The 57,671-nt window shown below is 54.5% G+C and carries 45 protein-coding genes and 1 tRNA gene (2 of these 46 cut by a window edge); 30 read left to right on the forward strand and 16 right to left on the reverse strand.

Translation table 11 applies throughout. The annotated features are described in order from the left end of the window. From Mag101_RS04020 to Mag101_RS04050, 7 genes are all read right to left on the reverse strand, one after another. Positions 1-870, reverse strand: the 5' portion of a protein-coding gene (locus tag Mag101_RS04020) for a class I SAM-dependent methyltransferase (protein WP_077401146.1). Its footprint begins 60 nt before the window's first position; the window shows 870 of its 930 coding nt (coding positions 1-870); its start codon is at positions 868-870; its stop codon lies beyond the left edge, outside the window. Positions 871-946: 76 nt separating this feature from the next. Beyond that, on the reverse strand, positions 947-3,541 hold the full coding sequence (locus Mag101_RS04025; RefSeq protein WP_077401149.1) for a TonB-dependent receptor plug domain-containing protein: 2,595 nt from the start codon (positions 3,539-3,541) through the stop codon (positions 947-949). Positions 3,542-3,868: 327 nt separating this feature from the next. Continuing rightward, complete coding sequence (locus Mag101_RS04030) at positions 3,869-6,700, reverse strand: TonB-dependent receptor plug domain-containing protein (protein WP_077401152.1); 2,832 nt, start codon at positions 6,698-6,700, stop codon at positions 3,869-3,871. Between the two features lie 278 nt (positions 6,701-6,978). Then, on the reverse strand, positions 6,979-9,756 hold the full coding sequence (locus Mag101_RS04035; RefSeq protein ID WP_198040084.1) for a TonB-dependent receptor plug domain-containing protein: 2,778 nt from the start codon (positions 9,754-9,756) through the stop codon (positions 6,979-6,981). Between the two features lie 346 nt (positions 9,757-10,102). Continuing rightward, positions 10,103-12,997 (reverse strand): TonB-dependent receptor, encoded by a 2,895-nt coding sequence (locus Mag101_RS04040; protein ID WP_232325127.1) that lies wholly within the window; start codon positions 12,995-12,997, stop codon positions 10,103-10,105. A 134-nt stretch (positions 12,998-13,131) separates the two neighbouring features. Next, on the reverse strand, positions 13,132-14,187 hold the full coding sequence (locus Mag101_RS04045; RefSeq protein ID WP_077401158.1) for a FecR family protein: 1,056 nt from the start codon (positions 14,185-14,187) through the stop codon (positions 13,132-13,134). Positions 14,188-14,618: 431 nt separating this feature from the next. Beyond that, the gene (locus tag Mag101_RS04050; protein WP_077401161.1) at positions 14,619-15,149 is read right to left on the reverse strand and encodes an RNA polymerase sigma factor; all 531 of its coding nucleotides are present in this window, start codon (positions 15,147-15,149) and stop codon (positions 14,619-14,621) included. 353 nt (positions 15,150-15,502) lie between these two features. Between Mag101_RS04050 and dnaX the strand changes: the two genes are divergently transcribed. The 10 genes from dnaX to Mag101_RS04100 all read left to right on the forward strand — a co-directional run bounded on the left by dnaX (position 15,503) and on the right by Mag101_RS04100 (position 24,336). After that, positions 15,503-17,698 carry a DNA polymerase III subunit gamma/tau gene (gene dnaX / locus Mag101_RS04055; RefSeq protein WP_077401164.1) on the forward strand — a complete coding sequence of 732 codons (2,196 nt, stop codon included), beginning with the start codon at positions 15,503-15,505 and terminating at the stop codon, positions 17,696-17,698. Between the two features lie 73 nt (positions 17,699-17,771). Then, a complete protein-coding gene (locus Mag101_RS04060) occupies positions 17,772-18,119 on the forward strand; it encodes a YbaB/EbfC family nucleoid-associated protein (protein ID WP_077408039.1) in 348 nt (115 codons plus the stop codon). 91 nt (positions 18,120-18,210) lie between these two features. Further along, positions 18,211-18,834: a recombination mediator RecR gene (gene recR / locus Mag101_RS04065; protein ID WP_077401166.1), complete on the forward strand. Its 624-nt coding sequence runs from the start codon at positions 18,211-18,213 to the stop codon at positions 18,832-18,834. Then, positions 18,835-19,995 carry a ribonuclease D gene (rnd, locus tag Mag101_RS04070; RefSeq protein WP_077401169.1) on the forward strand — a complete coding sequence of 387 codons (1,161 nt, stop codon included), beginning with the start codon at positions 18,835-18,837 and terminating at the stop codon, positions 19,993-19,995. Next, positions 19,992-20,285: a YcgL domain-containing protein gene (locus tag Mag101_RS04075; RefSeq protein ID WP_077401172.1), complete on the forward strand. Its 294-nt coding sequence runs from the start codon at positions 19,992-19,994 to the stop codon at positions 20,283-20,285. The genes rnd and Mag101_RS04075 overlap by 4 nt, the downstream gene beginning before the upstream one ends. Before the next feature lie 30 nt (positions 20,286-20,315). Next, positions 20,316-20,768, forward strand: coding sequence for a YcgN family cysteine cluster protein (locus Mag101_RS04080; protein WP_077401175.1), 453 nt, complete (start codon positions 20,316-20,318; stop codon positions 20,766-20,768). 129 nt (positions 20,769-20,897) lie between these two features. Then, entirely contained in the window at positions 20,898-21,260 is a 363-nt protein-coding gene (locus Mag101_RS04085) for a hypothetical protein (RefSeq protein WP_232325128.1), read from the forward strand. 208 nt (positions 21,261-21,468) lie between these two features. Then, complete coding sequence (locus Mag101_RS04090; RefSeq protein ID WP_077401181.1) at positions 21,469-22,149, forward strand: YEATS-associated helix-containing protein; 681 nt, start codon at positions 21,469-21,471, stop codon at positions 22,147-22,149. Positions 22,150-22,300: 151 nt separating this feature from the next. After that, a complete protein-coding gene (locus tag Mag101_RS04095; RefSeq protein WP_010133640.1) occupies positions 22,301-23,146 on the forward strand; it encodes an AAA family ATPase in 846 nt (281 codons plus the stop codon). A gap of 8 nt (positions 23,147-23,154) precedes the next feature. Then, entirely contained in the window at positions 23,155-24,336 is a 1,182-nt protein-coding gene (locus tag Mag101_RS04100) for a vWA domain-containing protein (protein WP_077401184.1), read from the forward strand. A gap of 162 nt (positions 24,337-24,498) precedes the next feature. Here the strand turns inward: Mag101_RS04100 and Mag101_RS04105 are convergent, their stop codons facing one another. Next, complete coding sequence (locus tag Mag101_RS04105) at positions 24,499-25,980, reverse strand: peptide MFS transporter (protein ID WP_077401187.1); 1,482 nt, start codon at positions 25,978-25,980, stop codon at positions 24,499-24,501. A 226-nt stretch (positions 25,981-26,206) separates the two neighbouring features. Between Mag101_RS04105 and hrpA the strand changes: the two genes are divergently transcribed. The 7 genes from hrpA (at position 26,207) to Mag101_RS04140 (ending at position 35,772) form a co-directional block, all read left to right on the forward strand. After that, on the forward strand, positions 26,207-30,121 hold the full coding sequence (gene hrpA / locus Mag101_RS04110; protein ID WP_077401190.1) for an ATP-dependent RNA helicase HrpA: 3,915 nt from the start codon (positions 26,207-26,209) through the stop codon (positions 30,119-30,121). Between the two features lie 306 nt (positions 30,122-30,427). Then, on the forward strand, positions 30,428-30,757 hold the full coding sequence (locus Mag101_RS04115) for a hypothetical protein (RefSeq protein ID WP_077401193.1): 330 nt from the start codon (positions 30,428-30,430) through the stop codon (positions 30,755-30,757). Between the two features lie 29 nt (positions 30,758-30,786). After that, positions 30,787-31,668: a DUF692 domain-containing protein gene (locus Mag101_RS04120; RefSeq protein ID WP_157520151.1), complete on the forward strand. Its 882-nt coding sequence runs from the start codon at positions 30,787-30,789 to the stop codon at positions 31,666-31,668. Then, a complete protein-coding gene (locus tag Mag101_RS04125; protein WP_077401196.1) occupies positions 31,658-32,488 on the forward strand; it encodes a DNA-binding domain-containing protein in 831 nt (276 codons plus the stop codon). Before Mag101_RS04120 ends, Mag101_RS04125 begins: the two co-directional genes overlap by 11 nt. Before the next feature lie 141 nt (positions 32,489-32,629). Continuing rightward, positions 32,630-33,592 carry a VacJ family lipoprotein gene (locus Mag101_RS04130; protein WP_232325129.1) on the forward strand — a complete coding sequence of 321 codons (963 nt, stop codon included), beginning with the start codon at positions 32,630-32,632 and terminating at the stop codon, positions 33,590-33,592. Then, positions 33,576-34,850 carry a SpoIIE family protein phosphatase gene (locus Mag101_RS04135; RefSeq protein ID WP_232325130.1) on the forward strand — a complete coding sequence of 425 codons (1,275 nt, stop codon included), beginning with the start codon at positions 33,576-33,578 and terminating at the stop codon, positions 34,848-34,850. Before Mag101_RS04130 ends, Mag101_RS04135 begins: the two co-directional genes overlap by 17 nt. Positions 34,851-35,232: 382 nt before the next feature. Then, positions 35,233-35,772 (forward strand): STAS domain-containing protein, encoded by a 540-nt coding sequence (locus tag Mag101_RS04140; RefSeq protein WP_077401202.1) that lies wholly within the window; start codon positions 35,233-35,235, stop codon positions 35,770-35,772. A 61-nt stretch (positions 35,773-35,833) separates the two neighbouring features. Here the strand turns inward: Mag101_RS04140 and Mag101_RS04145 are convergent, their stop codons facing one another. The 5 genes from Mag101_RS04145 to Mag101_RS04165 all read right to left on the reverse strand — a co-directional run bounded on the left by Mag101_RS04145 (position 35,834) and on the right by Mag101_RS04165 (position 40,383). Beyond that, positions 35,834-36,301 carry a TerB family tellurite resistance protein gene (locus Mag101_RS04145; RefSeq protein WP_077401205.1) on the reverse strand — a complete coding sequence of 156 codons (468 nt, stop codon included), beginning with the start codon at positions 36,299-36,301 and terminating at the stop codon, positions 35,834-35,836. A gap of 74 nt (positions 36,302-36,375) precedes the next feature. Then, positions 36,376-37,320 (reverse strand): transaldolase, encoded by a 945-nt coding sequence (gene tal / locus Mag101_RS04150; protein ID WP_077401208.1) that lies wholly within the window; start codon positions 37,318-37,320, stop codon positions 36,376-36,378. Positions 37,321-37,373: 53 nt separating this feature from the next. Beyond that, on the reverse strand, positions 37,374-38,309 hold the full coding sequence (gene dusA / locus Mag101_RS04155; RefSeq protein WP_157520525.1) for a tRNA dihydrouridine(20/20a) synthase DusA: 936 nt from the start codon (positions 38,307-38,309) through the stop codon (positions 37,374-37,376). Positions 38,310-38,498: 189 nt separating this feature from the next. Beyond that, positions 38,499-39,707: a glycerol-3-phosphate dehydrogenase/oxidase gene (locus Mag101_RS04160; protein ID WP_077401214.1), complete on the reverse strand. Its 1,209-nt coding sequence runs from the start codon at positions 39,705-39,707 to the stop codon at positions 38,499-38,501. Continuing rightward, on the reverse strand, positions 39,691-40,383 hold the full coding sequence (locus Mag101_RS04165) for a glycerophosphodiester phosphodiesterase (RefSeq protein ID WP_077401217.1): 693 nt from the start codon (positions 40,381-40,383) through the stop codon (positions 39,691-39,693). Before Mag101_RS04165 ends, Mag101_RS04160 begins: the two co-directional genes overlap by 17 nt. 598 nt (positions 40,384-40,981) lie before the next feature. On the opposite strand from Mag101_RS04165, the gene Mag101_RS04170 reads away from it, so the two are divergent. Next, on the forward strand, positions 40,982-41,686 hold the full coding sequence (locus tag Mag101_RS04170) for a molecular chaperone (protein ID WP_077401219.1): 705 nt from the start codon (positions 40,982-40,984) through the stop codon (positions 41,684-41,686). Positions 41,687-41,746: 60 nt separating this feature from the next. Here the strand turns inward: Mag101_RS04170 and Mag101_RS04175 are convergent, their stop codons facing one another. From Mag101_RS04175 to Mag101_RS04185, 3 genes are read right to left on the reverse strand one after another with little or no spacing between them, the layout of a single operon-like run. Continuing rightward, positions 41,747-42,667: a hypothetical protein gene (locus Mag101_RS04175; RefSeq protein WP_077401222.1), complete on the reverse strand. Its 921-nt coding sequence runs from the start codon at positions 42,665-42,667 to the stop codon at positions 41,747-41,749. A 1-nt stretch (position 42,668) separates the two neighbouring features. Further along, positions 42,669-45,182 (reverse strand): TcfC E-set like domain-containing protein, encoded by a 2,514-nt coding sequence (locus tag Mag101_RS04180; RefSeq protein WP_077401226.1) that lies wholly within the window; start codon positions 45,180-45,182, stop codon positions 42,669-42,671. A gap of 57 nt (positions 45,183-45,239) precedes the next feature. Continuing rightward, complete coding sequence (locus Mag101_RS04185; RefSeq protein WP_077401229.1) at positions 45,240-45,782, reverse strand: hypothetical protein; 543 nt, start codon at positions 45,780-45,782, stop codon at positions 45,240-45,242. A 322-nt stretch (positions 45,783-46,104) separates the two neighbouring features. Between Mag101_RS04185 and gltX the strand changes: the two genes are divergently transcribed. The 12 genes from gltX to Mag101_RS04245 form a co-directional block, all read left to right on the forward strand. After that, complete coding sequence (gltX, locus tag Mag101_RS04190; protein WP_077401231.1) at positions 46,105-47,580, forward strand: glutamate--tRNA ligase; 1,476 nt, start codon at positions 46,105-46,107, stop codon at positions 47,578-47,580. Positions 47,581-47,802: 222 nt separating this feature from the next. Beyond that, positions 47,803-48,714: a UTP--glucose-1-phosphate uridylyltransferase GalU gene (gene galU / locus Mag101_RS04195; protein ID WP_077401233.1), complete on the forward strand. Its 912-nt coding sequence runs from the start codon at positions 47,803-47,805 to the stop codon at positions 48,712-48,714. 185 nt (positions 48,715-48,899) lie between these two features. Continuing rightward, a tRNA-Ala gene (locus Mag101_RS04200) sits at positions 48,900-48,975 on the forward strand. Positions 48,976-49,232: 257 nt separating this feature from the next. Beyond that, complete coding sequence (locus Mag101_RS04205) at positions 49,233-50,024, forward strand: ABC transporter permease (RefSeq protein WP_077401236.1); 792 nt, start codon at positions 49,233-49,235, stop codon at positions 50,022-50,024. Next, complete coding sequence (locus tag Mag101_RS04210) at positions 50,021-50,692, forward strand: ABC transporter ATP-binding protein (protein WP_077401239.1); 672 nt, start codon at positions 50,021-50,023, stop codon at positions 50,690-50,692. Before Mag101_RS04205 ends, Mag101_RS04210 begins: the two co-directional genes overlap by 4 nt. Positions 50,693-50,722: 30 nt before the next feature. Then, complete coding sequence (locus tag Mag101_RS04215; protein ID WP_157520154.1) at positions 50,723-51,928, forward strand: sugar transporter; 1,206 nt, start codon at positions 50,723-50,725, stop codon at positions 51,926-51,928. 34 nt (positions 51,929-51,962) lie between these two features. Beyond that, entirely contained in the window at positions 51,963-53,594 is a 1,632-nt protein-coding gene (locus Mag101_RS04220; RefSeq protein ID WP_077401245.1) for a polysaccharide biosynthesis/export family protein, read from the forward strand. A 159-nt stretch (positions 53,595-53,753) separates the two neighbouring features. After that, positions 53,754-54,668, forward strand: a complete 915-nt coding sequence (rfbA, locus tag Mag101_RS04225) for a glucose-1-phosphate thymidylyltransferase RfbA (protein WP_077401248.1) — start codon at positions 53,754-53,756, stop codon at positions 54,666-54,668. 47 nt (positions 54,669-54,715) lie between these two features. Then, positions 54,716-55,264 (forward strand): dTDP-4-dehydrorhamnose 3,5-epimerase, encoded by a 549-nt coding sequence (gene rfbC, locus Mag101_RS04230; RefSeq protein WP_077401251.1) that lies wholly within the window; start codon positions 54,716-54,718, stop codon positions 55,262-55,264. Between the two features lie 15 nt (positions 55,265-55,279). Further along, on the forward strand, positions 55,280-56,143 hold the full coding sequence (rfbD, locus tag Mag101_RS04235) for a dTDP-4-dehydrorhamnose reductase (protein WP_077401254.1): 864 nt from the start codon (positions 55,280-55,282) through the stop codon (positions 56,141-56,143). 107 nt (positions 56,144-56,250) lie between these two features. After that, positions 56,251-57,360 carry a dTDP-glucose 4,6-dehydratase gene (gene rfbB / locus Mag101_RS04240; protein ID WP_077401257.1) on the forward strand — a complete coding sequence of 370 codons (1,110 nt, stop codon included), beginning with the start codon at positions 56,251-56,253 and terminating at the stop codon, positions 57,358-57,360. Positions 57,361-57,399: 39 nt separating this feature from the next. Continuing rightward, positions 57,400-57,671: the 5' end (the start) of a mannose-1-phosphate guanylyltransferase/mannose-6-phosphate isomerase gene (locus tag Mag101_RS04245; RefSeq protein WP_335645075.1), read on the forward strand. Its footprint extends 1,102 nt past the window's final position; the window shows 272 of its 1,374 coding nt (coding positions 1-272); it begins with the start codon at positions 57,400-57,402; the stop codon falls past the right edge of the window.

Consider the following 57,671-nt stretch of genomic DNA (forward strand, 5'->3'; position numbering starts at 1 on the left):
TACGGAATGTGTAAATCCGATCTCAGTTGCTAAATTCAAGATAGTGGCTGTTTTATTGTCATCAAGTGATGCGTTGAGCATGTCTTTCTGACGCTTAAATGCAGATAAATACACACTTTTTCTCTGCGCCAGAAGGTCCTCTACTTCTTGTGTAGTTTTAGACCCTAAGAGTTTAAGAGTGTTACTAAGATCACTTACGATTAATTGGCACAGTTGTTGACCGGGGAACATCTTCCGCAGTCTATTGACCGCATCGTTCAGAGATTTTGCTACGGTTACATTGCTTTTTTCTGCATTACTCCGTGTGCGGATGAAATGAATTGCCAATTCAAAAATATTTAACTCCTGTAGAGCAATAGCGTATATGTCGATTTCATCTTTTGTGGATTTTATTAGCGAGGAATTACTAGAGTGACAAACAAAGTGGGCTGTAGAGCCGGTCTTTAACACTCGAAATACTTCAGGAAGAGATTTCTCCCAGTTGCTATATTCAATGCCGTATTGGGAGGAGATTAGGTGAAACTCATTTTCTGAGAATGGAAGCTCCTCGCAAGGAGTGTTGCTCAAAAATGTCACATCTTCCCGTGCTTTCTCTATTCCCTGTGTCGAATTCAGAGTGGGATTTATTTTTGCTGAATCTATGCCAAATATATTCGCGCTTCTATTCAATTTCTTAAGTGTTTCGTGGGCAATACACGGGATGGCGCCATTCCCTGTCGCAAGATCAAGTATGTATTCGTCTTGGTTTACTGCCGAAAATTTCTGTTCCCAAAACGATTTTAGGTTCCCTGTGTAGTTGTTTTGCAGCGATGCTCCAAATGTGGTTATAAACCCTTGTCGCCAAAATTCGGTCCAGTGTGCTTCGCTCATTAGTTAGCTCCCAAAAAAAAGGGCCAACAAAAGTTGGCCCTTAATATCTTAAGTAAACTTAAGAATACATGGCTTCTTAGAAGCTCATGCTGTACTCGGCGTATACCATACGACCGGTGGCATCATACAGGTCGTAGTGGTCACGAGCGTACTTGCCATCTTTGTCCATTACTGGATCTTCGTTGGTCAGGTTGCGCGCACCAACTTTGATTGCGCCGTAAGCCTCAGTATCCAGACGGTAGGACAGATTCATGGTGGTCCAGGAATCCAGATCCGCTCCGCTCTTCTCCAGGGTACCGGCATCGGTAACGCTGGTGAACTCATCATGCGCCGCAATGTAGTCAACGGTCAGGTCAACAGCGTGCATGCCCATGCTCCAGCCCAGAGAGAACTGGCCGCGGAGGCTCGGGTAGAGGTTGAAGGTGGAGATGTCCTGTACCGGGCCCTGATAGTAGGCATCGGTCTCGTAGGACAGCTGGTGGCTGACGAAACCACCCATGGAGATCAGACCGAAGTTGGTGTCGAAGCTACCGTCTACCTTCACGTCCACACCAGTTACGTCCAGCACACCTGCGTTGGTGGTTTGAGAGAAGAACTCACGCTGTGCACCAGTACCGGTAGTGTAGATACCGCTAGCCGGGTCCAGATTTACACCGGAAGCCAGGGCGTAGAAGATGCTCTGGGCAGAAGGCTGGATGATTACGTCTTCAACTTCTACGTTCCACAGGGTGGCGTCCAGGCTCCAGCTGTCAGCGAACTGCCAGTTACCGCCGAAGGACATAGAGGTGGAGGTTTCCGCTTCCAGATCTTCGCTAGTGGAGTAGTAGGTGTCCCACTGACGGGAAAGACCAGTCGCCGGATCAGTTGCGTCTTCCGCAGAGAAGGCAGACGGACCGTACAGCTCGTCCAGCGCCGGAGCGCGGAAGCCTACACCAGCGCGGGCACGCAGAGTCAGGTCGTCAGACAGACGATAGCTTGCAGACAGAGACGGCGCTACGTTCGAGCCGAAGTCGCTGTAGTTATCGTAACGAACGGCAGCGTTCACTTCCATCTGGTCCATCACCGGGATGATGGCTTCAGCGAAGAGCGCTGCTACGTCACGATCGCCAGCAGCGGAGTTACCGGAGCTACCACCAACCAGGCCAGCTTCAGAAGCGTTATCGTACTGGTTGGCGTACGCCACGGAGTAGGCTTCAGCACCGGTCAGGACGATAGTTTCACCAGCGCCGAACCAGTCGCCGCCGTCAAACTGCAGGTGACCGTAGACTTTGGTCTGGGAGGTGAAGTTGTTCTGAGAAGTCAGGGCACGCATCGCGGCCGCACCTTCAGGGGAGAACGGATCAATGCCTTCGTTCAGAACGTAGTCCAGGCCCGGGTAGGACAGGTAGTAGGAACCGAATTCCTTCACCTCGTAGCGACCTTTCTGCGCATAAGTCTCGTAGCTCATGCCATTCGGCAGGTCGCCACGGAAACCAATGGTGAAGTCATACTGGCTGTCAGATACGTTGTTATCACGTGGGCCAATGTTGGTCCAGCGGTAGTAACCGGTGATCTCGTAGTCTTCGGTGATGGAGCCGTCAGCCAACAGGGCATCTACGTCGAACGGAACGTCCGCGTAATCAGCTGGCATGTCGGACCAAGCAGCCGCAGGCGGAGCGTAACGACCAAAAGAGTCAACCTTGGAGAAGAGCGCGTTCGCGAAGAACTCGACATTCTCAGAGATTTCGTAGTTGGCACTCAGGAAGGTGTTGATGCGGCTCAGCTCGGCCTTGTTGGCAGAGATGTTGGCATATGGGTAGGTACACAGGGTGCCGTCTGGCTCGCCGAAGGCTGCTGCGCCCATTTCGGTGAAGGTGGAATCGCCAGCACAGCTGGTTGCTGCCTGCAGACGGTAGTAATCGGTGTTTGGATCGTAGATCTCGATGGTTTTACCGTAGTAGGAGTAGCCATCGGTATCCAGATAGGCGTCCAGGCGGCCGTCACCATTGTCGCGGATCCAAGCAGAGGTGTAATCGCGGTCACCATCGAAGATCGGGTCGCGATGGTTGTACTCGGCGGCGAAGGTGATGTTGCCACGGTCGCTGCTAACGCCGGTTACAAAGCTGAAAGACTCTTCGATACCGTCGTCGTTAGCGCGCTCACCACGGCGGGTGGTAAATTCGATACCTTCGAAGTTCTCACGCATCATCAGGTTAACAACGCCGGCAACAGCGTCAGAACCGTAAACTGCGGAAGCACCATCAGCCAGGATGTCGATGCGCTCTACAGCGGCCATCGGGATCATGTTCAGGTTGATGGAAGCTGCGCCCAGGTTCGGGGAACCCGGCATACGGCGACCATTGATCATTACCAGGCTGCGCTGGGAGCCCAGGCCGCGCAGGTCAACGGTGGCGTTGGACTGGGCGGAGCTACCGGAGCGCTCGTTGAAGGAGCCCAGGGAGTTCAGCGGAGTGTTGCGCAGGGTGTCGGCGATCATCAGGTTGCCAAGGGCATCGATGTCGGCACGGTCCATGCTTACTACTTGCGCAGCTTCATCAAAGTTGGTGCGCTTAATGCGAGAACCGGTAACTACAACCTCTTCCACCATCGCACCTTCTTCTTGTGCGAATGCCGGCAGGGCTGGAACCATGATCGTAGCGGCTACGGCTACGGACAGGAGGTTCTTTTTCATTGTAAATCCTCTCTTGATCGTTGGATTTATGTTTTGAGTTGCCTAGTTAGGCGTGTGTGGAAACGACTACCCCCAAGCGGTCATTTCCTTCCCAACGTGTATTTAACGGACAGGGGATAAGTTCCCTCAAAAAAAAATATAAAAATTTCAAAAGTGTCGTATTGGCAGGTTAGACAGGTGTCTATTGGTCGGTAAAAAGTATGAAATTTGAGCAGGCTTCTAAGTACATATAAAAGGCTCCGCCATGATGGGGGGCTCTAAGTAGCGGAGGAGAGACAAAAAAAGCGGCTCATAGAGCCGCCTTAAAGAGGTAAAAACGCCTAGAACTTAGAAGTTAAAGCGAACACCAATGTAGCCACTGCGGCCAATCGGGTTATAGACCGCGGCGTTGGTATCAGTACCGGTTACGTTACCTGGCACACCGGACAGGATGATCGGCGCTTCTTCGTCGAGGAGGTTGGTTACCCCGATGTTTGCGCTGATGCTGTCGGTGAACTGGTAAGACGCGAATAGGTCGTGGCTTACATACTCTCCGACTGAATAGTCAAAGTCTGCACTGCTCAGATCCGGAGAAGCATCGCTCAGGTAGGAGGTTTCCAGCTGCACAATTAGGCGGTCCATGGCGTAGTTCACGGTTGCCAGCCACTGGTGCTCGAAATAGCCCACTTCACCTACCAGTTCATCGTCGTCACCGAACTTGGTCAGGGTGTAGTCCATCACGTGGCCGTAGTTCAGGCTAACGCCCAGCTGACCCGGGCCAACGTCCATGCCCCATTGCGCCTGGAGGTCAATCCCTTCCGTCTTCAGGGTGCCTTCGTTGATGAAGCCGGAGTTTACTTCGGTAATTTCGCCTTTCTGGAACGCAGCGCCGCTGCTGTCGCGGACGATGAAGTCACAGAAGTTGTTCGGGAAACTGGCGGAGTTGTAGCAGAAATCGACAGAGGTTTGACGGCCAACTGTATCGATCAGATCTTCGATTTCAATACTGTACCAGTCCAGGGACAGGGTCAGGTCACCGAAGTTACCCAGGGCCTGCTCGTAAACCGCGCCAAAGGTGTAGCTGTCAGAGGTTTCGGTAAACAGGTTCTCGTTACCTTTGCCGGTGAAACCACCAGTGCCCTGAATTTCGGGCTGGGTCAGCTCGAATACACCTTCAGACGCAATACGCTCGGCAACCGCGGGAATGCTGCGGCAGTTATTCGCGACAACACCTGAAGTGGATGCGGTGACGCCGTTACAGGGGTCACTAACAGTGGCGAAGTTCTCACCACCCGGAGAGAACAGCTCACTGATGTTGGGTGCACGTACGGCACGGGCGTACTGCCCGCGAACACGCAGGGAGTCGTCAATCACCCAGGAAACACGTCCGGTATAGGCGTCGGTGCTACCGATAGTGTCGTAGTCGGAGTAGCGGTATGCCGCACCAACACTCAGAGACTGGATCAGCGGTAGGTCGGTAAGAACCGGTGCCTCAAGCTCTACGTACACTTCGTTTACGCTGTAGCTGCCTTCGGTCGGCTCTTCTTTGTTACCTGCATTCTGGCCGGTACGGGTCAGGGCGTCAGGGAAGTCAGCGGCGTACTCATCGCGGTATTCCCAACCGGTTGCCATGCTAAGCGGGCCGGCCGGCAGCTCTACCAAAGTGCCATTAAAGTTGATGCCAGCAACGGTTTGCTTGGTGCGCTGGTCGCGGAGGGACGGTGCACGCACATAATCGGCAGCATCCGCAGAAATGGATCCCTTACCAAAAATGTTAATGGGTACACAGCCTTCAGTTACCGCGGCAGGGTCAGCACAGATGAGGTTGCCATTGCCGTCGTCAACGACATTCAGCGCGTTGCGGAAGCTGGAAATATTCAGCTGGCCGGTACCGCGCTGACTGTCTTGCATCTGGCCCTGGCCGACAAAGGCGTCCCAGTTCCAGTCTTGAATTTCACCACGCAGTCCCATTAACGCGCGGAATGTTTGACGCTCGGCGAACGCACCGCGTTGATCCAACTCAGTAGTCCGACGCACAAACTGGATGTATTCGTCACCAGCGGCAACCGCAAGGTTTCGCAGATCCTCGGGTACGAACGGGTTATCGATGGAGATACCGTCGATGAACAGATCTTCATAGGAGAAGGGGAAGGGCTCAATCTCGGTCTGGGTTTCGGTGCGCGCGAATGTGGTTTCAACAAACGCTTCCAGCGTGTCAGTCAACTCGTAGTTCAGATTGCCGCTGATCAAAAAGCGTTCAGTTGGAACTGTATAGCGACGGAACTGCTGACGGTTAAAACCGTAGGTATCCGCATCCCAGGGAAGGACTTCGCCTGCGCCGGAGTCGTTGTCGAAGACATACTGATCACCAGTGGACGGAATACCAAAGCGACCGTACTCGGAGAAAGAAGAATAGAACGGGGTAATGCTGTCGGTGATTTCGCCGCCGAAGTAGATGGCAGAGAGGTCATCGACCTGGGTATTGTTGCGGTCACGTGACAGTACACCGCCTTCGTCGGTATAGGTGATGGACACCACCGCATTACCCTTGTCGTCGTCGAAGTTGCCGCCTGCGGTCAGGTTGAAGCGGTCTGTGGTGTCGTCACCGTATTCCAGGGTCTGGCCATGCGAGGTGCTGATATTTACACCTTCAAAGTCATCTTTCAGGATGACATTGATTACGCCTGCCAGCGCGTCAGAACCGTAGATGGCCGAAGCGCCACCGGTAATCACTTCTACGCGTTCGATCAGTTCGGTCGGGATGGTGTTCCAGTCGACGGCAGAAGAGCCCGCTACACCAGAAACGTATCGACGGCCGTTTACCAGTACCAGGGTGCGGTCTTCACCCAGGTTGCGTAGTTCAACGGTATTGATACCGCCGCCGGAGGTGAAGAAGTTAGAGTTACTGGAGGACAGGCCGGAAACACCGGTTGCCGGTAGGGAGCGCAGAATATCCGCACTGTTCAGCTCACCAGAAAACTCAATATTGGTCGAATCCAGAGTAGTGATCGCCGTCGGGCTATCAAGGTTCGCACGCACGATACGAGAGCCGGTTACAACAACCTCTTCAACCAGCTGTGCCTCTTCTTGTGCGAATACAGACATGGAAGGAACCATGATCGCAGCGGCAGTAAGGCTCAGGGCGCCTTTAATGGCTGCGGACAGTCGGTTCTGTTTCATTGGAAATCCTCTCTTTATGTCGTTGGAGTTATGTGCATTGCCACTTGTTGCTGTGGCATTCGGAAATGACACTCCCCAAGTGGTCATTTCCTACCCAACTCATACGCAGCGAATGCGCGCTAGGTTTTCTCAAGAAATGTTTAAATATTCTCGAATGATCGTTTTGATAGGTGTGAGTTGCTGGAGAGGTTGACCGCTGAACAAAATGTGTTCAGCTAATACTTGCGAGCAAAAAAAAGCCCCGCACAAGGCAGGGCTTTGACGAGAGGTAAAAACCTTTAGAACTCCAGGGTAATACCACCGTAGAAGTAGCGACCGACAGTGTCGTAGCTTCTCATCAGGGTGTTCATGTCATCATAGTTGGTGACATACGGAGGCTGTTGGTTCCAAAGGTTGCGGATACCACCGGTGATGGTGACGCCTTCCCACTGGAAGTAGTTGAAGTTCACATCCTGGTACCAGGTGTTATCAATCTGGGTGGCTAGGTCGCGCGGAGACGGATCGAAGTCGTCCACTTCACCGATCATACGAATGGTGGTGAAGGCGCTCCAGCAATCCAACTCGTAGCCCACGGTGCCGTAGAACTTCCACTCAGGGAAGGCCACGATGGCGGTGGTTACTGGGTCAGCATAGAAGTAGCCCGCCAGGTCAATGGTGGGGTCGTCCACGCTTCCTCGGTACTTCCACTCGTGCAGGTAGGTCGCTGTAGCATTCACTGTCACTATGCCTGGACCAACAGGCACACTGTAATCGAAGCCCAAGTCGACACCAGAGGTTTCGAAGGTGGCCACGTTCTGGCTGTTCAGCAATTGACCGGCAATGGTCAGGTCGGAGGCGCGTCGAGTAGGCGCTCCCGCTGATGGACTAGTGCCCACCGCCGCTGCACCAGTGATCAGATCACACAAAGGTGAGCTGAAGTTGGGGCTTTCGTAGCAGCCTTGCACAATGGTGTCTGTGGTCAGGGTGCCGATAGCGTCATCAATACTGATATTGAAGTAGTCGAGGGTGAAGCCCATGTCGTCAGTCCAGGACGGGGTCCACACTACGCCCAGAGTCCAGCTTTCGGACTTCTCGGCCGCTAGATCTGGGTTGCCACCGAACAGACCGGTTGCCTGGGTCGACGAAATGGTGGTGCCTGGCGCAATACCGTCTGCGGCACAGTTCGCTCGGATATTTGGGTCATCCGCGGCGCCGTATTCGTTACACGGGTCGGCATAGGACTCTGCAGATACCGTTGGGGGGAGGAATAGGTCGTCCAGGCCCGGTGCACGGAAGCCTTCCGAGTAGGTACCGCGGAAGCGCAGCTCTTCGAGTGGCGCATATTCCAGCACTGCGCCGAAGGTAGTGTCGCTACCGATGGTGTTGTAGTCGGAATAGCGGAAGGAGGCTTCTACTGCGAGGACTTCGACCCAGGGTTCGCCATCCATGATTGGGAGTCGTACCTCCCCATAGAACTCGTCGACGCTGTAGTTACCACCCCAGGAGTCGCCACTAACAAAGTAGATCTGACCAATCTGCGCGGCACCATCTGCGACAATTTCCACGCGCTCGGCACGGTGCTCATAGCCTACTGCCCAGGCTGGTCCTTCGCTGGCCAGAGACCAATCACCGAAGTCGCCTACCAGGTTCGCTTGGAGGCTACGCAAGGTGGAACGCTCTACCGGTGAGTTGGTTACAAGAGCGTACTCTTGCATTTCTGGGGTAAGGGTTCCTTCCGCAAAGGGGTTCCACGCGACTACGCCAGTGGCGCCAACAGCGGCCGCACAATCTGGGTCTTCTGCGCAAAGATCCGGATCAAGGAGATTCTGGAAGCGCACAGTGTTGCCGCGGCCGCGGTCGATCTGTGAGTCTACCCAGCGCGCATAATTGTAAGACAGGTCCCAGGTCCACTCGTTACAGAATTCACCTTCCAGGCCGAGAACACCACGCCAGGTGTTCAAATCCTGAGTGAATGCGCGGCCGCCGGTTTCCTCCAGGCGGCGACCAATGTTCACTGGTTCGCCGATAGGGTTATAGGGATTGCTTACAGGTACTTCTGGTCCCCAGAAGGTACCCTCTGCAGCCAGTAGCTGATCGGAGCGGCGGTTTACAAAAGAGAGTTCGGTAAACGCGTTAATGTCGGTGAAGTCTTTCCAGTCGTACAGCTCGTAGGTGCCGTAACCATACATGGACGCGACTTCTTGCGGGGTGATCAGGTAGCTCACTTCCGCGAAGTTATAGGCATCGGTGGCTGCGTCGAAATCGCGCACCAGACCGGTAACTGGATCTACGATCAGCTGATCGGAATTCGCGGTGGGGGAGAAGCGCGCGGGTGTGGTTGTCGAGCTACCGCCGCAAATGACGTCACCGCCAATTTCACGTCGCGGGCAATCGGAGAAGCGGCGATCGCCCTGACCGATTCGTTCGCGCTTGGTGTACTGCGCGTTGACCATTACGTGCCCTTTGTCATTGGAGGCACCCAAAGTCATTGCGGCCAGGTATTCGTCACCGTCGCCGTGGGTGGAAGAGCCGTACTCCGCTCGGAGCTCCGCACCTTCAAAACCCTTTTTGGTGATGATGTTGATAACACCGGCGATGGCATCGGAACCGTAAATGGTCGATGCACCGTCCCGCAGAATTTCCACACGCTCAATAATGGAAACGGGGATGGTGTTTAGGTCCACCACACCCGTTGCGCCGGCAGATGAGCTGAGTCGGCGGCCGTTCATCAAAATAAGTGTGCGGTTGGAACCCAAGCCGCGCAAAGAAGCGGTGGAAAGACCGGCACTGCCGTTGTTCACGGAAGAGCCCAGCTGGCCACCTGTCATAGATGGAATGTTTTGCAGGAAATCTTCCAGCGTTGTCTGGCCCGACTGCTCCAGTGCAGCCGCATCGAATACGGTGATGGGCGTGGCGCTATTGGCATCCGTCGCACGTTGAATGCGAGAACCGGTTACAACAATTTCCTCAACCTGCGCCTGAGCATCCTGAGCAAACGAAACGGTAGAAAAGCTGGATGCGACGGCTGCAGCTGCGATTGCGCCCTTGATTGCCCGAGAAAGACGGGTTTTGTCCATGGTATACCTCTCCTGATACCGGTAATGATCGCCGAATATGGCTACGCCCTCCCTGACAACTGCATACATCTATCAACAAGAGGCTTGCTATCAACCCTAGAACAATTTTTCACCGTTCAAGTCGATTCGTGAATGAAATTGCGCCTTTGGTACAGACGTGCCAAAACCGGCGTCAGATGCGGGGAAAATGGCGAACGAGGTGTGCGTTCGTTGCGCGAAAGTGCGGATGAGAAGCGCCAGCGCGAGAGGCGTATGAAGGGTGTTTGAGAAAAATATTCTGCGTCAGGAGTTTCGTAGGAAAGTGGGCGAAGGAAAAATTCGCGGAGAATTTTTCGCGACGTTTGCTTTACATGTTGAAGCTAAAGGTCGTGTACCAGTAGCGACCGGCAATGTCGTAAGTGCGTGCGTCAAAGTTATCGTTGAACGCGGAAGCAGCGAACGGCGGAGCCTTGTCTATCAGGTTGTCGACGCCGATTGCAAAACGAAACCCTGTCGGTACCGCGTAAGCGATTTGAACGTCGTGGGTTGTCCAGCTGTGAATATCGCGACTGACGAATTCGTTGTCGAGGGTGAAGCTTTCTTCCAGACTGTCTACGTAATGAATGGTGTAGCCACCTTCCCAGCGTCCTCGCTGCATATAAACACCGGTATTGGCTTTCCACTCCGGGAGCGATCCGGCACCGCCACTCGCGGAGTCAACGAAGGTCCCGGTCAGGTCCTCGATCGGGCTGCCCGGCGCCAGCTGATTCAGATAACGATTAATATGGCTGCCATTCATGGACCAGCGAATGAGTCCCAACTCTTTTGACAAGTGCTGGTAGCGCATAGAGGCGTCAACGCCGCGCACTTCTCGTGCACCGATATTGAGTCTTGTGGCGACGATTCGCGTGATGTCACCGCCGGCGTCGCGTTGAACACGATCGCTGAATAGCCCGTTGTTTGCATTTTCATTAATTAGATATTGCGGGCTGGTGTCGATCACATCATTCTGGCGAATATCGTATAGGTCGAGACTGGCATGGAAGCCGGTAAAGTCGCCCGGCGTCCACACAATACCGAGGGAGCGGTTATCCGAAGTTTCTGGTTGCAGGCCTGGGTTGCCGCCAAATTCAGTCAGATACTGAATCCGCGATTGGTCCGCCTGCCCGTTGCAGCCGGTAAGGAGGGCTGCGTCGCTATTGGTGCAGGGGTCAAACAGGAATTCCTGGCTTTGGTAACCGGTCTGATTCATGTCCACCAGAGTTGGCGCCTTGAACCCAGTGGCATAACTTGCGCGCACCAGAAGGGATGGCCAAGGGCGCCAACGTAAAGCGAGTTTCGGATTTGCGGTCGTGCCGAAATCGCTGTAATCGGAGTATCGTACAGCGCCGTCCAGCCACAATCGCTCAGTGAGTAGTGGGATGGAAATTTCTGCGAAGCTTTCGCCAATTAGTCGATACCCATGGGCGGCACCGGAGGATGCGCCACCGATGAACGAAGAGCCGCCGGCGTCGATGGAGCGGAAGCTAATTTCCTCCCTGCGTAACTCGACGCCAGCCGCAGCGAGAACATCGCCTGACGGGATTTTGCCCAGAGGACCATCGGCAATATAAGTTACCGACGCCATTCGGCTCACGCCGTCCACATAACTGCTTGCGCGGATGTAATCCAGCTGTTGCTCGTCAATGCTTCCGGTTGTACCGAGTAAATTCACGGGTACACAGTCGCTGTTTTCTGAGCAGATGTCCGGTCCCTTCAGGGCGAGAGAGAGCCGGTAGGGGTCGATCAGGTTGGTAAGTCGTTCTCGTGCTCGGGTGTAGTGTGCGGCGGCAGTCAGCTCCCACTGCCAGTCGTCCATCAGTCCCTTCAAGCCGGCATTAAACCGGAAGGTGTCGGTGCCATTGTGTTGCGCGCGTGGGCCCAGCTCAATCACCCGTTTACGCACATCGAGAATGTCTTCGTTGAAGGGGTTATATATGTTGTCGCTAGCGATGGTCAGATCGCCATTGTCAAAGCGAGTAAACACCGGCGTTGGTGCCATCGCTGCCGCGGAGCGGGTACGAATGGCCATGGCTTCCGCGAATGCCTGGGTATCGTCCTGCAGGCGATGGTTCAGCGCCAAATAAATAGACTGGCGTTCAGAGGGGACCAGCGCGGATGTGTATTCGCGGAAGTTGTACAGGTCCTCCATCGTCCAGGTACGGTACCCGTCAGGGCTGTTGGTGACGACTTCATCTGCCAGGGCAATAAATCCCTGTGGTGATGCCGCGGAGCGCAGATCGGTACCGCCGCGGGTGCGGTTGTCCGCAGAATCTGAAATGGAACGATCGCGGCTCAATACTTCGCCCTGGCGGTAGTCCGCGAGACTTAGCATCAGGTGCGTATTCTCATTGCCTCCGCCCCAGGTCACGCTGTAGGAGCTGGTTTCCTGATCTCCGCGTTCGGACTGGCCGTAGTAACTGTTCACTGACAGGCCGTCAAAGTCCCTGCGCAGGATGATATTCACAACCCCGGCAATGGCGTCTGAGCCATACACTGCGGACGCGCCGTCCTTTAATACCTCAATCCGGTCTACTGCGGAGAGGGGGATAGTGTTTAGGTCAGCAGCTTCGCCGCCAAAGCCGTTACTGACGATACGGCGGCCATTGATCAGTACGAGAGTGTTACTGGCGGGCAAACCGCGCAGAGTGACGGTGGCGGTGCCATTGCCGCCGTTGGTCACCGAGGTGCTGGTAGAGTTTCCGGAGACTGCGGGTAGAAACTTCAGTAGTTCTGAGACGGTCTGAGCGCCGGTGATTTCGAGTTCAGGCTGCGCTAGAACGTCGATCGGCGCATAGCTATCGAGTTTCAGGTAGCGCAAATGGCTACCGGTCAAGCTGCGGCCGGTGACGATCACCTCTTCTTCCGGCAACAGGGGGCTTTCATTCTCCTCCTGTCCGGATTGCTTTTCTTTGGCCACCACAGCCACGGCATTGGTGCCAGTGTGGGTAAAGGTCAGTTCGGTCTTTGCCAGCAGCTGTTGCAGAGCTGGGGCAATACTGCCGTCGGGCGTTTCGAGTTGCTGTTTCGGGACTTGAATAGAAGAGGCGCTATCTGCCTGCACTACCAGTGAAATGCGGCACTGGCGGCCCAGCGAAATGAGTGCTTTGGAGAGGTTGCCGGAAGGGAGTTCTACGCCGGATTTCGGGCAGGCGGCACTGCTACTCTGTGAGAGTACTATTAGACCCGTCAGCGAAAGTGTTGCCCAATGCCGGAAATTCAATGCGACTCATCCCGCCCGTATCCGGCGCGATCAGCGACCAGAAAACATAGCTTATGTTTTAGTTGATGTCGTAAATGGGCGATCGTTCAGCTTATGGCTAAAAAAAGTACGATCGCCAAGGCGGGATTTATATCTTACTTATGCTTGGGAGACAAGAGAGTCAGGTTGGGGTCGCTCTGATCCTGGTCCAGGTCCAAAGCGGTGGCAATCGCAGACAGGGTGCTCTCCGGGTCGGCCAGTTCGAAGGTACCGGAAAGGGTGCGGTCGCCCACATTGGGGGCTGCGGCCGCAGGTACATTTAGGTAGCGGTTCAATTCTTCCAGCGCTTCATTGAGCGGGGTGCGGTCGAAAACCAGCTGTCCGCGGGTCCAGTCCAGCGCTTCATCGGCAGATGTACGGCTGACATTGGATAGGCCGTTGCCGGACACGCTGACCTTTTGATTACGCTTTAATTTTACGGTTTCGGGCTGTAGACCGCTGCCGGTGCGGGCTTCACTCACCGCAACCAAACCACCAGTAACGGATACCCGGGTGTTGCTGCGGTTGCGCTCAACATTGAACTGGGTGCCGAGCACGCGAATGTTGGCGTCACCAGCAGCTACTGTGAACGGGCGGGCGGTCTGGCGTGCTACGTCGAAGTAAGCCTCGCCGCGCAGCAGCTGGGTGCGGCGCTCATCGCGACTGAAAGTGACCACTAATTCGGAGTTTGTATTCAGTTGTACTTGCGAACCATCCGCCAGTGAAACGGTACGCGTCTCGCCGACGGCAGTTGCGTACACCTGTTGCGAAGCCGGGGCCTGCTGCAGCCACTGATTGCCCACCCAAAGTGCAACGGTCAGGCAGGCGGCAACTGCGCCACCACCGAGTAGCCATTGGGGCAAGCTCCAGCCGCTGGTAGAGGCAGGGTCTGGCTTGCGAGAGGATTGAGTGTTTGCTGGGGCGGACTGGCCTGTCGGTACGCTCTCTGGATAGAGCTCATTCAGTGGCATGTGTGAAAAGGCACCGAGATCGCCCCATAGATCAGCCATTTGATCAAAGGCCTGGCGGTTGGCGGAATCGTCAGACATCCAGCTGGCAAAGGTACGGCGGTCAGCATCGCTGAGCGAGTCGGAACGCAAACGCGCGATCCAGGCGCAAGCCTGATCGAGCTGATCTTCCGTAGGTCCTTTTTGTACTTCCTGGAGGTTCACCGCACTAATACCTTTTCCCCGATATACGAATCGAGCTGCCTGTCAGAGTTGTCTTTTGAGCAAATGGTGACTAATAAGTTCCACTTTCGCCTCGCCGCACCAATTTGGTGCCAAGCTTTGGCGTCCAAAACAACGTTCCTGTTCGTTCTGCGCAATTTTTACGATAAAACGTCGCAAAATTTAGCATATTTTGAACGATTGGTCCGTTATTTTTCACATGGATGCCCTTGTATACCAGTAAGACGGACTGGAACCGCTTGCCCTCAATACTTTTTTATGTTTTTGCTGCACTGCGGTGCGTTATTGCATGTGATGCGCCAAGCTTGTTCAAAGGTAGACCAAGTCGCAAGCGATGTGCGATTAGCCGAGGGGGTAGGTGCGGTGAGTGGGTGAGGTGTTGGCCGGCTGTGCCGTGGTGCGTGCCACCAGTCTCAGCGAATGCCGCCTGTCTTCTGTCGGCAGACTTTCAGAGCCTGCAGGATGTACTTCTCAACACTGCTGACGGAAATGTTCATTTCCTGAGCAATGTCTGAGTAGGATAGGCCGCGGTTGCGGTGCAGCAGGAATGCCTGGCGGCACTTGAGTGGCAGGCTATCCATGGCCTGATGAATAGCTTGCAATTGTTGCCTTGCAGCCAGTACTCGCTCCGGCGACTGGTCAAAGCCGTACTCATCATCGGAGGGGGAAGCGCCCTCGGGGGGCAATTGCTGGTTTACGTAGTCAATATGCAGCTTGCCGCGGCGCAGCTGGTCCACGGCCAGGTTATTCGCAATCTGGAAGAGGTAGGCCCGGGGGTTTTCGAGGTCTTTCTCGTCACTGAGCTTCTGCAGCCGCAAGTAGGCGTTCTGGGCAATATCCTCGGCATCTTCGGTGCTTCGCACAATACGCGTGACAAAGCGCACCAGCGCCTGGCCGTGATCGGCAAAAAGAGATTCCAGAAGTGTCTTCCGGGCTTTGCTCATTGGTGGACGGATTCCCCGCGTTGCGCTCGTTATGATTGTTATAAGGCCAACCATGTCAGTTATAACACAGCTGGATAACGATCGACGAGTGGTCGTTTTGGCAAGATAAAGTGACTGAACTTATCAAAATGTTTCTTTTTGGTGTGCCCAGCGGCCGGCTCGGTTGTCTTTAGCGGTTGCCGGGGTGACAAATCCAGTGACCGCGGGCGCATGCCTATTCCTGCGCGTCGATGCCGGTATAATGGTGGACTTCTCAAATTTCAATGCCAGTTCGGCGGGGGCAACCCGGGCCAGCGGGCAGATATAGACTAAAAGGTGGCGCCCATGTCGATAGGGGCCACGGCGGAGAGCGAATGAGTTACCAAGTACTGGCACGCAAATGGCGGCCGCGGTTGTTTCGGGAAATGGTGGGTCAGGAGCATGTGCTTCAGGCGCTGATCAATGCCCTGGACAACAACCGCCTGCATCACGCCTATCTATTTGCCGGTACTCGCGGGGTGGGTAAAACCACCATCGCGCGGATTCTTGCCAAATGTCTGAACTGCGAAACGGGGGTAAGCTCTGAGCCCTGTGGTCAGTGCTCTGTCTGTACCGAAATCGCCGACGGGCGCTTTGTCGATCTGATTGAGGTGGATGCCGCCTCCCGCACCAAGGTCGAGGACACGCGCGAGCTCCTTGAGAACGTGCAGTATGCGCCGACCCGGGGCCGCTACAAGGTGTACCTGATCGATGAGGTGCACATGCTGTCCAACAGCTCGTTTAACGCGCTACTGAAAACCCTGGAAGAGCCGCCTCCCCACGTCAAATTCCTGCTCGCCACCACCGACCCGCAGAAACTGCCGGTGACAGTCCTGTCGCGCTGTTTGCAGTTCAATCTCAAGAATATGAGCCCGGAGCGGGTGGTTGAACACTTGCGCTTCGTACTGGAAAAAGAACTGGTACCGTTCGAAGAGCAAGCCCTGTGGCACTTGGGTCGGGCGGCAGATGGTAGTATGCGCGATGCCATGAGCCTGACTGACCAGGCCATTGCCTTCGGCGGTGGCAAGATCAGTGAAGCAGAAGTGCGGGCCATGCTCGGCACCCTGGACAGCACCCTGGTGTGGAAACTGGTCCAGGCGCTGTCCGACGAAAACCCGTCCGCGCTGTTCGATACCGTGGGTGAACTCTCTGAACAGGCGCCAGATTACAGTGCTGCGCTGGCAGAGTTGGCCTCTATTCTGCACCGCATTGCCATTGCTCAGGTACTGCCGGAGTCTATCGATAACGCCCTCGGCGATGCCGAGCTGCTGCAGCAGCATGCTGCGTCAATGGCCGGCGAAAATGTGCAGTTGTTTTATCAGATGGCATTACTCGCGCGTCGGGACTTGCCTATGGCGCCGGACCCGCGCGGTGGTTTTGAAATGGCGCTGCTGCGTATGCTCGCGTTTAAGCCTCAGGGTGTTGCACATATCCCAACCGCGCCGCTTGCTGGCGCTGGCGCGCAAGCGACGCCCCAGCAGACTTCCGCCCAGCCTTCCCAGCAACCACCAGTCATAGAGCAGGTGCAGCCTGTTGCGCAACCGCAACCGCAACCGCAACCGCAACCGCAACCGCAACCGCAACCGCAACCGGAAGTGCCGCCGGTGGTACAGCAGCCTCCTGAGCCTGCCGCAGAAGCGCCGGCAGCGCCCAATGCGCAGCCCCCGGTGGATGATGCTCCTCCTTGGGATGTTGAGCCCCAGTCGGCGTCAGGTTCCGAGGAGGTGGTGAACGATGCGGCAAAAAAGTCCGCCCCTGAATTCGCCCCGGAGCCTGAGGCCAGTGCTCCGGTAACCGAACCTGTGCGTCAAGCGGCACCCGAGCCGGTCGTGCAGGCCTCGCAGCCCCTGATCAATCAGTCTGTAGCCGAGCAGCCAGCACCGGCCAATGTGCAAGAAGCCGCTGTGATCGAGCCGGTGGTCGAGCAAGTAGCCGAGCAACCGGTCGCTGCAGACACTCAGCTACCGCAGTCGGAGACGGTGCCAGACGCGCGCACGGCGATGCGTGAACGATTACGTCAGCAGGTGGCAGAGGTGCAGTCCGCGCCACCTCAGCAGGTTGCGCAGCCAGAAACCCCGGCATCGGCGAGTGAGCCTGTGCAGCAAGCTTCTGAGCAGGCGCAGACACCCGCCGCGCGTTTGGAAGCGCTTACCCCCGGAAGCTGGCCGGCCATGTACCCGCAAATGGGGGTGACCGGTATCCTGCATTCCATTGCCGCGAACCTGGAGTTACTGGGGCGGCAGGACAATATACTTTCCTTTACCTTGGATCAGACTCGCAGCAGTTTGTACGACGAGGGACATCAGCGCCGCCTGGCAGATGTACTGGGTGACTTTTTCGGTCAGCCAGTCACTGTGCAGATCCAGGTTGGCGATGTCTATGGTGGCACCCCCGCGCAACTGATTGCGGCGACCAAGGAAGCGCAATTGTTATCAGCCCGTGACTCCCTGAATCAGGACCCGCTGGTTCAGGAGCTGCAATCGGAGCTGGGCGCACAACTGGTGCCAGACTCGGTCGAATACCTGGGTTAACTGCATGCGCCAGGGTAAGCAGCGCGGGTTTCAAGAAATTGATGAAGTAAATGGAAAATAGGTAATTGCCATGATGAAAGGTTTCGGCGATTTAATGCAGCAGGCGCAGAAAATGCAGGCTGACATGCAGGAACGCATGGAGAAAATGCAGAAAGAGCTGGGCGACCTGCGGGTAACCGGGGAGTCCGGAGCCGGCATGATCAAAGTGACCATGAACGGCCGCCACGATGTGGTGGATGTGAATATCGATGCAAGCTTGATGAGCGAAGACAAGGAAATGCTCGAGGACCTGCTGGCTGCAGCGGTGAACGATACCGTACGTCGTGTTGAAGAAGCGGTGCAGAAAGTGCAGAAAGAGCAGATGGGCAACCTCGGTGCGGGTATGAACCTGCCGGAAGGGTTTAAATTCCCGTTTGGTTGACCGCGCCTTAAGCCAAACACGCAAGCCCGTTTTTGTTTTCCCAATTTTTTCTGGGCCCAGAGAGGGCCCTTTTTACGTTTAAACAAGAAATATGTTCAGTCCCCTGATTGAAGACCTGATTCGTGCACTACGCTGCCTGCCGGGAGTCGGACCCAAGTCCGCTCAGCGCATGGCGATGTACCTGCTGGAAAAAGACCGCGACGCCGCTGGTCTGCTCGCCAGCTCGTTGCAGCAGGCGGTCGAGAAAGTTGGCCGCTGCAGCCGTTGTCGCACCCTGACCGAGCAGGAAATTTGTGCCCTGTGCAACAACATGCGCCGCGATCACTCTTTGCTGTGTGTGGTGGAAACTCCGGCAGATGTGCTGGCAATTGAGCAGGCGGGTAACTATCACGGCCTGTACTTTGTATTGCATGGCCATCTGTCGCCCATTGACGGTGTCGGTCCGGCGGATATTGGTCTGGACGTACTCGGTGAACGCTTGGGTGAAAAGCAAAGTAATGAAACGGGCGCGGAAGAGCCCATGATTCGCGAACTGATCATTGCCACCAACCCGACCGTGGAAGGCGAAGCCACTGCTCAATTTATTGCTGAGCGTGCGCGCGCCAGAGGGGTTGCGGTCAGTCGAATCGCACACGGTGTCCCCATTGGCGGTGAACTGGAATACATCGATGGCGGCACCCTGGCGCATGCATTCAACAGTCGGACGGTGCTGTAAATGGCGGATTCATTTAACGCTGAGTCATTCAGCGCAGAAGACAAGCAGCTGGTTGATGCCACGCCGATTTGGGTCGACAGCGACGAACAGTTGGTGGAGTTGTGTGCGCGCTGGCGCACCCAGAGTGCCATTGCGCTGGATACCGAGTTCATGCGCAGCCGCACCTTTTATCCACAGCCAGCACTGGTGCAGGTGGGCGACGGTAAACACTGTTACCTGATCGATAACCTCGCCATTTCCAACCAGGAACCTTTGAAAGAACTACTGCAAGACACACGCGTGATCAAAATCATGCACTCCTGCAGTGAGGATCTGGAAACGCTGGAACGCTTGCTCGGTGTTATTCCCGACCCAATTTTTGATACCCAAATCGCCGCGGCAATCAGCGGTATGGGCGCGGGGTTGGGGTATGCGGCAACCGTTAGCGAGCTCCTGCAGATCGATTTGCCGAAAAGTGAAACCCGCTCCGACTGGCTGCAGCGCCCGCTCAGCGATTCGCAAAAAAACTATGCCGCACTGGATGTGGCCTGGTTGCCGTTGGTATACGGCATATTGGTAAAACGCTTGCGCGAGCAGGAACGTCTCGATTGGCTTTGGGAGGATTGCACGGCCATGGTAGCCGCGGCGCGCCAGCCTGAGTCTCCTGAACTTTACTACTGCAAGGTAAAGGGTGCCTGGCGGCTGCGCCAGAACCAGCTTGCAGTATTGCAGGACCTTTGTGCCTGGCGTGAGCGTGAAGCGCGCGTGAGAGACATGCCGCGCAACCACCTGATTAAAGAAAATGTGTGCATGGCACTCGCCCAGAATATGCCCAAGTACCTGGCGACGCTGGCGCAACCGGGGCTCGAAGGAAAGACCTTGCGGCGCTATGGCGAAAAATTGCTGGAAATTATTTCTAGTGCGGCCGAACGCGAGGACCTTCCTGCTCGGCTGTCGCAGCCTCTCAACCGCGAGCAGGGCGAAGTCCTGAAACTATTGCGTAAGAAGGTCACCGAGCTGGCGGAAACAGCGGGACTGCCTCCCGAAATTCTGGTGCGCAAAAAAGAGCTGGAAGTACTGGTGCAGGCCCAGCAGCCAATATTGGAAGGGCGCCTTACCGGTTGGCGCCGCGCGGTAGTGGGCGAGCCACTACTGCAAGAATTGAAAGAGTTAAAAGTATGAGTAAGCTCCTGTGTGATATTTACCGCAGCCCGCGGGAACAGGAAATGTATCTGTATGTGCAAAAGCAGGAGGGGCTGGCGCGTGTACCCGACAAGCTGCAGGAACTGTTCGGCGATCCGGTGCATGTCACTACCCTGATTCTGACCCCTGAGCGCACCCTGGCACGTGCCGAAGCTGAGACTGTAATCAAACAGTTACAGGAGCAGGGCTTCTATTTGCAAATGCCGCCGGTGGTAGACGATGAAATGCGGGCGATCGCGGCACAAAACAGCAAGCTGTCTCACGGGTGATCATTTTTTAAGGCTGGTGAGGTAGCGAACGTGGTAAGTCAGCGGCCGTTCTGGCAACGAAAGTCCCTGGCGGAAATGACCGACTCAGAGTGGGAGTCGTTGTGCGATGGTTGCGGACGCTGCTGTCTCCACCGGCTACAGGATGAAGAGACTGGGGAAGTCGCCACCACCTGTGTTTCCTGTAAGTTACTGGATAGCCACAGTTGTCGTTGTACCGACTATCCTAACCGCATGCAGCAGGTGCCGGGTTGTACCCAGTTGACACCTCAGCGTGCGGTGGAGTTTACCTGGTTACCCGCAACCTGCGCCTACCGGATTCTCGCAGCAGGGGGCGATTTACCCGAATGGCATCCACTGGTTTCCGGTGATCCCGAGTCGGTGCATCGCGCGGGCATCTCGGTGCGTGACAAAGTCATCAGCGAAACCGATGTAGATGTGGAAGACTACGAGGAATTTATCGTTACCTGGGTCGGTGAAGAATAGGTAGATGATGAATGGACCGGATATGCATCGTGCGAATCACGCGATAAATGATGTTTAGCGTGTGTCGGCGAGCGGGTAAACCCCTCTCAAGGCGCACGTATTGGAAGTAATAAAAAGAGCAGAGAAATAGTGGAAGAGTTCAAATTAGCCTGGGCCGTGTATACCGCTGGGGTCATTGTTTTGCTGGCGGCAGGCTGGTGGTTTATGCGTAACTGGGGGTGGTCCTGGGTGCGCAATCTGATTTTGCTTGAGGCGGCAACCGTGTTGTTGGTGCCTGCCCGCGGTGCAACGGCAGATGGTCCTCTGGTGCCTGTATTGCCGCTGTTTGTTTACCAGACCCTGTTTGAGGAAGAGGGCGCCACGCCGGAAGTTTCCGCCAGTCTGGTATTTGCCGCCGCTGGTGCTTTTGCCGTGATGCTGATTGTCGGAATAATCAAACTGATGCTGCGTCGCCGCAAAGATCGCCCCATGACGGAAAGTGACCAGTACTGACGTCGTATATGCTAATGCGTGCGCCAGTCCGCGACATAGGTGGTTACTGGCGCAAAAACCTTCTTTCCCTTTGGCTCGTCGGAGCCGTCCCCGCTGCTAGCTGCTATATCTACTAAAGCCCGTCGTAAAACAGCTAATCAAAACGTTCTTAACAATCACAAGAAGTGCCTGTCGTGGCGTTTACTGTGCATGGAATGAAGGGACAGGGATGCTCGATCACCTCCTTATATTGACCGCCGTTATGCTGGTCTCCGGAATCCTCGGGGGTCTGGTCAATTACTACCAGATGTTGTTCACAGAAGAGGACCCTGCGGGCCTGGCACGCTGCCTGATCATGGGGCTGTGCGGTGCATTGATGGTACCGATCTTTCTGAAATTCACCCAGAGCGACCTGCTGATCGAAATTCAGGGTGATCCCTCCCGCCTGCTGATTTTTACCGGCTATTGCCTGCTCGCCGCCATCGCTTCACGTATGTTTGTGTTCAATGCCGCGCGGCGCCAGCTGCGCGACGCCAGTATTGCCCGTGCCCGTGTAGAAAATCTCGAGCAGGAAATCCGCGCCATGCAGCTGGAAATCATGCCCTTGCTGGAGCATGAAATCGAAGGGGATCCGGATCAGGGGCCGACCCTCGACTTCAACCAAATTCGCAAGCTCGACGACAATGCACTGCATGTGCTGAACCTGTTGAACAGCGGCGAGTGCGTGTTCCGTTCACTGGCGGGTATGGTGCAGGAGGGCAATATGGAGACCAATTCTGTCGCCCGCGCCCTGAACAGCCTGCTGGTGCTCGAGATGGTGGGCAAGATCCATAGCCACTTGGGCATTCGCTGGTATATCACCGATAAGGGGCGCCAGGTGGTGCGTCGTCGTCGCACCGAGGCTGCCTGAGTATACCATTTCTGACCTATTTCTTGTTTTTGGTCGCGCTTTGCCCGGGCGCGGCCGCTGCCGTCATCCATTCTGACCGATTCCGCCTTTGGCCCCCCAGTGGCCTTCCTTTACCATGGATACTTACGATTCTCAGGCTTTCGGAGTACACATGAAATTCACCGGTACCGACAACTACGTGGCCACAGACGACCTGCAGATGGCGGTCGATGCGGCGGTAACCCTGCAGCGCCCGCTGCTGATCAAGGGCGAACCAGGCACCGGTAAGACCCTGCTCGCGGAAGAAGTGGCCAGCAGCCTGGGGCTCAAACTGATCCAGTGGCATATCAAGTCCACCACCAAGGCGCAGCAGGGCCTGTATGAATACGACGCGGTATCCCGCCTGCGCGACTCCCAGCTGGGTGTGGACCGGGTGCACGACATCGGCAACTACATCAAGAAGGGCAAGTTGTGGGAGGCCTTTGAGGCCGACGAGCGGGTAGTTCTGTTGATTGATGAAATCGATAAAGCGGATATCGAATTCCCCAACGACCTGCTGGTGGAAATCGACCGTATGCAATTCTTCGTATACGAAACCGGCGAGACGATTACCGCCAAGCACCGGCCGATCGTCATTATCACTTCCAACAACGAGAAAGAACTGCCGGACGCATTCTTGCGTCGCTGTTTCTTCCATTACATCAGCTTCCCCGACCGTGCGACCATGCAAAAAATCGTGGATGTGCACTACCCGGATATCAAGCAACAACTGGTTGCAGAGGCGATGGATGTATTCTTCCAGATTCGCGACGTACCGGGCCTGAAGAAAAAGCCTTCCACATCGGAGCTGATCGACTGGCTGAAGCTGTTGATGGCCGACGATATCTCAGAAGATGTGCTGAAAAATCGCGATGGCAGTTCGGCGATCCCGCCACTTTATGGCGCGTTACTCAAAAACGAGCAGGACGTGCACATGCTTGAACGACTGGCATTTATGGCACGCCGCGAAGGGCGTTAACCGCAACCATGCTCATCGGATTCTTTTTAAATCTCCGTCGCCACCAGCTCCCGGTGTCCATCACCGAGCTGCTCTCGCTGCTGGAAGCACTCCAGCAGCGTCTGGTGTATGCCAACCTCGATGATTTCTACTTTCTCGCCCGTACCTGTCTGGTAAAAGACGAAAAGCACTTCGACAAATTCGACCGCGCCTTTGCCGCCTACTTCAAAGATCTGGAATCCCTCGACGATATTCTGGAACAGATGATTCCGGAGGACTGGCTGCGCGCGGAGTTTATGAAGCAGCTCAGCGACGAAGAAAAGGCCAAAATCGAGTCCATGGGTGGGCTCGAGAAGATGCTGGAAGAATTCAAGAAGCGCCTTGAAGAACAGAAAAAACGGCACAGCGGCGGTAACAAGTGGATCGGTACCGGCGGTACCAGTCCTTTTGGAAATAGCGGCTATCACCCGGGTGGTATTCGCGTGGGTGGGCAGAGTCGTAATAAATCTGCATCCAAGGTGTGGGAAAAACGCCAGTTCCGCAACCTGGACGACAGTGTCAGCCTGGGTACGCGCAATATTCAGGTGGCATTGCGCAAACTGCGTAAATTCGCCCGCAGTGGTGCTGCGGAAGAACTGGATCTGGACAGCACAATCAGTTCAACCGCACGCAATGCCGGCCTGCTGGATATCCAGATGGTGCCGGAGCGTCACAATGCGGTAAAGGTGCTGATCTTTTTTGATGTGGGTGGCTCCATGGATCCCTACGTCAAACAATGCGAAGAGCTTTTTTCAGCCTGCCGCAGTGAGTTCAAGCATCTGGAATATTTTTATTTCCACAATTTTGTCTACGAGCATGTGTGGAAAGACAATCAGCGCCGCTATTCAGAATCCACACCGCTGGTAGAAGTGCTGCGTACTTACGGCAAGGATTACAAAGTGATTTTTGTGGGCGACGCGGCGATGGCCCCCTATGAGATCACCAGTCGTTACGGCAGCGTTGAGCATATGAATGAGGAACCGGGTGCGGCGTGGATGCAGCGGGTCACTGATACCTACGAAAAGCTCGTATGGCTCAACCCTACTGGTGAAGAGTACTGGCAGTACACAGCCAGTACCGGTATGACCCAGAAACTGGTTAACGGCCAGATGTATCCGATGACCATTGAAGGTTTGGATAGGGCGATTGCCTATCTGGTGAAGGGGCGCTGAGGCTCTTTGAGTCTTGAATCCCGTGTGTGGCGGCAAGATACCGGGTGCGGGTTTTCAGGACCACTGTAAACCCATCCCTGGGCGTTGCGGCGCAAACTTCCTGTTTGCGACGCTCCTGAAAACCCGCACCCGGCACCTTGCCTTCGCGTCGACTTTATCTATCTACTCACCAAACTTTTTCTGCGGCGCCACATCGTGGTCCGCAGTAATACCAATTTCTTCTTTGGTGGTCTCGTTCATTTCCGTGTGCTCTTCTTCTGCGCCGTGCATCCAGTCCACTAGTTTTTCGCGGATAAAGAACAGGATAATTCCAGCGGTAATCGCCGCAATGGCGACGCCACCAAAGGTTGCCAGCGGCCCGGTTTCACCAACCAGTTTGCCTATCTCCGCCGCACCTTTGTTGGCAATACCAATAAAGGCAAACCACAAACCCATCATCACACTCAGGTAGCGCAGCGGTGCCAGTTTCGTCACCATGGATAGGCCGATGGGTGACAAACATAGCTCGCCAATGGTGTGGCAAATGTAGGCCACCACCAGCCACCAGGGGCTTGCTTTCGCGGTTTCTGAATCGCCAATCTGCAGCGCCGCGCCCACCATGGAAATGAAGCCGAGGCCGAGGAAGATAAGGCCAAGGCTAAATTTCGCGGGCGAAGAAGGTTCGCGGGAGCCGAGTCCCACCCAAATACTCGCCACCACGGGTGCGAGGATGATGATAAACAGCGGGTTTACCATTTGCAGCCAACTCGCAGGAATTTCAAAACCGAAAATATGCAGGTCGGTATTGTATTTGGCGAAGAGGTTCATCGAGCCCGCAGCCTGCTCAAAGCCGGCCCAGAAAATCACGGTGAACAGACCCAGAATCAGAATCACCTTGATACGGTCGCGCTCCTCCGGGGTGAGCGGGCGCTTCTTCTCTTCGTCATCCAGGTTAGTCTTCAGGCCCAGCTTGGCGGAGGGCCGGTTACCGATCTCGCCGAGTAATTTATCCGACTGGGTAGCCTGCAGGATCAGGCCCAGCAGCATGCCGAGACCGGCACAGAAGAAGGCCAGCTGGTAATCCACTTTCTCGCCGATCCAGCCGATAACCAGATAGCCGAGAATGGAACCCAGGTTGATACCCATGTAAAAGATCGTGAATGCGGTATCCCGGCGCTTGTCACCTTCCTCATAGAGGTCACCCACCATGGTGGAAATGTTGGGTTTGAAGAAGCCGTTGCCGATAATCATCAACGCCAGGCCAAGCCACAGCATGTAGATCTCGGTACCGTCCGGCAGCCAGCTGTGGGGGAAGCCCAGCGCGAACTGCCCGAGCATCATCAGCGCACCGCCAAACATAATGCAGCGTCGCTGGCCCCATTTGTTGTCGGCCATCCAGCCGCCAATGATGGGGGTCAGGTACACCAGCATTGCGTACCAGCCCAGGTAGCTGAGTGCCTTGGACTGCAACTCTGACTGTGACAGCGCTTCCCAGCCGAATACGGCCGCCGTGGTCGCCGAAGTCAGGTAAAACACGAAGATGCCACGCATACCGTAGTAGCTGAGGCGTTCCCACATCTCGGTGCCAAACAGAAGGTATAACCCCTTGGGGTGTCCCATCATCTCCCCGGCACTGGCTGGGGGTCTCGGCTTGAGGTCTTGCATGGAGGCTCCTCGAAGTGGCCGCGGGTGTGCGGCGAGCTTGTCTGCACAGTGGTCGTGCGCGGTGGTATTACGCGCCTTTCGCTTGAGTATAGGACAGGCACAGCGGGCGCAATTCTAGTGAGAGGCTGTGAGAGCCCCCAGCGGGTATCCACGGGGTATAATGTCCCGCTTGCCAATCGGGCCGCCCTCTGGGCCTGAACCAACAGTCACTCTAGTAAGCCGTTTCATGAGTTCCGAACCCCAAAATCAACCCAGTCCTGAGTCCGTTATCCAGCAGTGCGCGCAGTTGCTGCCGCAGTGCATGGGGCGCGACCGCTATCGCCTGAAGCGCAGCCTGAGCAATGCGCGTCGGCGCCTGAAAGAGGGAAAACCTGTGGACCGGATGCTGGCCCAACTGCAGGGGCAGTTGGCCGAGTCGGTGGCTTTGGTAGAAGCGCGCAAGCAGAAGTTGCCCAAGGTCGAGTGGCCCGAAGGGCTGCCGGTGGTGGCGCGCCGCGAAGAAATTGCCGAGTTGATTGCGGCTAACCAGGTAGTGGTGGTAGCAGGCGAAACCGGCTCCGGTAAAACCACCCAGTTACCGAAGATCTGTCTCGAACTGGGGCGCGGTATTGTCGGTCAGATTGGCCACACGCAGCCACGGCGAATTGCTGCGCGCACCGTGGCTAATCGTATTGCCGAAGAACTCGGGCAGTCCTTAGGGGATTCCGTCGGCTATCAGGTGCGCTTTACCGATCAGAGTACCGAGCACACCCATATCAAATTGATGACCGACGGTATTTTACTGGCGGAAATCCAGCGGGACCCGCTGCTCAACAATTACGATACGCTGATTATCGATGAGGCCCACGAGCGCAGCCTGAATATCGATTTTCTGCTGGGCTACCTGAAAACCATTCTGCCCAAGCGCCCGGATCTCAAACTCATCATTACTTCTGCGACCATCGACCTGGAGAAATTCTCCCGACATTTCGACGATGCGCCGATTATCGAAGTCTCCGGCCGCACTTATCCGGTGGACATTCACTATCAGCCACCCGCCGACAGTGATGCGGATCTGAACCAGCAGGTGATTGAGGCCGTCGAGGAGTTGCTGCGAGAGGAAAAATCCTCGTCCCGTCGCGGCGGCGACATTCTGGTATTTATGAGTGGCGAGCGGGAAATTCGCGAGTGTGCCAAGGCACTGCGCGATGCGCAGCTGCCACATATTGATGTATTACCACTGTATGCCCGCCTCAGTCTGGCCGAGCAGAGCCGAGTATTCGCGCCGCACAAGGGCCGCAGAATTGTACTGGCCACTAATGTGGCAGAAACCTCGATCACCGTTCCCGGTATCCGTTATGTGATCGATCCGGGTACCGCGCGTATCAGCCGCTACAGCTATCGCAGCAAAATCCAACGTTTACCGGTAGAGGCCATCTCACAGGCCAGCGCCAACCAGCGCGCGGGTCGCTGTGGTCGGGTCAGTGCCGGTGTGTGTATTCGCCTGTACGAAGAGTCCGACTTTGTGCAGCGGCCGGAATTTACCGATGCCGAAATCCTGCGCACAAATTTGGCCGCGGTGATTTTGCAAATGCTGCAGTTGCGCATCGGCGATATTCGTGAATTCCCATTCGTCGATCCTCCGGACCAGCGCCTGATCAACGATGGTTATAGCCTGCTGCAGGAGCTTCAAGCGGTTGATGGCAAAGGTGCGGTTACCAAAATGGGCCGTGCCCTGTCACGCCTACCGCTGGATCCGCGTCTCGGGCGCATGCTGCTGGAATCTGGCCCCACCAAAAGCTTGCGCGAACTGCTGATCATTGTCAGTGCGCTCGCAGTGCAGGACCCGCGCGAACGCCCGGCAGAAAAACGTCAGGCCTCCGATGAGAAGCACAAGCAGTGGCTACACGAGCAGTCCGACTTCCTCACTCTGGTGAATTTGTGGGATGGCTTTGAAGCACAGCGCCAGGAACTCAGCCAGAACCAGCTACGCAAGTGGTGCCAGAAAAACTTCCTGTCCTGGCTGCGGCTGCGCGAATGGCGAGACATCCACCACCAGTTGCGGGTGGCTATTCGCGATCTGGAATTGAAGATGAACCCGGAGCCCTCGGACTACGCCAGTGTGCACAAGGCGATCTTGCCGGGGTTGCTTGGCAATCTCGGTGTGCGTGATGAAAACAAGGAATTCCTTGGCTGTCGCAATCGCCGCTTTCATGTATTCCCCGGGTCCGGGCAATTCAAGAAGCCGCCGCGCTGGCTGGTAGCTGCGCAGTTACTTGAAACCAGCCGTTTGTTTGCGCACACCGTTGGCAAAATCGAGCCAGACTGGGTGCTGGGTTGCTCTGAGCACCTGGTAAAACGCAACTATTTCGAGCCCCACTACAATCCGCGCTCTGGCGCGGTAATGGCGTTTGAGAAGGTGACGCTGTACGGGCTGGTGTTAGTCGATAAGCAGCGCATTCATTACGGTAAGCTCGATCCCGTGACCTCGCGCGAAGTTTTCATTCGCGAAGCCTTGGTGGAGCAACGTTATCGTGGCAAGGGCAAGTTTATTCAGCACTTCAAAAAACTACAGGAAGAGCTGGAAGATCTCGAAGCGAAATCCCGTCGTCGAGATATCGTGGTCGATGATGAAGTGGTGTACCGCTTTTTCGATGAGCGTGTGCCTGCAGATATTGTGAACCTGGCGGGCTTTGAAAAATGGCGCAAACAGGCAGAGCAGAAAGATCCACAGCTGCTGTTTATTCCCCGGGACCTGATGATGCAGCAGGATGCGGGGCATGTGGGCGAGGCACAGTTCCCGGATTCCCTCACCAGTGGTGGGATCGAATATCCGCTCAGCTATCACTTCGAGCCGGGCAGTGTCGACGACGGTGTGAGTATTCAGGTGCCGGTAGGCGCGTTGCACCAGGTGCCTGCGGCCCGACTGCAGTGGGTGGTGCCGGGTATTTTGCGTGATAAATGTATTGCGCTGGTGAAAAACCTGCCCAAGCAATACCGCAAACACTTCGTGCCGGTGCCGGCCGCTGTGGATAAAGCTTTGCCGCGTATGCAGCCAGACAATACCCCGCTGTGGCAGGCGCTGGCCCATGAACTGAAGCGCCAGACTGCACAGGATCTTCCGGAAGATGCCTGGGTCTCTGCAGAGCACGGTGTCGAAGATTTTTACCGTTTCAACATTCAGGTACAGGATGAAAACGGCCGCCTGCTGGACCAGGGGCGAGACCTGCCGGAACTGCAGGCACGCTATCGCGATCGCGTGCAACAGGAACTCGCCAGTGCCGGTGATGATTTCGAACGCGAAGGCATTATCCGTTGGGATTTCGGCGACCTGCCGCATACCCATCAGCTGGATCAGGGGGGGCTGAAGGTGCGCGCCTATCCCGCGCTGATTGCCAACAAAGATAGTGTTGACCTGAAGCTGCTGGATAACCCGGATGAAGCGGCGCGTTTTACACGCGCCGGTATCTGCCGCCTCGCGTTACTGCATCTGCCCGAACCGGTGAAATATCTGCGCAAGGAGCTGCTCAAGGGCAAAGAACTGGGGTTGAGTGCGGCAGACCTGGGGCGTCGCGAAGAGGTCGCCGACGATATTCTGATGGCGGCAGCGCGTGAGTGTTTCTGGGCGGACGAGAACTGGCCTCGTAGTGAGAGCGAGTTTGTTCAGGCGCTGGAGAAGCGCGAACAGCTGATCACTATCGCGCAGGAAATCGGCGAACTGCTGATAAAGACGCTGGCGCAACTAGTGCCCCTGCGTAAGAAAATTAAACAACAGAAAAACCTGGCCGTCGCCATGGCGGTGGGCGATATTAACAATCAGTTGAGCGGGCTCTTCTATCGCGGTTTCCTGTTCCACACCCCGCTTGAGTGGCTGCGTCAGTACGGTCGCTACCTGAAAGGGATAGAACTGCGCCTGGAAAAGGCAGCGCTCGACCCGAACCGCGATCGCAAGCTCAGCGGTGAGTTCCAGCAGGCCAGCGAACCCTATGAGGGCTATGCCGCCGGGCGCGACCTGCAGTTGCTGTCTGGAGACCCGCGCATACTGCAGTACCGCTGGATGCTGGAGGAATTTCGCGTCTCCCTGTTTGCGCAAACCCTGAAGACCCTGATGCCAGTTTCGATCAAACGATTGCGTAAGACCTGGTCAGAAATTCAGGGTTAAGTAGTATTTGAGGTGCTTTTTTGTGCGCCGAAAATGGATGACAGCGTTATACCAAAAAAAGTTAGGTTCTTTGTGTAAGAACCACCATTGCCCCTCGACTATTGGGTAACCGCTCAGGAAATCGCGGTTTATTGGCCAAGTTCACAGTTCTGGAAGCCCGGACAACGGGAATTGAACCCGAATTGTGAACCGTTGGTCTGACTTTGAGGGCAACCCGTTCACGGGAAACTATAATCCGGGAGCGGCGGTGTTCGCGCCGCGAGCGTGAAGAGCCTTAAATTTTGGTATTAGATCAGGAGATCAGTCATGAACAAGAAGAATCTGCCTCTCGCAGCGGCCGTAGGTGCTGCTTTTATCGCCTCCGCGACCCTCAGCGTATCCACTGCTGCTAACCCGTTCACCGCGACCGAGCTGACCGCTGGTTATAACCTGAAACTTGCTGACGACCACGGCAAGAAAAAAGAAGGTAAATGCGGCGAAGGTAAGTGCGGCGAAGAAGGTAAAAAGAAAGAAGGTAAATGCGGCGAAGGGAAGTGCGGCGAAGGTAAAAAGAAAGAAGGTAAGTGCGGCGAAGGTAAGTGCGGCGAAGGTAAAAAGAAAGAGGGTAAATGTGGTGAAGGTAAGTGTGGCGGGTAATTCAATCTGGCACATAAGCTGATAGTCATATGATGACCAACACGCAACGGCAATACCCGGTCCAAGGCGCAGGCCTTGGACTGCGGCGTTCGATGATGGGCGAAACGCTCAACCCCACCGATGTCGACTTTCTCGAAGTAGCGCCGGAAAACTGGATTGGGGTAGGGGGCCGTTACGGCCGTTGGTTTCGCGAATTCACCGAGCGTTTTCCGTTCGTCACCCATGGGCTCTCGTTGTCCATCGGGTCCCCGGCGCCTCTTGATGAGGCGCTGGTGCGCTCTATCAAAGAGTTTATTAAGACACACAATATTCGCTGCTATAGCGAGCATTTGAGTTACTGCTCGGATCACGGGCACCTGTACGACTTGCTGCCGATTCCGTTTACCGAAGAAGCGGTGCGCTATGTGGCCGGACGAATACGCCGGGTACAGGATATTCTAGAGCAGCGCATCGCCATGGAAAACGTTTCCTATTACGCCGCGCCCGGCCAGGAAATGGACGAACTCGAATTCCTCAATGCGGTACTGCAGGAAGCCGACTGCGACCTGTTGCTCGACGTCAACAATATTTATGTAAATGCGATTAATCACCGCTACGACCCCGAGCAGTTCCTGCTGGGACTCCCTGCAGAACGTATTCGCTACGTCCATGTGGCGGGGCACTTTGACGAGGCTGAAGACCTCAAGGTCGATACCCATGGCGCGCCGGTGATCGACCCGGTGTGGGCTCTGTTACAGAAAGCCTACGCGACCTTCGGCCCCATGCCGACCTTGCTTGAGCGGGATTTTAACATTCCGCCACTGCCGGAGCTGTGTGAGGAAGTCGCCCAGATTCGCCAGTATCAGTCAGCCGCTGGAGCGCATATACGCAGCGCCGAGCCACCGCTTGCGGAGGTCATCCATGGGCGATAGCAAGGTGGTTGATGACTCTGTGGCGGAAAAGGATGCCGGTTTTCAATTGATGCAGCGCTATTTTGCGGCACATTTGCGCGCGCCCGCAGAGGTTTCGGCACCAGCGGGCATCGAAGATCGCCGTATGGGCATCTATCGGGATTTGATTTATAACAACATCGAATCCTTTGTTTCCGGTGGCTTCCCGGTCCTGCGCAGTATTATTGTTGACGATGTCTGGCATGCCATGGTGCGGGACTTCGTCCAGCGACATTGCTCCCACAGTCCTTATTTCCTGCAGATCAGTGAAGAGTTTTTGCATTACCTGCAGAATGAACGCGCGCAGTCGCCCGCCAGTGAGCAGGACCCCGCGTTTATGTTGGAGTTGGCACACTATGAGTGGGTAGAGCTGGCGCTGGATGTGAGTCCTGAAAAATTCCCCAGCGACGTGAGCGTGGGCGTTTCGTCAGAAGGAATGTTGGATATGGCGCCAGTTGCGTCGCCGCTTGCGTGGAGCCTCAGTTATCACTATCCGGTGCATCAAATTGGCCCTGCGTTCCAGCCTGCGGAGCCCGGCGCTGAGCCTACCTGTCTGGTGGTGTATCGCGATCGCGAAGACGATGTGGGGTTTATGGAAGCAAACCCTGCAACCCTGCATTTACTGCAGCTTGTTGAGCAGGCCCAGAGCGAAACCAGTGAGCAGCAGAGCACTCGCCAACTGTTACTGCAGCTCGCCCAGGATATGCAGCACCCTGAGCCGGAGCAATTGCTCGGGTTTGGGTTGGAACTGGTACAAAAGCTACATCGGCTTGACATTATTGCCGGCTTCCGCGCGGCCTAGGCCCCTTCAGGTATACCGCTCAACCCCATTGACCAAAACTGCCAGCTGCTATGCTGGCATTACTGCCAGTGTTAAGATTGCGCAAACGGAAACAAGAACTCTGGTTTGAATAAACGTCATCTATTTGCGAGGAGCAGGGATTTGCTTAACCGCACACATATGTCCGCGTGGACCCTGGTTTTACTCCTGTCGACTTCGTCAACACTGGCGCAAGATTCGTCTGATCCTTTCACGGAAATTCCCAACGAGCCCGCTACAGCCGCACCAGCTTCGAGTGCGCCGGGCGCCAGTGATGCGTCTGCGGCAGATCCATTTGCCAGCGAGGGCGAAGTAGCTGGCGGTGCTGGCAAGGACGATACTGAGTCAACCACCGATGCTTCGGGTGAGTTTGGCGCGGGGTTTGAAGACGAATACGGGTTTGACCCGGCAGATGAGTTTGCCAGCGCGGAAGAGCCGCAAGATCGCGACCCCTGGGAAGGCTTTAACCGCGCCATGTTCCGCTTTAACGACACCGCGGATCGCTGGTTTCTGAAGCCGACGGCGGTCAGTTATCGCCAGATCACGCCGATCTTTATGCAGACCGGTGTCTCCAACTTTTTCTCCAACCTGCGCGAAATCAACAATGCGCTGAATGGCGTGCTGCAGTGGAAATGGGGGCAGGCCGGCAACGACACAGGTCGCTTCCTGATCAACAGTACCGTGGGTTTGGTGGGGTTGCTGGATGTTGCCCAATATATGGGGCTCGAACCCAGTGACGGCGAAGATTTTGGGCAGACGCTGGCTGTTTGGGGCGTTCCGTCTGGCCCCTATTTGGTGGTTCCTTTGCTCGGTCCATCGACGGTTCGTGATGTGCCCGGGGAAGTGGTAATGTGGTACACCAACCCGTTGACCTATGTCGATAATAGCTCGGTGGAGTACTCCCTCAAGTTATTGAATGTTGTGCAAACTCGCGCCAGTCTGCTGCAAGCGGAAGCCCTCCTGCAAGGTGATCGCGATCGCTATGTGCTAATGCGCGATGCCTACCTGCAGCGCCGAGAATACCTGATCAACGATGGTGAACAGGAAGACGATTTCGGCGGCGATATGGATGAATACGATTTCTGATACGGCATCGGACACAACCCGGTCCAATTCCCTGACCGACGCACCCGCTGACGCTGCCGAAAGCGTCAGCGAGCGTCATTGCCTGCTTTTGATTGACCCCGATCAACCCTGTTGCGGCCAGCTGCAAAACTCCCTCTCACGACTTGGTTACACCGTAACTCTGGTTCACTGTGGCCTCGATGCGATCGCCACTTTTGACCCGGATAAATTCGAACTGGTGATTACCGACCTGCACCTGCCCGACATGGGAGGGCTGGAAGTTCTGCGTAAGGTGAAGGGATTGAGCGCCGAAACCCCGGTGGTAGTGGTCGCCTCTGACAGTGCGGTAAATGATGTGGTACAGGCGCTGCGCCTTGGTGCCAGCGACTACCTGTTAAAACCCATTGCCGATGACGGGGTGATTGATCACGCGGTTACACGTGTTGCGGAATCGAGAAAGCTGACCCAGCAAAACCGCGCGTACCGCGAAGAGCTGGAGGACCGCAACCGTGAAATGCAGGAGCATATTGAACTCTTGCAGCGGGATCACGAGGCGGGCCGCCAACTTCAGCAGCATTTATTGCCGCGCAGTCCCTACCAATATCCCGCGGGAATTGAGGCCGCCTATCGGTTGCAGCCCTCGCTGTACCTGAGCGGTGACTTCGTCGACTACGGCCTTTTCGGTGAGCGGTTTGTCGCGTTTTACCTAGTGGATGTATCCGGGCATGGCGTGTCCTCGGCGCTGATCACCGCGTTGATCAAACACAGCGTCATGCATCTGTTGCGCGAGCGTCCACTGTTCAGTCAACTCGACACCATCGACCACGATATCACCGCGGTACTGGAAATGATCAACGCGGAGCTAGTGGCCACTAACCTCGACAAGCACGCGAGTATGTTTGTCGGTGTGGTGGACAGCCGCGCGCGCCAGCTGCACTATGCGGTTGCCGGCCAGGTGCCGATGCCGGCGCTGGTTACAGAAGAGGGCGCGCACTGGCTGCCTGGCAAGGGGCGCCCGCTCGGGTTGTTCCATCGCGGAGGTTGGGAGGTGCGCCATCTTGCACTGCCGGCCTGCTGGCGACTGGTGACCTGCTCCGATGGCGTGCTGGAATTGCTGCAGGGCAACCTGCTGGAAAAAGAAGAGATGCTGTTGAAGATGATCAACGCGAGCCGCGGCGATCTCAATAGCCTGTGTGCCGCGCTCAAGGTAGATACCGCGGAATCCCTACCGGACGATATTGCTATTCTCACCATGCGACAGGATCCTGTCGCTGACTAGACTTCTTCATTGGGTCAAATGGCTTACTGGTCACCACTCGGCCCGGATATTGCTTCATACTTTCATACAGCTGTTTGTTCTCGGTTCATGTGGGGTTCAGCAGAGCTGTACGAGACTGATCATGTGGCTGAAGTCCCCTGAGTAGCCTGATTTTCTGCGGTTATCCATGAGGGGAGCCACACTGGTCTTGTCAGCGCTGTCGGGCAGGAGTAAGCTCCGCCAAATTAAGGGCATTCAATCGGCACGGGCGCACCAAGCATTGGCACCCGGTCACACTGATTGCACCAGATACGCACAAGGAAGCGTGCTGCGGTCAAAAGCCGCAACTTAACCGTCTCGCACCTCCGCCTGGGATCACGGCAAGGTGTGCTTGAGGTCAACTATGCAGTCCGGGCAGATAATGGTTGGTGACCACCAGGGCATTTATGTCGTCAAGCTGGTGGGTGATGTGCGCCTCAATCTGTGTACTTCTTTCGATAACTTTATCGACAAGATGTTTTCGCACAGTGATTTTCACGGTGTGGTGTTTGATATGCACGACGCGGAAGGTGTCGACAGTACCACTCTGGGTTTGATGGCGAAAATCGCTTTCCGCTGTGAAGCGAGCAACGGCAGCAAGCCTGTTGTGCTGTGTGAAGACCGCGGCTTGATCCACCTGCTGGATTCCATGGGCTTTGAGGAGCTGATGGAAATCTCCGGTGACGCCGACAACGACGCCTATCAGGCGAGCCCCGCGCCTCTGCAATGCCACGCACCCGATGAGCACAGTGCCCGAGAAATGGTACTGGAAGCGCACAAAGTGCTGATGAGCATGAATGAGCAGAACAAAGAGACCTTCCGCGACCTGGTACACGCGCTCGAGACCGAACACGCCGCCAAATCCCACTCCGATTCCGCGCAAAAGTCTGCCGCGAGTCACTAATCTCGGTCGAACGCTTCCCGGGCTTTATTCCTCGAGACTGTTCTAATCTGTTTCCAGCGGCCTAATCCGCGCCCAACTGTGATTCGTCACGAGCCTCCGCGCGAGCGCGAGTAAACAGGCCGTGGGGCAGGTAAATCAGCTCTGCCACCCGCCGGATCAGGTGTTCCTCAAACGCGTCAATTTCCCCATCGGCAAAGGCCACCATCCACATCTGTTTCACCAGCAGGTACTTGTCGCGTTCGCTGAAGTTATCGTTCACGGTTTGGGTAAATTCGTATAGCGAGGTGGCCTCATCGCGCTCGCTGAGCGCGCGCTCCACCATGTCCTCGGCGGTGGTTTCATCCAGCTGATAGTGATCCCGCAACAGCCGCACCAGAGCACTGCGCTCACGTTCGTCCACCTTCTGGTCCGCAGTGGCAATTTCCGCCATTAGCGCGGCGCTGATCATGCGCACATCTTTTTCCGGACGCACCTCCACGCTTTCGCCAGCGCCAATCTGTTCGAACAGTTTGCGAAGCTGATGCAGCATGGGTGGTTTGCTCCTAAATAGTATCTTTTGTGCGTTGCGGGGGCGCTGAAGGACGTGTTGAAGAGCGCGCTGAATTAACGCGCTTCCTCAAGCAGTGCTTCCAGCTTGAGCTGGTCCGCGACAAAATTGCGGATCCCTTCGGCAAGCTTCTCTGTGGCCATGGCATCGGCGTTCAACTGGTAGCGGAATTCCGCTTCCGACAGCGGCTGCTCTGGCTTGGCCTGCGGTACAACGTCTTCGTTTAGGCCGCTAGCCAATTCGCCTTTATCGTCCTGCAGTTCCTGCAGCAGCTGCGGGCTGATGGTCAGTCGGTCGCAGCCGGCCAGGGCTTCAATTTCGCCGGTGTTGCGGAAGCTGGCGCCCATCACAATGGTGGGGTAACCGCGGGATTTGTAGTATTCGTAGATGCTCGCCACCGACAGCACACCGGGGTCATCCTGTGCAGTGTAGTCATCGCGCCCGGTGCTGGCCTTGTACCAGTCGAGAATACGGCCCACAAATGGGGAAATTAAAGTGACGCCAGCTTCGGCACAAGCGACGGCCTGGCACTGGCTGAACAGCAGCGTGAGGTTACAGCGGATGCCTTCCTTCTCCAGCAGGGAGGCTGCGGCAATGCCTTCCCAGGTTGAGGCCAGCTTGATCAGCACGCGCTCGCGGCCCACGCCTTCCTGTTCGTACAGGGTGATCAGGCGGCGGGCGTACTCCACGCTGGCGCGGGTATCAAAGGACAGGCGCGCGTCGACTTCGGTGGAAACCAAGCCGGGGACAATCTGCAGAATCTCCTTGCCGATGGACACCGCTAGCTTCATGGAAGCCTGAGCGATCACATCGCCACCCTGGGTTTCCGCCCAGGATAGGGCCTCTTTCACGTGTTGCTGGTATTGCGGAAGTTGTGCGGCTTTCAACAGTAGGGACGGGTTGGTGGTCGCATCCTGCGGCTGATAGCGGCGGATGGCCTCGATATCGCCGGTATCGGCAACCACCAGGCTGCGTTTCTTGAGTTGTTCCAGTTTGTTCATTTCGTCCCCACGTCCTTATTGTTTAAACCTGTATTTAAAAGTCTTTCCTGCGCTCAGGCGGCGCTGCTCACCAGGCCAAGTGCCTGTTCCAGTACTTCCGGCCCGGCCCCCGCCTTGTGCGCGCGCTCACTCAAGTGGCGGCGGAAGCGGCGCGCGCCCGGCACGCCTTGAAACAGCCCCATCATATGGCGGGTAATATGCTTGAGGTGCTGCCCTTTGGTCAGCTCCCGCTCAATGTACGGCAACATCTGGTGCACGACTTGTGCCGGGGTCGGCCCCGGTTCGCCGCCAAACAGGGCGGCATCCACATCAGCCAGTAGTGCTGGCGTCTGATACGCTGCGCGGCCGAGCATAACACCATCGAGCAGCTGTAGATGTTGCTGGCACTCCTCAATGGTGTTGATACCACCGTTCAACACAATTTCCAGCTCGGGGTAATCCTTCTTCAGCTGGTACACCATGTCGTATTTAAGTGGTGGTATCTCGCGGTTTTCCTTTGGGCTCAGGCCATTCAGCCAGGCTTTGCGCGCGTGCACAATGAAGGTGGTGATGCCTGCCCGGGCCTGCGTTTCCACAAAGCGTGTCAGCCCCGGGTAATCTTCCATATCGTCGATCCCGATGCGGTGTTTCACCGTCACGGGAATTGAAACGGCATCGCGCATGGCGCCCAGGCACTCTGCCACCAGATCCGGCTCCGCCATCAGGCAGGCACCAAAGCGGCCCTTCTTCACCCGGTCACTGGGGCAGCCACAGTTCAGGTTCAGTTCGCTGTAGCCCCATTTTTCGGCAATTTCCGCACAACGCGCCAGGTCTTTCGGGTCGCTGCCGCCCAGCTGCAGTGCTACCGGTTGCTCTTCCACGTTGAAGTCCAGGTGGCTCTGCTGGTCGCCAAACAAGATCGCACCCGTGGTTACCATTTCCGTGTACAGCAGAGTGTTTTTACTGAACAGGCGCCAGAAATAGCGGCAGTGGCGGTCGCTCCAATCCATCAACGGTGCGGTGCAAAAACGATGGGATACCGCGGTAGCGGTGCCAGACGTCGGGCGCGAGGCCGGATCCGTTACCGCAGGCGAGGAAGATGGGGAAGAAGAGGGTGCGTCGGACATAAACAGCAAATCAGGGGGAAATTCTGCCCGCAGTATAACAGGCAGCAGGGCATCAAGTACCTAGTCAAGTACCTAGAGGTTACGCTCCTTGGCTCCTTCCTTGCTGCTCTGTTCAGAGGCCATTGCTGCGGGACTCCAGTCGCGACTGGAGTCTAACTGCGGGCGCAGTTTTTTCAGTACGCTGCGCGCGGTTGCCCGGTAACTGGTGAGTTTGCCACCTGCGACCGCGACGATATGCGGGTGCTTGTCATCGTCGCAGCAAATCATGGTTTCACGGCTGCGGGAGAAGGGGTTGTTGTTGGCACCCGGTAAGACGCGCAAACCGGCCCAGCTGTCGCTGAGTTCACTTAACTGCAGTGGCCGGGTTTCCGGGAAGTACTGTTTCAGGGTCCGCAACAGATACGCCTTTTCCTCGAGGGTCGGTTTTACCTCGGAAGGGTTGCCATGGTAGGGCCGCTCGGTGGTGCCCACCAAAGTTTCGCCCTGCCAAGGCATCACAAACACCGCGCGCCCGTCTTCTGCTTCCACATAAAAAATCTTGTTGGAAATTTTCAGTGGCACCTGAATATGGGTGCCGGCCACCAGTTCTAACGGGGGTAGTTTCGCGCCGGGAGAGCACTTACTGTTGGTTTCGCTAATCCATGGACCTGTACAGTTCACCAGTGCGCGACAGTGCAAAGTGTTCAATTGCCCTTGATGGAAGTAATCCGCGCGCACGAAGCGGTCGGTCACTTCCGCGCCGACCAAGCTCCCAGGGCAAATCAATTCTGCGCCGCCGCGTTCTGCTGTGCGGATGACTTCCTGAGTGAGTGCCGCGTCATCGGTTTGCGCATCGAAATAGCGGTACACCGCGATGAGGTCCTCACTATTCAGCCCAGAAAGAGCCTGGTGATCGTGAATATTGATCTTGCGGAAGCGGGATTGTGAAGAAAATACCCCAGCCAGCAGTGCGTAGAGGCTCAGTCCGAGTCTGATCTTCCAGGGTGCGCGGCGGCTGTGCCGATACACCGGGATAATAAACGGCACCATATGCACCAGATCTGGCTTGTTGGTTAGCAGCCAGCGGCGCTCCTTAAGGCATTCGCGCACTAGAGATAGTTGGCCGCTTTCCAAATACCGCAGTCCGCCGTGGATCAGTTTGGAGGAGCGTGAAGACGTGCCAGAAGCGATGGCGTCCTGCTCGAGAATGGCGACGCGGTAGCCCTCGGCAGTCAGCGCCTCGGCAACGCCCGCCCCCTGAATACCAGCGCCGACAACGAGAACGTCATATTCCGTAGACATTGCTGGCCTCGCGCGAGCGCATTAGCAGTGGCAGGTTGCCGGTAAGAATATGGTGGGCACCGCGGTGACGCCAGTGTACCGCGCCTTGAGTGGTGTTGATTTCATGCACCACCCATTGCCAAGGGCCGGGCGGCAGCTCCTGACAGTCCACCGCCGCCTGATCAATCAGCAGGTAATCCGGTGCCAGCGTAACCACTTCGGCTGACAGGCAATGGGACACACTCGGTACCCGCAGGGCGACTACATCAAAGCCCAGATTGCGCGCCAGCCGCAGGCTGCGTAGATCGGAGGTGAGTAAAACGAAGTTTTCCGTTGGGCCGTGAATGTCTTCCAGTAACCGCTCAATCGCTGCCTCTGCACCAATCTGCCCCAGGGTGTCGGCATTCAGTTCTACAAACCACTCGAGATGACGGTGCCGATTGGCCCAATCCACCAGCTGCTGAAAGCTACTGAGTGGTAATGTCCTGAGGTCTTTATCGTTCAGGCAGCGCAGTGGCGCCGAAATCGCGGCCTGAGGGAATTGCATGCCATCACCGGTGCAGCACCAAGGTGTCTGATTTTTGCTGAACTGCACTTCTGTGGCGATGGCGCAGGCGCCAAGACCGTGGGCGGCCTCAAAGGCGGCAAGGGTATTTTCCGGATGGTGGATTTTGTCGCCCAAGTGCGCAATCAACATCGATAGGGGTTCCCGCCAGGCGTAGCCTTATTGTGTGGAAAAGGAGGGAGATACCGCAAAATCTCTAATTGAAAAATAGTTGCTGTGTGGCCGCTTGCAAGGACGTTTTGTCACCTATACATACCGTGATTGCCCCCACCCAAAATGCTGGGGTACTGGTGCGGGCTACACTCAAAAGAATGTAGTCGTCGCATCCGGGTGTAGAGGTAATGAACAGGACGCGCTTGCTGGCATTGGTTGCTCTGATTGGTACCCCGTGGGTTGGAGTGGAAGCGAAGCCAGAGAAGGAATCGGCCACGGCCAGCATACAGATTATCTTGCAGCTACCCGCGAGAGTAGAGTTTCGACCTGTTTCAGGTGCTACGCAGCGCTCTTCAACGCAGCTTTGCATAAGACATCTTCCTGTCCATCGGTATCAGGTGGTGGCGTTTGATATTGAAAACAATGAGCGAAGACTTACTGGGCGACCCGGAAAGAACTGCCTGCCCCCTTCATTTACCGAAAATGCAGAACGCATAACTATTGTGGCACAGTAGTTGCCTCTGCCGTGTGGCGCTTTAAAATAGAATCTTCACGTTCTATTAAGCGTTGTTCACTCATGAAGCGTCTGTTTATCGTTCTATCGCTATTAGTGTCCCAGCCTGCGTTAGCAGCTATGTCACTGGACAAAATCATTGTCTATTTAACGGACACGCCTAACGCCAGGGAAGATATTGTTGTTTCCAATCCTGATTCGGACACCCTCTATCTACAGACAGAAGTATACCGTGTAGATAATCCTGGATTACCGAATGAAGAGCGTGTGCGGGTGGTTGATCCTAAGGACTTCAGGCTGCTGGTGAGTCCGCCCAAAACCGTCATTCCGCCCGGTGAGCAACGGCGTATCCGAATGATGTCACTCGAATCGGGCCTGCAGAAAGAGGTGGTGTATCGGGTAAACTTTAAACCGGTGGTGGGCGATGTCACAAGCGACCGTACCGCACTGAAAATTCTGGTGGGCTACCAAGTATTAGTGTTTGTGCAGCCGGAAGAGGGTGCTTCAAAACTGGCAATAAAGAGGAAAGACGGCGCTCTTTATTTAAGTAACTCGGGAAATATTAATACAGAAGTGGTCGAAGCGTGGCACTGCCCTAGTGCTGAAACTCCTACACAGGATTGTCGCGAGCTGAAAATTGTTGGGCGGTTGTATCCGGGAACTCAAATTTCATTGGACAACGCGCTTACCAACGACGAGAAAAAAGGTGGTGAGTTAGAGGTGCTTACTCGCGGTCGTGACGGTGGCCGACAGCGTCTGCAACTATAAGCAGAGTTACTACGGTAAGCTCTTTAGCGCGCGATGATATGAGACCCATCGGTTACCGAATTAGTCGGCCGTTACCATGATAGTAAGCGTGTCTGCAAAATTGCTCTGGCGGGCTTGCTGCCAGTCACTTTCGGCTACGGAAACCGTTATGCTGGCATTGTTGGCCTGGCATGATCCATCCGCCTGCCTGATAAAGCTGTCTTGCAAGGTTGCGGGGAGAGCGTCAAAGACGGCTGAGTAGGGCAGTCGTTCCGAGGTATCAGTCAGGCCTGCAAGTTGATAGTCAGTAGTACCGCCATGTTCACTCGAAAGCTCGACCGAGTAACTTTCAAATCCCCTGCCACCGACACAAAAGTCGACAGTTCCTTCGAAATTACCCCCGGCCAGGGCATTGGGGTTGGTTAAGTCCATCGCCGACGGCAAGTTACTAATGCCAATACTGGGCTCAACAATGACATTCAATTGAAAATCTATTGACGTATTACCGGATAGAAATGCCTGCAGATTCATGCGGAAGCTGCCGGTATAACGGCTATCGGAGAGCGACTGACCGTCTGCAATATTGACTGTGAGCGCTCCAGGTGCGGGTTGAGCGCTGCCAGGCCAGTCATCGTTGACTCCTGGGGCAAGTTGCTTCTCTGTATTGGTTAAGAATAGGTCTAGTGATATCTCGAGCGGATTCCCGATGCCATTCTCCGGCTCTAATGTGTAGGTGGCATTCGCTGCGGGCGGATCAGTTTGCTCCACGTTGGCGAAGATAGTTAATGGGAAGCTCGGAAAGAAAACAAAATAACTGATACTTGCAATATCAATTGTCTCAGAGAGAGTGTTATCGTTATAGCGATAGGTAAAACTGTAGTTTCCTTCAAGGTTACACACTCCTAGGGGGCCTGTAGGAGGGCAGCTTTGAGCAGAAACTGGCAATGCGCAAAACAGAAATAGCCAACAGTACCAACCAGTTAACCAACGATAACCGCGCATATTAGTTCCTTTGTGCAATACGCGAAGGACAGCGAGCATCGGCCAGCTCCACCACGCCCAAATTGATCCAGTCTTTTCCGGATGTTTGGTCAGGTAAGGGGACCCGGCAATCTTTCCATATCACATCCGGTGTGCGCATCGTCTTTGGTTCACCAAACATTTCCATCTGGAATACTCCGTATTCGTCAGTGGTAGCCGAAAACTCTCCGATAGACAGTTTGATGCCAGCGCGGGGTATACCGTTTTGCAAGAGCCGCCCAAAAACGAGAATAACTTGCTTTATCTCGTAGCTTGCCTCGGCCAGGTTTCCTGGGTAGAGGGTAATAGTGTCGCTGATATCCCGAAAGTGATAGAAGCCTTCACCCAAAGGCTTTACTTCGATGTTGTAACTATCGAACTCCGGTAAGTTGATCAAAGAGCGGCCTTCACCAGCAGCATATCCTCGACGTTGACCATTCACTAAAATTTCAAACTTTTCTCCTGGCGCTCCTTTGACATCTACCAGAACACCACTGGTATGTGTTCGTTCTCCGCCCCAAGCGAAACTGCTTCCGTTGGCCATCAGGCTAGTGCCGAAGCTACCTGTGTAGTTAAGGCTATCGTTGATACCATCCCGATAGTTGATTTGTGAGCGTAAATAACCTCGACGTCCGGCGAAGTTTGTCTGGCTGGAGAGTAAGTGTTCTGTTCCATCAGAGTCTGTGGAAATACGCTGATCCAGCTCGGCAGCCCATAGGTCACCGTCACGCCATTGAGTAGAAAAGCCACCACGCTGCAAGTTGTCACTGGCACCATTTTCAGAATAGTAACGGCCGGTGTGATTCCAGCGACCACTGCGATATCGTAGTTGGAATGTGGCGGTTGCCAATTTCTCTCCATCTGCATCATTCACTGCGAACGCTATATCTCCGCCCCAACCGCGTCCGACACGGAAAGGGAAACGGTATTCCAGGGTTTTTAATTCCTGGGCAAATGTATCAGTAGCTTGCGCCGGTGTAGCCGAGAAAGCGGTTGTTGAACTCACTGGTATCGCTGAGGAACGTCGCGTATAACGACCGGAAAGCTGTCCGCCTAAAATATTGGTAGTGAGTTGCGCTGTTCGATTATCAATACCGCTATAGAGTAATCGGTAGCTGGGTTCATTTGAAAATGTCTGCTGTTCGTCCAGGTGAGAACTGCTTGCGCTGAGTGTAAGCCATGGACTACGTAAAGCGCCGCTTACGCGAAAGCCAGACTGACCATTGTTCGAGTGGATGATGCCGGGAGATAGCTCAAAATATTCACTTAGCCAGCGCAGGCTAATCTCTCCTGCGTGTTCTCTATCTGTCGCGGCTACAGTCGCATATAGGCCAAAATTGTCGTAAAGGCGCCGACCAATTGTGCCTTGAATAAGGGTTTGATCGTAGGCCTCCGGTAGAACTTCATCTGAAAATAAATTTACCGGCTGCCCTGCAAGTAATTGCCAGTCCCATGTATTGGGTGCTGGCAGCCGAGCATCTTTGCTAAAGTACTCTTCGCTTTCAGATAGAAGGCGACCGCTTTCATCAAAGGTCCGAATCGTAACTGGGTAAGCACCAGCAGGAAGGTCTGAAGTATCCAGTAACTGGTTACCGGCCTCTAGCAGCTCGCTGTGAACAAGTCGCCCGTCAGTATGTATTTCGACTCTTCCTCTCAGGGGCATATTTACTTCTAATAAAGACCCCTGGCGATATCGCCGGTCAGTGCGGCTGCGGTCGGAACGCCGATACTCCAATCCATACAGGGCATTATTGGTAATAAAACTACTGAATCCAGCTTGGGATTGAATTAAACCTAGCGATAGGGCTTTGCCTCGGTAGTCTTTAGCCCAGTGTAGACGCGAGATTTGACTGTTGCGCTGGTCCGAAAGGGCCCAACTACTGTGAACTCCTCCCTCGCCAAAACTCAGAATAGTGTCGCCATACAGTGCACTACTTTCGTTATTGTACCCGTCAAGACTGTCCGTGCCTGCGGTATTGGAGCCAGACCAAATCCCACGCAAGATTTGAACCGCGGAAAAGTCACTGGAGCTTTCGGGTAGGTAAGGATCGACATTAGCAGCGCGCGAAGGCTGCAATTCCTGACTGATAAATACCGCAGCCCGAAATCGCTCTCGGTCGTAAATAATTTCGACAGTTTTTGGATAAAGAGTGCCGCAGTTCTTTTGTTTTGTATTACGGCAAAGCGCGTGGGCGTTTAGAGAAAGAGGTTGCGTGAGCGCAAGCAGAACGGCCGCAGGATCTAAGGTTTCTGGAAGTAACGCGGCGACAGTTTCTGGCTCTTGAAACGTTAAAGAATGAGTTCCAACAAGCGCTCGGGAAGAGCCGATTGCCTTTCCGCCATAAAATATATCTACCACAAGTGCTTGAGGCTCTTGAAGATCCTCGAACCCTTCTGGAGGGCTGGTTTCCAGAAAGAAAGCGGCTGTGGCTGCCGTTACGTGTTGCGCCGCTACAAGGGCTGCTAGCAGCATTGATGTTATAAGGCGCATTCTCATAACGGCAATAACTTTCCTCCCCCTTTGGGGGGAGGAATTACCTGATGAAAGTTCAGGTTATACGGGTTCAACCAGAATGGTCAGAGTATCGGTGTAAGTGTCGCTCGCTGCACCGTCAGCATCATCGAGTTCACTAGTTGCTACAGATGCAGACAGGCTTGCATTGGTGGTGCTGCAAGTACCTAGTCCGCCATCTTTCACAAAGCCAACGGCAGGATCTACATCAACCCTGCCGGTAGCGTTTACAGTTGTACCATTGAATGACACGGTGTAATCAATCTGGTCACCAGCTGAGTTTGCGAGTGTGTAGTCGTCTGCGTTAGTACCGTTGTCGCTGGTCAGGGTGACGTTGTAGTTCGAGAAGCCGATACCGCACACTGAGAATGAGGTAGTGCCTGATGCGGTTGGATTGTTGATGTCCGTAGCAGTGTCTACCGTAAGAGTCATGGTGCCAGCCAAATTCCGAATATCGACAATTTCCGGCAGGGTCAGTTGAACCGTGATGTCTTCAGAGTCTGAGCCTAAGCCAATCGCAAGAACTGATGAAGCGGTCAACAGTGATGCACCGGCAACCAGAGTACGAAGAGCGAATTTTTTCATTGTGTTTTCCCTAAATCCTGACGCGTTGTTTTTATCCAAGGGCATTTTATGAGCTGGCCCTGGCGTCGGCTACTGCAAATTGGCGGTTTTTCCTCCAATTCCGTCGACTTAGAGGTAATAATACCTTTTTTGTGAAGTGAGTCACGGAATTTCTGGTGAAAGTTTACGTTAAGTGACGCATTAGTCCTTTTTAGTTCTAAATATGTACAGAAAATGGGAAGCTGGTCCCTCTGTGCGCTACTGGAGCCCGGCGATATAATGCCGCGCCTCAAATGTCTTTCTTTCTTCCTTTACTAGTTATTTGTCCAACATCAGGTTACCAATGACCGTAAGAACCCGAATTGCACCTTCTCCCACCGGCGACCCTCACGTAGGTACGGCCTACATTGCTCTGTTCAATCAGTGCTTTGCTCACGCCCATGGTGGCCAGTTTGTACTGCGTATTGAAGATACCGACCAGGCGCGCAGCACCCCGGAATCTGAACAGGCGATTCTCGACAGCCTGCGCTGGCTGGGTTTGGACTGGCAGGAAGGTCCGGATGTCGGCGGCCCCAACGGCCCCTACCGCCAGAGCGAGCGGGGCGACATCTACAAGAAACACTGTGACGAGCTGGTAGCCAAGGGTCATGCGTTCCATTGCTATCGCACCGCGGAAGAGCTGGACCAGCTGCGTGCGCAGCTGCAGGAATCCGGCAAGGCAACCCTTAAGCCCAGTGACCTGGCGCTGCCCGCTGAAGAAGTGGAAAAGCGTAAAGCCGCCGGCGAACCCTACGTGGTGCGCATGAACGTGCCAGAGACCGGCACCTGCATGGTCGAAGACCTGCTGCGCGGTACCATCGAAATTGACTGGGCGCAGGTAGATGCGCAGATCCTGCTCAAGTCCGACGGTATGCCCACCTACCACCTCGCCAACGTGGTAGACGACCACCTGATGGAAATCACCCATGTACTGCGCGGCGAGGAGTGGATTAACTCCGCACCCAAGCACAAGCTACTGTACGAATACTTTGGTTGGGATATGCCGGTGCTGTGCCACCTGCCACTGTTGCGCAACCCGGACAAAACCAAACTGTCCAAGCGCAAAAACCCCACCTCCATCCTGTACTACAAGCGCGCCGGCTTTATGCCAGAAGCGCTGCTCAACTACCTCGGCCGCATGGGGTGGTCCATGCCGGACGAGAGCGAGAAGTTCACCCTGGACGAAATGCTCAAGCACTTCGACATCCAGCGCGTCTCCCTTGGTGGCCCTGTATTCGATGTGGAAAAACTGAGCTGGCTGAACGGCCTGTGGATCCGTGAGCTGGAAGACGCGCAACTGGCAGACCGCCTGCAGAAGTGGCTGCTGAACCGCGACAACCTGCTTAAGGTACTGCCCCACGCGAAGGGCCGTATGGAAACCTTCGGTGACTTTATGCCGCTGGTCAGCTTCCTCGCTGCTGGCAGTCTCGGCCTCACCGAAGAGAGCTTCGCCGGCAACAAGATGGAATTGGACGACCAGAAGAAGCTGCTGCAATTCGCCCTGTGGCGCCTGGAAGCCCTGCGCACCTGGAACAAGGAAAACATCTTTGCCGCGGTCAAAGAGCTGTCTACCCAGATGGGCATCAAGCTCAAAGACTTCAATGCGCCGCTGTTCGTCGCCATTAGCGGAACTACCGCGTCCTTCTCAGTTATGGATGCCATGGACCTGCTGGGCGCCGACCTCAGCCGCGCCCGCCTGCGCCAGGCCATCGACGTGCTTGGCGGTGCCGGTAAAAAGGTGCTGAAGCGCTGGGAAAAGGAATACAACAGCTTGGCCTAAATGTATTTCCTGAAAGGCAGTGGATAAAAAGTGCCGCTCTCTGTACAGAGTGGCATTTTTTTTGCCTAACTAATTACTGAATGGCCTTGGTGCCAAAAGTAAAAGATTTGTATCAGAATGAAACGTTATGTGACAGTTGTCACATTTGGGGTGTAGAATCGCGCACACCTAAGGGGCTAAGGATCTAGCCGAGAAGTAAATTAAAGACACAAGGACACACTTATGACCGCAGTAAAAAAGGCCGTTATACCGGTTGCGGGTTTGGGGACCCGGATGTTGCCTGCAACTAAGGCAATTCCAAAAGAGATGTTGCCGATAGTGGATAAGCCACTTATCCAGTATGTAGTGAACGAGGCAGTAAAGGCTGGTGTAAAGGAGATTGTGCTGGTAACTCACGCCAGTAAAAACGCCATCACTAACCATTTCGATACTTCATTCGAGCTGGAAGCGCAGTTAGAAAATCGCCTGAAGCGACAGCTTCTGGACGAGGTGCGCGCCATTATTCCGCGTGATGTCACGGTTATTTCTGTACGTCAGGCTGAGGCAAAAGGTCTTGGTCATGCCATTGCCTGCGCGCGCCCGGTCGTGGGTGACAATCCATTTGCGGTTTTACTGCCAGATGTTCTTGTTGACGAATACGCTGCAGACCTCACTTCCTCGAACCTTGCCGCCATGGTGCGTAATTTTGAGCAAACGGGTGCCAGCCAAATCATGGTTGAATCTGTGGAGTGGGAAGACGTCAGTAAATATGGTGTCGTGGACTGCCTGGGTGCCGACCTCAAAGTGGGTGGGGTAGCCAAGATCGACGGCATGGTGGAAAAGCCCAGTGTTGATGCTGCACCTTCCAATATGGCTGTTGTGGGGCGCTATGTCCTTCCTGCGGAAATCTGGACTCTGCTGGAAAAAACCCAGCCGGGCGCTGGTGGTGAGATTCAGTTAACCGATGCCATTGATGAGTTGTTGAAGGTACAAAATGTTGACGCCTACCGTATCGTTGGTCACAGCCATGATTGCGGTAATAAGCTCGGTTACATGAAAGCCCAGTTTGAATACGGCTTGCATCACCCTGAGATTGGTGTGGGGCTGCAGAAGTTTCTGGGGCAGCAGAAAACAAAGGCAGGGGCCGAGGCCTGAGCCGGTTAGGGCTGGGCGGGTGTTGGGGCAGCGGCTGACCCAGCATCCATTGAGAGTGGTAGGAGAGTGCTCCTTATTACGCTCTAACTAATTGATTGAAAAGTTGTTTTTCTGGTTGACACCCGAGGCGGCGCTGTTAAAATGCGCCTCGCTTTCGGGGGAAACTCAAGTAAGAAGGCAATTTTGGGGCTATAGCTCAGCTGGGAGAGCGCAACACTGGCAGTGTTGAGGTCAGCGGTTCGATCCCGCTTAGCTCCACCAAATCAAAAAGGCCGCATCCGCAAGGGTGTGGCCTTTTTTCGTTTGAGCTTTTATGTCGGTGTTACATGCCGTAGCAAAATTACAGATGATTACAGTGGCGTCTTTGGGTAGAATTTTGCGCCATAAAGCTTAGACGTGTGTCACATTACCTGTCCTGTGGTCCCTATTTTGTTGGGGGCATAGATTAATGCGTTATTTTGGGGTGGGGCTGTGCGGTAGTTTTTACGTCGGTCTCAAGTTCAACAGAAAAATTACAAATGCAGCCAGTAGTTCAGCGCAACCCGTGGCAGATCCAGCGGGACGTCATTCATGCGCTCTTAGTGCGTGAAATGAAGACCCGCTTTGGTAAGTGGCGTCTTGGTTACGCGTGGATGCTGCTGGAGCCAGCTATGCACATTATGCTGCTGGCAGCTATCTTCAGTTTTTTTGGGCGAGAGTTCTACCCAGGCATTCCTACCTTGCTATTTATGTTGGGTGGAATTGCACCATTTCTTTGCTTTGGTAATTGTTTTGGTAAGGGGGTGGCTGCGGTCGAATCCAATCGAGGTTTGTTCAACTACCGCCAATTGCGTCCGTTCGATGCGGTGCTCACTCGGGTGCTGCTCGAGTTTGCTATTTATCTGTTTAGCCTTGTCGCGTTGCTCACGGTACTGGCGTGGTTTGGGGTGGTTGTGCCCTTTGGGAATTTCCTCCTACTGGTTGGCATCAATATTTTGTTTTTTGCTTTCTGCCTCGGGGTCAGTTTAGTGATGTGCGTAGTCGGGTCGAGGTTGCCCGAGGTGGCAAAATTTGCCCCAATTATTGTGCGCCCGCTGTATTTCATATCTGGTGTGTTTTTCTCTCTCGAGCAGGTTCCGCAGGAGTACCATGGATACCTTTCCTGGAACCCACTGCTGCATATGATTGAGTTAACCCGTGAAGGGCTGTTTGCTAGTTATCAGGGTATGTTTGCGAACCTCCCATATTGGATTAGTTCTTCATTGGCTATGTTGGCATTTGGACTGTTGGTGTATCGCAGTCAGTGGCGCGACTTGGTGCGCAGTCAATGATCGAATTGCGCAACCTTACTAAATCGTTTCGAACACCTGCCGGACGAAAGGTGCTGTTCCATAATGTAAATGCGGTTTTTCCAGAAGGAAAAAATATCGGTATTTTAGGGCGCAATGGGGCTGGTAAATCGACACTCCTCAAGATCATGGGCGGGATTGATTACCCAGACTCAGGCCAAGTAATTACTGATCAGCGAATTTCGTGGCCAATGGGTTTGTCTGGCGGTTTCCAGGGGAGTATGACCGGTCGTGAAAATACAGCCTTTATTTGTGGGATTCACGGGATTTGGGGTAGGGCGAAACACAAGATCCTAGATCGCGTACAGGATTTCGCTGAAATTGGCGATTATTTTGATGCGCCGGTTAAGAATTATTCCTCGGGTATGCGTTCTCGTTTGGCGTTCGGCCTCAGTATATCCGTAGACTTTGACTATTACCTGGTGGATGAAGTGATGTCTGTAGGGGATGCGCACTTTAAGCACAAATGCGAACAGGTGATTGCGGAAAAGCGTAAAACGTCCAACTTTATTATCGTGGCGCATAGCATGGCGACTCTAAAGAAAAATTGCGATGTTGGGATCTATCTGGGGCCGGGTGGCTTGCAAATTTTCGACACCGTCGAGCAGGCAATTACGTTGTATCAGCAAGGTGTGCCCAAACCAAAATAAGCTGCAGCTCGAAAATAATTAGTAAGAATTATGGATTCATTAGTAGAAAATTCGCCAGAGGCGGGTGACAAAAAAAGTACATCAGCAGTAAGTGGACTTCTAGGAAAACTGTCGCTGGCAAATATTATGTTTGCCGCCCGGCGTGCAGGGCAGTGGGTTGGGGTGTTCTCGTTTGTGGTGCTTCCGCTATTGCTCGTGAGTAGCTACTACGTGCTTTGGGTGTCGGAGCGCTACGTGAGCACTACGCAATTGATCGTTAAAGATAATGGTAATAGTCAGGGCATGTCTTCTGCATTGGGGTTTCTCGTGCCTGGGGCGGGAGGTGACTCCCAGGATGCATTTCTTGTGGTGAATTACATCCAGTCTTTGGATATGGCGCTATACCTTGATGATGAATTGGGGCTTTCTGGCTATTACAAAAATAGCAGCATCGATGTGTTTTCGCGTCTCTCAGCCGATGCCTCTCAAGAAGAGTATCTTGATTACTACCGTGCGCACATCGGTGTGAGCTTTGATGAAATCACCGGTATTATCAGTATCGAGATGCAGGCATTTGAGCCGCAATTTGCACGTCAATTGGTCGAGGTAGTAGTCAGAAAGTCGGAGGATTTTGTGAATGCTCTGAGCAATCAACTCGCTGACAAACAAGTTGCGTTCGTGCGCAATGAAGTTGAGCGAGCACAGGGCAAGCTGCGTAGCAGCAAGCAACAGATTCTTGATTTTCAAAACCGTAACCAGATTGTCAGTCCGGAAGAGTTAACTAAAGGTATCGGTGTCATTATTCAAGGGCTCGAGGCGAAGCTAGTTGAGTCCCGTACTAATCTCACTGCTGCCAAAACCTATTTGAATGCGAATTCTTCGCAAGTGATTTCTTTGCAAGCAGAAATCGATTCGCTTGAGCGGCAAATCGAGGCGGAAAAGGTTCGTTTGGTTGGAGTCTCGGAAGAGCAAGGCGATGAGCGACTAAACAGTTTGAATGCGCACTTTCAGAATCTGCAGCTGGATCTACAGTTCTCAATGGATACCTATCAGGCATCCCTCACTGCGCTTGAAGCTGCACGTATGGAGGCTTCGGGCAAACTTAAACACCTGATGGTGGTTAGCCAGCCTTCGGTAGCGGAAGATGCAGAGTATCCGCACAAGCTTTACAACTTGGCGAGTCTGGCAGTGATTCTGTTGCTGCTGTACGGCATCGGGAAAATGCTGGTCGCCAGTATTCGCGATCACAGGGTGTGATAGGAAAATTCAGATTCCACATTTGAAAAGCGTTATGACAAAAAAATTGATAAAGCGCTGGGTGATCAGCGCACTCGTGGCTGCAGGGCTTAGTGCCGGTGCTGTCGCCCTGGATACCCAGCAACTCGAAAAAGACCGGCTGCAGGTTGCCGCGGGCGAGCATCTTCCCGTCTTCGGTGAGTCCTTATTCAAGGGTGCCTTTAAAGACCAGCCGTTTAGCGGTTTCAATGGTGGCTACCGCGTTACCGTGGGCGACGAGATTGCGCTGCAGTTGTGGGGCGCTTACAGCTTTAATGCGGTGCTAACCGTGGATGCCCAGGGGAATATTTTTATTCCAGAAGTGGGGCCGGTACATGTCGCGGGTGTTGAGAACGGTGAACTAAATAGCTTCATACTGCGGCATGTAAAGCGGGTGTTCAAAAGCAATGTGCAGGCGTACGCCAATCTTGAGGCCAGCCAGCCGGTAAAAGTCTTTGTGACCGGTTTTGTGGAAAGCCCGGGCCTGTATCCCGGATTCTCATCGGATTCCGTGCTGTACTACCTCGACAGTGCCGGCGGTATCAGTCGCGAGAGTGGCAGTTATATCGACGTCAAGGTGCTGCGTCAGGGTAAAGAGCTGCAGCGCGTTAACCTGTATCGCTTCCTGGTGGAAGGGCAAATGCCGGCGCTGCAATTGCGCAATGGCGATTCCATCGTCGTTGGCCCGCGTCAAGGGTATATCAGTTTCGAAGGGGCGGTGCAGGAGTCCGGGCAGATCGAGTTTGTGGGGCCGTCTACCCATCTTGGCGAAATGCTGTTGGTAGCAAAGCCGGATCCGCAAGCTAACTTCGCGCGCATCACTCAAATCATCGACAGCGAGCAGCAGGCAAGTTATCTCCCTCTGGAGCATGCTCTGAGCACATCGCTGTACCCCGGAGCTCATGTAGAGCTGGTGAGTGACAGTGAAGTCAGCAGCATCTCGGTGCGAGTTAGTGGTGAAGTGAGCGGGCCGGCCGCCTATGTGTTGCCTTACGGTGCAACTCTACAGGATCTGTTGGACAAGCTGCGCTACCGAGATAATGCCGATCCATTTGCGCTACAGCTGTACCGCAGAAGTGTAGCAAAAAAACAGAAGGTCGCGCTGGAGCGCTCGCTGGATGCGCTGGAAATGGAGGCGCTGACCCGTCAGCCCACAACCACTGCAGACCAGGCATCGATCAAGGACACCGCGTCCATGATTCAGAACTTTATTTCCAAGGCGCGCAGTGTTCGGCCGCGTGGACAGGTGGTGTTGGCCAACAATGCCAATGCCGGGCAAATGTTGCTGGAAGATGGCGACTCACTCATCGTTCCTCTGCGGTCATCCACGGTTTCTGTGGTGGGTGAAGTAGTGTTTCCAACATCGCTTGTATTTAATGAGCGCCACACTTTAGAAGACTATATTGAGCTTGCTGGTGGCTTTTCCAATAACGCCAATACCGACGAGTTGGTGGTTCTGCATATGGATGGAACCATCAGCCGAATTAAAGCGCGGAAGTTTAATAATCGCTTGAAGGGTGTTCTGCGCCCTGGCGATGAAATCATGATCATGCCTGAAATCCGGGCGAGTGAATTGCAGGTTACTAAAGATGTAACTGAGATTTTGTACCGTATTGCAGTGGGTACTGCTGCAGTATTGTCTTTTTAATTGCTGAGAGATTTTGGCGGCTTAGCGCTTATAGTCGCCTATAGTCGCCAAAATTCATGGTTTCACGGAACAAGTGCACTGTAAATGAGGGGGATAACTGGCCCCAGAATTGCAGTGATATGTCGCCCAAATCCACATAAAGTTTATCTAGGAGAGTGAATGAAAACTGGAACTTCGTCACGAAAAGGAATAATTCTGGCTGGAGGGTCAGGTACACGCCTGTATCCGCTAACCAAAGGCGTCAGTAAGCAGCTGATGGCGGTGTATGACAAACCGATGATTTATTACCCGCTAACCACGCTAATGATGGCAGGTATTCGCGATATTCTCATTATCACCACCCCGGAGGAGCAATGTCTGTTCCAGAAGCTGCTGGAAGATGGCGCTCAATGGGGTATCAATATCACATATGCAGTGCAGCCCTCGCCGGACGGACTTGCCCAGGCATTTCATATTGGTAGGGAACACGTAGGCAACAATCCAAGTGCATTGGTGTTAGGTGACAACATTTACTATGCAGAGCGATTTAGTGATGTTTTGAAAAACGCTGATGCGCGGACAGAGGGTGCCACAGTATTTGGGTATCACGTTGCAGATGCCCGTGCCTATGGCGTTGCGGAATTCGATGGCAATGGCAAGGTCATTAGTATTGAAGAGAAGCCCGAAAACCCAAAGTCTAACTATGCAGTGACCGGTTTGTATTTTTACGATAACCAGGTGTGTGATTTGGCACAGGAAATCAAGCCAAGCCCACGTGGCGAGCTGGAAATTACTGACCTCAATAGCATGTACCTAGAGCAGGGTAAACTGAATGTAGAGCTTATGGGGCGCGGTGCAGCTTGGCTTGATACCGGTACGCACGACAATTTGCTGGAAGCCGCACAGTTTGTGCAAACCATTGAGCGTCGCCAGGGTTTGAAAGTAGCGTGCCCCGAAGAGGTTGCTTTCCGTAAAGGGTTTATCGATGCTGAAACCCTGGAAAGGCAGGCACAGCCACTGATCAAAAGTGGGTATGGCAACTATTTGATGCAAATTTTAAAAGAATCAAAAACGGATCACGTGTTCACGCGTTGAACTTTTTCGGTATGGAGTAGAGTTGCCTGAAACTAGGCAAAGTGTGTATGAAAGTAATCGAAACCCAAATACCCGATGTAAAAATCATCGACCCCAAAGTTTTTGGCGATGAGCGCGGCTTCTTTCTGGAAACCTTCCGTCAAGACTTCTTCAGCCGGGAATGTGCTGAGCGCACCTTCGTGCAAGACAATCACAGCAAATCTGGTCGGGGAATCTTGCGGGGCCTGCACTATCAAACCAAGAGTACGCAAGGCAAGCTCGTACGCGTTACCGCAGGTGAAGTATTCGACGTTGCTGTAGATCTGCGCAAAAGCTCCCAAACTTTTGGTCAGTGGGTTGGAGTACTGCTGAATGAAGAAAACAAGCGTCAGCTCTGGGTCCCTGAAGGTTTCGCCCATGGCTTTTATGTTACCAGTGAGTCTGCAGAATTCGTCTACAAATGCACTGACTACTACGCACCGGAGCACGAACACTCCCTGCGCTGGGATGACCCGGCAATCGGTATTGAGTGGCCCCTGGTCAATGGTCAGCAGCCAAAGCTTTCCGCCAAAGACGCCGAAGGCATGCTCCTAAAAGACGCCGTAGTCTTTGATTAATTCGCGGGGAAGAAAATGAAAGTTCTGATTGCTGGCAAGAATGGCCAGCTGGGCCAGCAGCTGCAAAAGCAAGCTCCCGCGCATGCCACTGTGATCGGCCATGGCCGCGATACCCTGGATATTGCCAGTAAAGAGCAGGTCTTCTCTGTCCTAAAGCAGGAGCAGCCGGATATTGTCATCAACGCCGCTGCCTACACCGCTGTAGATAAAGCGGAGTCCGATGCCGAGCAGGCTCATTTAATCAACGCGCGCGGCCCGGAGAATCTGGCTCTGGCCTGTTGCGAACTCAGTATTCGCCTGGTCCACGTCTCTACTGATTTTGTGTTCGACGGCAGCCAGTCCCACCCTTACCAGCCAGGTGATACCAGAAAACCGCTGGGTGTATACGGCGAAAGCAAAGCCCGCGGCGAAGAGGCTATCGAGGCGATTTTTCCGGAAGCCATCATCGTGCGTACCGCCTGGGTCTACGACCGGGAGGGCGGCAACTTCGTAAATACCATGCTGCGCCTGATGAGCGAACGCGACCAACTCGGTGTTGTGGCCGACCAAATTGGTACTCCCACCTGGGCCGGCACCCTGGCGCAAAGCATCTATGCACTTGTTGCCAATGATGCGGCTAAAGGTATTTACCATTGCACGGACGCCGGCGCCGCCAGTTGGTACGACTTCGCGGTAGCCATTTATGAAGAAGGCAAAGCTATAGGCCTGCTCCCCACAGAGAAATCGGTAAAGGTCGATCCCATCGCCGCGAGCGAGTACCCAACTCCCGCCACTCGCCCCCACTACAGTGTGCTCGATAAGACACGGCTGATAAAAGATACGGGTTTCGAGCTAAAGCACTGGCGGCAAGTGCTAAGAAACATCCTCACTTCCCAGTAGAGATCGCCCTGTAGGCGCACCGGGCGCTTTAAGCCCCGCTGAAAACCCAAATTTTAAACTGAACACTCCGGCACATACCGGAAACAAGACAAACGGAACTGCGAAAAATGAGCAATCTACTCGTCACTGGTGGCGCCGGATTCATCGGTGCAAACTTTGTCCACTACTGGATGAAAACTTACCCGCAAGACAACGTGGTCGTATTGGATGCGCTCACCTACGCCGGTAACAAGGCCAACTTGGATCCTGTGGCAGCGAATTCCAATTTTGTGTTCAACCACGGCAACATTTGCGATACCGCACTGGTAGAGACCCTGCTCAAAGAACACGGCATCGATACGCTGGTGCATTTTGCGGCTGAGAGTCATGTCGACCGCTCCATAACTGGCCCGGATGCTTTTATTGAAACCAATATCATCGGCACCCACAGTCTGCTCAAGGCGGCAAAAAAAGTGTGGTTAGATGAAGGGCTGAACAAAAAAAAACATCGCTTTCACCACGTCTCTACCGACGAAGTGTACGGCACTCTGGGGCCAAATGACCCCGCCTTTAGCGAGACAACACCCTACGCGCCCAACAGCCCGTACTCTGCGAGCAAGGCCGCATCGGACCACTTGGTTCGTGCCTATCACCACACCTACGGCCTGAACGTCACCACCAGCAATTGCTCCAATAATTACGGTCCTTATCACTTCCCGGAGAAGCTGATACCGCTGGTCATCACCAATATCCTGCACGACAAGCCTCTGCCCATTTATGGCGACGGCCAGCAGATCCGCGACTGGCTCTACGTGGAAGACCACGCGCGTGGAATTGATTTGGTGATTAAGACAGGCCGCTTGGGCGAGTGTTACAACATCGGTGGTATCAACGAGTGGGCTAATATCGATATCGTCAAGCTGATTTGTGGCTTGATGGATAAAGCCTTTGCGGAAAACCTGGAGCTTGCAGGCCGCTTCCCACAAGCCGGCAAGGTGAGGCAAGGTAAGTCGTCTGAACTAATCACTTATGTCACCGATCGTGCAGGTCATGATCGTCGATATGCCATTGATCCTTCGAAATCCAATGAAGAGCTGGGCTACCAGCCACAAGAAACCTTTGATAGCGGCATTGCTAAAACAGTGAAGTGGTTTTTGAACAATGAAAACTGGTGGGCCGCTGTAATGGATGGTAGCTACCAGGATTGGGTCAAGGAGCAGTACGAAACTGAAGTTTAGGGGTAATTCGAAATGGGGTTGAGAGTCACTCCTGTCATCATGGCGGGTGGTACGGGGAGCCGCTTGTGGCCGGCATCACGACAGTTGATGCCTAAGCAGTTTTTGAGTTTGTTGGGAGAGCAGTCGATGCTTGCCGAGACTTTGTCTCGGCTGGAGGGCATGGATTGTTCAGATCCTGTAATTATTTGCAATGAAGAGCATCGATTTTTGGCGGCCGAGACGATGCGGAAATGTGGCCAAGGCAATGCTCGTATCATCCTTGAGCCAGTTGGGCGTAACACGGCTCCTGCGATTGCTCTCGCAGCACTTGC

Source organism: Microbulbifer agarilyticus (assembly GCF_001999945.1).
Classification (GTDB): domain Bacteria; phylum Pseudomonadota; class Gammaproteobacteria; order Pseudomonadales; family Cellvibrionaceae; genus Microbulbifer; species Microbulbifer agarilyticus_A.

Excerpts from the sequence above, each read along its gene's own strand:
- Mag101_RS04025 (WP_077401149.1), bottom strand. The coding sequence starts at position 3,541 with ATGAAAAAGAACCTCCTGTCCGTAGCCGTAGCCGCTACGATCATGGTT.
- Mag101_RS04030 (WP_077401152.1), bottom strand. The coding sequence starts at position 6,700 with ATGAAACAGAACCGACTGTCCGCAGCCATTAAAGGCGCCCTGAGCCTT.
- Mag101_RS04035 (WP_198040084.1), bottom strand. The coding sequence starts at position 9,756 with ATGGACAAAACCCGTCTTTCTCGGGCAATCAAGGGCGCAATCGCAGCT.
- Mag101_RS04050 (WP_077401161.1), bottom strand. The coding sequence starts at position 15,149 with ATGAGCAAAGCCCGGAAGACACTTCTGGAATCTCTTTTTGCCGATCAC.
- dnaX (WP_077401164.1), top strand. The coding sequence starts at position 15,503 with ATGAGTTACCAAGTACTGGCACGCAAATGGCGGCCGCGGTTGTTTCGG.
- Mag101_RS04060 (WP_077408039.1), top strand. The coding sequence starts at position 17,772 with ATGAAAGGTTTCGGCGATTTAATGCAGCAGGCGCAGAAAATGCAGGCT.
- recR (WP_077401166.1), top strand. The coding sequence starts at position 18,211 with ATGTTCAGTCCCCTGATTGAAGACCTGATTCGTGCACTACGCTGCCTG.
- rnd (WP_077401169.1), top strand. The coding sequence starts at position 18,835 with ATGGCGGATTCATTTAACGCTGAGTCATTCAGCGCAGAAGACAAGCAG.
- Mag101_RS04075 (WP_077401172.1), top strand. The coding sequence starts at position 19,992 with ATGAGTAAGCTCCTGTGTGATATTTACCGCAGCCCGCGGGAACAGGAA.
- Mag101_RS04090 (WP_077401181.1), top strand. The coding sequence starts at position 21,469 with ATGCTCGATCACCTCCTTATATTGACCGCCGTTATGCTGGTCTCCGGA.
- Mag101_RS04095 (WP_010133640.1), top strand. The coding sequence starts at position 22,301 with ATGAAATTCACCGGTACCGACAACTACGTGGCCACAGACGACCTGCAG.
- Mag101_RS04100 (WP_077401184.1), top strand. The coding sequence starts at position 23,155 with ATGCTCATCGGATTCTTTTTAAATCTCCGTCGCCACCAGCTCCCGGTG.
- Mag101_RS04105 (WP_077401187.1), bottom strand. The coding sequence starts at position 25,980 with ATGCAAGACCTCAAGCCGAGACCCCCAGCCAGTGCCGGGGAGATGATG.
- hrpA (WP_077401190.1), top strand. The coding sequence starts at position 26,207 with ATGAGTTCCGAACCCCAAAATCAACCCAGTCCTGAGTCCGTTATCCAG.
- Mag101_RS04115 (WP_077401193.1), top strand. The coding sequence starts at position 30,428 with ATGAACAAGAAGAATCTGCCTCTCGCAGCGGCCGTAGGTGCTGCTTTT.
- Mag101_RS04120 (WP_157520151.1), top strand. The coding sequence starts at position 30,787 with ATGATGACCAACACGCAACGGCAATACCCGGTCCAAGGCGCAGGCCTT.
- Mag101_RS04125 (WP_077401196.1), top strand. The coding sequence starts at position 31,658 with ATGGGCGATAGCAAGGTGGTTGATGACTCTGTGGCGGAAAAGGATGCC.
- Mag101_RS04135 (WP_232325130.1), top strand. The coding sequence starts at position 33,576 with ATGAATACGATTTCTGATACGGCATCGGACACAACCCGGTCCAATTCC.
- Mag101_RS04140 (WP_077401202.1), top strand. The coding sequence starts at position 35,233 with ATGCAGTCCGGGCAGATAATGGTTGGTGACCACCAGGGCATTTATGTC.
- Mag101_RS04145 (WP_077401205.1), bottom strand. The coding sequence starts at position 36,301 with ATGCTGCATCAGCTTCGCAAACTGTTCGAACAGATTGGCGCTGGCGAA.
- tal (WP_077401208.1), bottom strand. The coding sequence starts at position 37,320 with ATGAACAAACTGGAACAACTCAAGAAACGCAGCCTGGTGGTTGCCGAT.
- dusA (WP_157520525.1), bottom strand. The coding sequence starts at position 38,309 with ATGGATTGGAGCGACCGCCACTGCCGCTATTTCTGGCGCCTGTTCAGT.
- Mag101_RS04160 (WP_077401214.1), bottom strand. The coding sequence starts at position 39,707 with ATGTCTACGGAATATGACGTTCTCGTTGTCGGCGCTGGTATTCAGGGG.
- Mag101_RS04165 (WP_077401217.1), bottom strand. The coding sequence starts at position 40,383 with ATGTTGATTGCGCACTTGGGCGACAAAATCCACCATCCGGAAAATACC.
- Mag101_RS04170 (WP_077401219.1), top strand. The coding sequence starts at position 40,982 with ATGAAGCGTCTGTTTATCGTTCTATCGCTATTAGTGTCCCAGCCTGCG.
- Mag101_RS04175 (WP_077401222.1), bottom strand. The coding sequence starts at position 42,667 with ATGCGCGGTTATCGTTGGTTAACTGGTTGGTACTGTTGGCTATTTCTG.
- Mag101_RS04180 (WP_077401226.1), bottom strand. The coding sequence starts at position 45,182 with ATGAGAATGCGCCTTATAACATCAATGCTGCTAGCAGCCCTTGTAGCG.
- Mag101_RS04185 (WP_077401229.1), bottom strand. The coding sequence starts at position 45,782 with ATGAAAAAATTCGCTCTTCGTACTCTGGTTGCCGGTGCATCACTGTTG.
- gltX (WP_077401231.1), top strand. The coding sequence starts at position 46,105 with ATGACCGTAAGAACCCGAATTGCACCTTCTCCCACCGGCGACCCTCAC.
- galU (WP_077401233.1), top strand. The coding sequence starts at position 47,803 with ATGACCGCAGTAAAAAAGGCCGTTATACCGGTTGCGGGTTTGGGGACC.
- Mag101_RS04205 (WP_077401236.1), top strand. The coding sequence starts at position 49,233 with ATGCAGCCAGTAGTTCAGCGCAACCCGTGGCAGATCCAGCGGGACGTC.
- Mag101_RS04210 (WP_077401239.1), top strand. The coding sequence starts at position 50,021 with ATGATCGAATTGCGCAACCTTACTAAATCGTTTCGAACACCTGCCGGA.
- Mag101_RS04215 (WP_157520154.1), top strand. The coding sequence starts at position 50,723 with ATGGATTCATTAGTAGAAAATTCGCCAGAGGCGGGTGACAAAAAAAGT.
- Mag101_RS04220 (WP_077401245.1), top strand. The coding sequence starts at position 51,963 with ATGACAAAAAAATTGATAAAGCGCTGGGTGATCAGCGCACTCGTGGCT.
- rfbA (WP_077401248.1), top strand. The coding sequence starts at position 53,754 with ATGAAAACTGGAACTTCGTCACGAAAAGGAATAATTCTGGCTGGAGGG.
- rfbC (WP_077401251.1), top strand. The coding sequence starts at position 54,716 with ATGAAAGTAATCGAAACCCAAATACCCGATGTAAAAATCATCGACCCC.
- rfbD (WP_077401254.1), top strand. The coding sequence starts at position 55,280 with ATGAAAGTTCTGATTGCTGGCAAGAATGGCCAGCTGGGCCAGCAGCTG.
- rfbB (WP_077401257.1), top strand. The coding sequence starts at position 56,251 with ATGAGCAATCTACTCGTCACTGGTGGCGCCGGATTCATCGGTGCAAAC.